29 protein-coding genes, 2 pseudogenes and 1 riboswitch are annotated in these 42,752 nt (G+C 69.3%); of the genes and pseudogenes, 14 read left to right on the forward strand and 17 right to left on the reverse strand.

Annotation, left to right across the window (positions count from 1 at the left end; translation table 11 throughout):
- The 4 genes from V7Z54_RS01750 to V7Z54_RS01765 all read left to right on the forward strand — a co-directional run.
- On the forward strand, window positions 1-2,951 hold a 2,951-nt coding region (locus V7Z54_RS01750; RefSeq protein WP_334133905.1), incomplete at its 5' end, for a UvrD-helicase domain-containing protein.
- Window positions 2,948-5,056, forward strand: a complete 2,109-nt coding sequence (gene recD, locus V7Z54_RS01755; protein WP_334133907.1) for an exodeoxyribonuclease V subunit alpha — start codon at window positions 2,948-2,950, stop codon at window positions 5,054-5,056. The genes V7Z54_RS01750 and recD, both read left to right, overlap by 4 nt.
- Before the next feature lie 38 nt (window positions 5,057-5,094).
- Window positions 5,095-5,913, forward strand: coding sequence for a proteasome-type protease (locus V7Z54_RS01760; protein WP_334133909.1), 819 nt, complete (start codon window positions 5,095-5,097; stop codon window positions 5,911-5,913).
- A gap of 5 nt (window positions 5,914-5,918) precedes the next feature.
- Entirely contained in the window at window positions 5,919-6,797 is an 879-nt protein-coding gene (locus tag V7Z54_RS01765; RefSeq protein ID WP_334133910.1) for an alpha/beta hydrolase, read from the forward strand.
- Here the strand turns inward: V7Z54_RS01765 and V7Z54_RS01770 are convergent.
- Together V7Z54_RS01770 and V7Z54_RS01775 are read right to left on the reverse strand one after the other, a co-directional pair.
- Window positions 6,760-7,590 carry an undecaprenyl-diphosphate phosphatase gene (locus V7Z54_RS01770; RefSeq protein WP_334133947.1) on the reverse strand — a complete coding sequence of 277 codons (831 nt, stop codon included), beginning with the start codon at window positions 7,588-7,590 and terminating at the stop codon, window positions 6,760-6,762. The genes V7Z54_RS01765 and V7Z54_RS01770 overlap by 38 nt on opposite strands.
- Before the next feature lie 210 nt (window positions 7,591-7,800).
- On the reverse strand, window positions 7,801-8,103 hold the full coding sequence (locus V7Z54_RS01775; protein WP_334133912.1) for a hypothetical protein: 303 nt from the start codon (window positions 8,101-8,103) through the stop codon (window positions 7,801-7,803).
- Window positions 8,104-8,374: 271 nt separating this feature from the next.
- Between V7Z54_RS01775 and V7Z54_RS01780 the strand changes: the two genes are divergently transcribed.
- Window positions 8,375-10,438, forward strand: a complete 2,064-nt coding sequence (locus V7Z54_RS01780) for a glutamine--tRNA ligase (protein WP_334133913.1) — start codon at window positions 8,375-8,377, stop codon at window positions 10,436-10,438.
- A gap of 395 nt (window positions 10,439-10,833) precedes the next feature.
- On the opposite strand, the gene thiC is transcribed toward V7Z54_RS01780, so the two are convergent.
- The 3 genes from thiC to katG all read right to left on the reverse strand — a co-directional run bounded on the left by thiC (window position 10,834) and on the right by katG (window position 16,794).
- Entirely contained in the window at window positions 10,834-12,762 is a 1,929-nt protein-coding gene (gene thiC / locus V7Z54_RS01785) for a phosphomethylpyrimidine synthase ThiC (RefSeq protein WP_334133914.1), read from the reverse strand.
- Window positions 12,763-12,873: 111 nt separating this feature from the next.
- A riboswitch (TPP riboswitch) is annotated at window positions 12,874-12,980 on the reverse strand.
- A 16-nt stretch (window positions 12,981-12,996) separates the two neighbouring features.
- A complete protein-coding gene (locus V7Z54_RS01790) occupies window positions 12,997-14,361 on the reverse strand; it encodes a diguanylate cyclase domain-containing protein (protein ID WP_334133916.1) in 1,365 nt (454 codons plus the stop codon).
- A gap of 249 nt (window positions 14,362-14,610) precedes the next feature.
- The gene (gene katG / locus V7Z54_RS01795; protein WP_334133917.1) at window positions 14,611-16,794 is read right to left on the reverse strand and encodes a catalase/peroxidase HPI; all 2,184 of its coding nucleotides are present in this window, start codon (window positions 16,792-16,794) and stop codon (window positions 14,611-14,613) included.
- A 267-nt stretch (window positions 16,795-17,061) separates the two neighbouring features.
- Here katG and V7Z54_RS01800 point away from each other — a divergent pair, with 267 nt between their 5' ends.
- Window positions 17,062-17,679: an NnrU family protein gene (locus V7Z54_RS01800; protein WP_334133918.1), complete on the forward strand. Its 618-nt coding sequence runs from the start codon at window positions 17,062-17,064 to the stop codon at window positions 17,677-17,679.
- Window positions 17,680-17,701: 22 nt separating this feature from the next.
- Here V7Z54_RS01800 and V7Z54_RS01805 read toward each other — a convergent pair whose 3' ends face one another.
- The 4 genes from V7Z54_RS01805 to V7Z54_RS01820 are packed head-to-tail and all read right to left on the reverse strand — an operon-like array spanning window position 17,702 to window position 22,201.
- Window positions 17,702-18,892: an MFS transporter gene (locus V7Z54_RS01805; RefSeq protein ID WP_334133919.1), complete on the reverse strand. Its 1,191-nt coding sequence runs from the start codon at window positions 18,890-18,892 to the stop codon at window positions 17,702-17,704.
- Window positions 18,889-20,004 carry a chorismate synthase gene (gene aroC, locus V7Z54_RS01810; RefSeq protein WP_334133921.1) on the reverse strand — a complete coding sequence of 372 codons (1,116 nt, stop codon included), beginning with the start codon at window positions 20,002-20,004 and terminating at the stop codon, window positions 18,889-18,891. The genes V7Z54_RS01805 and aroC overlap by 4 nt, the downstream gene beginning before the upstream one ends.
- 8 nt (window positions 20,005-20,012) lie before the next feature.
- Window positions 20,013-21,713, reverse strand: coding sequence for a Na/Pi cotransporter family protein (locus V7Z54_RS01815; RefSeq protein ID WP_334133923.1), 1,701 nt, complete (start codon window positions 21,711-21,713; stop codon window positions 20,013-20,015).
- Complete coding sequence (locus tag V7Z54_RS01820; RefSeq protein WP_334133924.1) at window positions 21,710-22,201, reverse strand: CBS domain-containing protein; 492 nt, start codon at window positions 22,199-22,201, stop codon at window positions 21,710-21,712. Before V7Z54_RS01820 ends, V7Z54_RS01815 begins: the two co-directional genes overlap by 4 nt.
- 83 nt (window positions 22,202-22,284) lie before the next feature.
- Here V7Z54_RS01820 and V7Z54_RS01825 point away from each other — a divergent pair, with 83 nt between their 5' ends.
- The 3 genes from V7Z54_RS01825 to amt all read left to right on the forward strand — a co-directional run bounded on the left by V7Z54_RS01825 (window position 22,285) and on the right by amt (window position 28,187).
- Window positions 22,285-23,652: an O-acetylhomoserine aminocarboxypropyltransferase gene (locus tag V7Z54_RS01825; RefSeq protein ID WP_334133925.1), complete on the forward strand. Its 1,368-nt coding sequence runs from the start codon at window positions 22,285-22,287 to the stop codon at window positions 23,650-23,652.
- A 17-nt stretch (window positions 23,653-23,669) separates the two neighbouring features.
- Window positions 23,670-24,494, forward strand: coding sequence for an alpha/beta fold hydrolase (locus V7Z54_RS01830; RefSeq protein ID WP_334133927.1), 825 nt, complete (start codon window positions 23,670-23,672; stop codon window positions 24,492-24,494).
- A 303-nt stretch (window positions 24,495-24,797) separates the two neighbouring features.
- On the forward strand, window positions 24,798-28,187 hold the full coding sequence (amt, locus tag V7Z54_RS01835; RefSeq protein ID WP_334133928.1) for an ammonium transporter: 3,390 nt from the start codon (window positions 24,798-24,800) through the stop codon (window positions 28,185-28,187).
- A gap of 22 nt (window positions 28,188-28,209) precedes the next feature.
- Here the strand turns inward: amt and V7Z54_RS01840 are convergent, their stop codons facing one another.
- Window positions 28,210-29,454 (reverse strand): YihY family inner membrane protein, encoded by a 1,245-nt coding sequence (locus V7Z54_RS01840; protein ID WP_334133930.1) that lies wholly within the window; start codon window positions 29,452-29,454, stop codon window positions 28,210-28,212.
- Between the two features lie 19 nt (window positions 29,455-29,473).
- On the opposite strand from V7Z54_RS01840, the gene V7Z54_RS01845 reads away from it, so the two are divergent.
- The 4 genes from V7Z54_RS01845 to V7Z54_RS01860 all read left to right on the forward strand — a co-directional run bounded on the left by V7Z54_RS01845 (window position 29,474) and on the right by V7Z54_RS01860 (window position 33,384).
- Window positions 29,474-30,001 carry a DUF2069 domain-containing protein gene (locus V7Z54_RS01845; protein WP_334133932.1) on the forward strand — a complete coding sequence of 176 codons (528 nt, stop codon included), beginning with the start codon at window positions 29,474-29,476 and terminating at the stop codon, window positions 29,999-30,001.
- 7 nt (window positions 30,002-30,008) lie between these two features.
- Window positions 30,009-31,481, forward strand: coding sequence for an FAD-binding oxidoreductase (locus V7Z54_RS01850; protein WP_334133934.1), 1,473 nt, complete (start codon window positions 30,009-30,011; stop codon window positions 31,479-31,481).
- A 174-nt stretch (window positions 31,482-31,655) separates the two neighbouring features.
- The gene (locus tag V7Z54_RS01855) at window positions 31,656-32,471 is read left to right on the forward strand and encodes a thymidylate synthase (protein WP_334133936.1); all 816 of its coding nucleotides are present in this window, start codon (window positions 31,656-31,658) and stop codon (window positions 32,469-32,471) included.
- Between the two features lie 7 nt (window positions 32,472-32,478).
- Complete coding sequence (locus V7Z54_RS01860; RefSeq protein ID WP_334133938.1) at window positions 32,479-33,384, forward strand: DMT family transporter; 906 nt, start codon at window positions 32,479-32,481, stop codon at window positions 33,382-33,384.
- 92 nt (window positions 33,385-33,476) lie between these two features.
- Here the strand turns inward: V7Z54_RS01860 and dcd are convergent, their stop codons facing one another.
- The 7 genes and pseudogenes from dcd to dinG all read right to left on the reverse strand — a co-directional run bounded on the left by dcd (window position 33,477) and on the right by dinG (window position 41,394).
- Window positions 33,477-34,043, reverse strand: a complete 567-nt coding sequence (gene dcd, locus V7Z54_RS01865) for a dCTP deaminase (protein ID WP_334133939.1) — start codon at window positions 34,041-34,043, stop codon at window positions 33,477-33,479.
- A 265-nt stretch (window positions 34,044-34,308) separates the two neighbouring features.
- Window positions 34,309-34,539 (reverse strand): annotated as a pseudogene (locus V7Z54_RS09950) (ABC transporter permease subunit); the annotation flags it as partial.
- 481 nt (window positions 34,540-35,020) lie between these two features.
- Window positions 35,021-35,833: pseudogene (locus tag V7Z54_RS01875) on the reverse strand (ATP-binding cassette domain-containing protein); the annotation flags it as partial.
- A 6-nt stretch (window positions 35,834-35,839) separates the two neighbouring features.
- Window positions 35,840-36,970, reverse strand: coding sequence for a PA0069 family radical SAM protein (locus V7Z54_RS01880; protein ID WP_334133940.1), 1,131 nt, complete (start codon window positions 36,968-36,970; stop codon window positions 35,840-35,842).
- A gap of 3 nt (window positions 36,971-36,973) precedes the next feature.
- Window positions 36,974-38,356: a glycerate kinase type-2 family protein gene (locus tag V7Z54_RS01885; RefSeq protein WP_334133942.1), complete on the reverse strand. Its 1,383-nt coding sequence runs from the start codon at window positions 38,354-38,356 to the stop codon at window positions 36,974-36,976.
- Window positions 38,357-38,380: 24 nt separating this feature from the next.
- The gene (locus V7Z54_RS01890) at window positions 38,381-39,247 is read right to left on the reverse strand and encodes a TIM barrel protein (RefSeq protein ID WP_334133944.1); all 867 of its coding nucleotides are present in this window, start codon (window positions 39,245-39,247) and stop codon (window positions 38,381-38,383) included.
- Window positions 39,214-41,394 (reverse strand): ATP-dependent DNA helicase DinG, encoded by a 2,181-nt coding sequence (dinG, locus tag V7Z54_RS01895; RefSeq protein WP_334133945.1) that lies wholly within the window; start codon window positions 41,392-41,394, stop codon window positions 39,214-39,216. The genes V7Z54_RS01890 and dinG overlap by 34 nt, the downstream gene beginning before the upstream one ends.
- A gap of 112 nt (window positions 41,395-41,506) precedes the next feature.
- Here dinG and V7Z54_RS01900 point away from each other — a divergent pair.
- Window positions 41,507-42,752 (forward strand): 7TM diverse intracellular signaling domain-containing protein (locus tag V7Z54_RS01900; RefSeq protein ID WP_334133946.1); only part of this gene is annotated, 1,246 nt, incomplete at its 3' end.

Raw genomic sequence — 42,752 nt, forward strand, 5'->3', positions numbered from 1 at the left:
TGTGGGATACCGTGCCCGCTGTGCTGCAAGTCACCGCCAACCTGCCGCGCATCGAAGCCGCGCTGCTGCGCCACGCCGCGGTGTGGGTGCAGCAGCGCATCGACACCCTGCTGGCCGAACGCGACGCCACCGACTTCGATGGCCTGCTACAGCGGCTGGCCGACGCCCTCGATGCTCCCGGCGGCGACGCGCTGGCACAGCAGCTGCGTGCGCGCCTGCCCGCCGCGCTGGTGGATGAATTCCAGGACACCGACCCTGTGCAGCTGCGCATCCTCGACCGTATCTACGGTCTGGACAGCCGCGCCGACTCGCATGCTCTGATCCTGATCGGTGACCCCAAACAGGCCATCTACGCCTTCCGGCACGCCGACATCCACAGCTATCTGCAGGCGCGCCGCGCCTGCGCTGGCCGCCTGTGGCGGCTCGATACGAACTGGCGCTCTAGCACCGCGCTGGTGAAGGCCGTCAATGCCCTGTTCCAGCAGGCCGAAGACCGCGGGCCGCCCGGCGCCTTCCGCTTCGGCCACGCCACCGACAACCCGGTACCCTTTGAGCCCGCGCGCGCGCAGGGGCGCAGCGACCGTTGGCAGCGCCGCGACGGCACCACCGCGCTGCCCGCGCTCACGCTGGCACACGTGCGCCCCGCCGACGCCAGGGGTTGGAGCCAGGAGCGCTTGGGCACGGCCATGGCCGAGGTGTGCGCGCAGGCGGTGGCACACTGGCTGCTGCAGGCCGACGCGGGCGAACGCGGTTTTTTTGAACCGGCGGCTGAGCGCTGGCGGCCACTGCGTCCCGGCGACATCGCGATACTGGTCAACACCCGCCACGAAGCGGACGCGCTACAGGCAGCGCTGCAGGCGCGGGGTGTAGCCAGTGTTTTTTTGTCCGAGCGCGAATCGGTGTACGCCAGCGATGAAGCCGAGACTTTGCAACGATGGTTGCACGCCTGCGTCCACCCGCGCGACCCGGCTGCTGTACGGGCGGCACTGTCTGCTCCCACCATGGGTCTGAGCCCGGCAGAGCTGCACACCTGGTTTGAAGACGAGGCCCGGTGGGAGGCAACGCTGGAGCGCTTCGAGCGCTATCACCGCTGGCTGCACGAGCGCGGCGTGCTACCGGCGGTGCGTGCCCTGCTGCACGACTTCGACGTCGCGCACCGGCTGCTGTCCCCGCACGCGGCCATGCCCGACGGCGAACGCCGCCTGACCAATCTGCTGCACCTGGCCGAATTGCTGCAACAGGCCAGCTCGCAGCTGAGCGGCCCGCAGGCGCTGCTGCGCCACCTGCGTGCCGCGCGCGCCGCCGCCGACGCCGGCACGTCTGTCGCGGCCGACGAGATCACCAGTCCACTGCTGCGCCTGGACAGCGAACGCGAATGCGTGCGCCTGGTGACCGTGCACAAGTCCAAAGGACTCGAATATCCGGTGGTGTTCTATCCGTTTGCCATGGCCGCCCGCCCCCTCGGCAGCGGCCAGCGCAAGCCGTTGGTGGCAGCGTGGCACGACGACGAGGGTCGGGTGCACGCCACCCTGGCCGACGAGACAGGCGAGCGCTGGCTGTCGGCGCTGGCGCGCGCCGACGAGGAGCGGCTGGCCGAGGACGTGCGGCGCTTTTATGTCGCCGTCACGCGCGCGCGCCACGCCCTTTGGTTGGGTGTGGCGGTGACCGACCGCCTGGGACGCAGCGCCCTGGGGCATCTGCTGGGCCTGCCCAATGGCGCCGACGACGGCGCCCTGCACGCTGCGCTGCAGCGCCTAGCCCAACAGCGGCCAGCGGACATCGTCGTCGAGACACCCGCCGCAGATGCCCCGCCGCTGCGCTGGACCGCTGCAGCGGCGGCAAACACCGCCGTGCCGGGCCCAGCACGACGTGCGCCGCCGCGCACGCAGCCGCGCTGGTGGACGGCCAGCTACAGCGCGCTGTTGGATAGCGTCGCGGCGGATCACCCGTCCGCACCAGCCCACCATCCCGACCCCGCGGACGCCACCGGGGAGGGAGTCCAGGACACTTGGCTGGCGGAATGGCACATCGCAGCTCACTCCGCGGCAGATAGGCTGGCCGGTGAAACACCCGCAGCCGAGCTGCCTGGCGCGGGCATGCCTGCACCCGTGTCTCAGCATTGCGGTTCGATGGCAACTGAAATCCTGGCCGCAGACCCTGCCGCGCATTCGTCCAACTCCCTCTATGGGGCCGCCGCTGCGCCCGCTGCTTGGCACCGCTGGCCAGCGGGCGCAGCTGCCGGCAGCGTGTTGCATACGATGTTGGAACAATGCGCCCGCCGCGGCTGGCACGCGCCCGATGCCCTGCCGCTGTACGACATGGCCGCCACCGTGCTGCGCGACAGTGCCGAGCCCTGGGCGCGCGATGTCCGCAGCGCCGCCGACCTGGCGGCGTGGGCCGCAGCCATCGTGCGCACCCCGCTGCCGTGGCCGGGCGCCGCGTCGGCGCCGCTGGCGGCCGTGGCGCGCGTGCAGCCCGAGCTGGAGTTCTGGCTGGGGCTGCCCAGCGCGTCAGCGCGTGACATCGACGCCTGGGTGTGCGACGCCGTGCCGCTGCACCACCCGCGCCCGCCGGTGCGCGACGTCACACTACACGGACTGCTCAAGGGCTTCATCGATCTGGTGGTGGAACACGACGGGCGCTACTACGTGCTCGACCACAAGTCCAACCGCCTGGGCAATGACAACTGCGCCTATGCGCCGCCCGCGCTGGCCGCTGCCGTGGCCGCGCACCGCTACGACCTGCAGGCCGTGCTGTACCTGCTGGCGCTGCACCGCCTGCTGCGCCAACGGCTGCCTGGCTACCGTCCCAGCCACCATCTGGGTGGGGCGCTGGTGGTGTTCTGGCGCGGCGTAGCACACCCCAGTGCCGGCGCCTGGACACTGCCCGCCCCGCTGGCGTTGATCGAGCAGCTCGACACCCGGCTTACCCCTGGGGAGGCGTGTGCATGACCCGCACGACCCCGCCCCTGGTACTGGCAGGCACCCCGCCCCATACACCCCATCACACGGACGCGCCGCCCGCCTCTGAACCCACCGCGCTGCACGACACCTGGCTGCAACGCGGGCTGGACAGCGGCGAACTGCGACCCGCCGACGTCGCCTTCGCGCGCTGGCTGGCTGCCCAGTCAGAGCGCGTGCCCGCCCGGGTGGTGGTGGCGGCCGCGTGCCTGAGCCGCCACGTCGCCGACGGCCATGTCTGCCTGCCGCTGGAGCCGTCGGCGCTTAGCGGCGGCCCGTGTCGGCGCTGGCTGCTGCAGCAGCTCGGCGACGACCACGGCCAACTCGACCATGGTGACCTCATCGGTGATGGCTCTACCCCAACCCCGTTGGTGCGGGCCGGCCGGCGCCTATATCTGTGGCGCCACTGGCACAGCGAGCAGGCGGTAGCGCGCGCGCTGGCCGAGCGTCTGCGCCCCACCGGGGCCGAGCCGCCCATCGCCCCAACCCCAGAAACACTGCGGCCGTGGATCGAAGCGCTGTTTGCCACGGACCCGCACGCCCCGCCCGGCCCCGACTGGCAGGCGCTGGCCGTGGCGCTGGCGGTGCGCCAGCGTCTGGCGGTCATCACCGGCGGCCCGGGTACCGGCAAAACCACCACCGTGGTGCGGCTACTGACGGTGCTGCAGGGGCTGCGGCTGGCAGCCGGACATCGCCCGTGGCGCATCGGGCTGGCGGCGCCCACCGGCAAAGCCGCGGCGCGGCTGGCGCAGTCGGTGTCTGGCGCACTGCAGCACCTGCCCTGGTCTGCGCTGCCACTGCCCCCCGCGCTGGCGGCTGCGCTACGCGCCAGCCTACCCACCGAAGCCACCACCGTGCATCGCCTCATCGGCCGCCACGGCGATGGCACGCGCACGCGACACGACGCCGACCACCCGCTGTGGCTGGATGTGCTGGTCATCGACGAGGCCTCGATGCTGGATCTGGAACTGCTGCACGCGGTGCTGCAGGCGCTGCCTGCCGACACCCGGCTCATCCTGCTCGGAGACCGGGACCAGCTGGCTTCGGTGGAAGCTGGGGCCGTGCTGGCGCAGCTGTGCGAGCGCGCGCGCGACGGCCACTACCCACCCGCCGTGGCCAACTGGCTGGCCCGCGCCACCGGCCACACGCTGTCCGCCGCGCTGTGCGACCGCGACGGCACCGCTCTTGACGCCGCCGTCGTCATGCTGCGCCACAGCCGCCGTTTCGGTGGGGGCAGCGGCATCGGCCGCTGGGCGACTGCCGTCAACGAGGGCGACGCCGCCGCCGTCGCCGAGCTAGCGCGCAGCACGTTGCCCGACGTGCGGCTGGCGCTGGGGTCGGCCAGCCAGACTGACAGCCTCGACAGCGCCCCCGACAGCGCGATCCCGTGGGACGAGGTGGTACACGCGTGGCGCGCGCTGCTGCAGGCGGTGCAGGCGGGCCCGCACGGCACGGGGGCCTTTGACGGCGACGCCGCCACGCGCGACGCCTGGGCACGCAACCTGCTGCAGCGCCACGCGTCGTTTCAGATCCTGTGCGCACTGCGCGACGGCCCATGGGGCGTGCAGGGGCTCAACCAGCGCGTGGTACGCGCCCTGCAGCGCGCCAGCGTCCTGGACGCACACCTGGGCGGCCCCGACGCCTGGTTTGCCGGGCGTCCGGTGCTGGTCACCCGCAACGCACCGGCGCAGGGACTGATGAACGGCGACCTGGGCCTGGTGCTGCCGTGGACGGCCAGCGGCGACGGTGGCCGCCTGCGCTGGCGCATAGCCTTTCCCGCGCCCGAACTGCCGGGTGGTGTGCGCTGGGCGCTGCCGGCCCAGCTCGACGCGCTGCAGACCGCCTTCGCCATGACCGTGCACAAAGCGCAGGGCTCGGAGTTCGATCACGTCTGGCTGGCGCTGCCGGCCCACGCCGACAGTCCCATCCTGACGCGTGAGCTGCTCTACACCGGCATCACGCGTGCGCGCCAGCGCTTGACCCTGGTGGTCCCCGCCGGGCTGCCGGCGCTGCTGCAAGCGTGCCAGCAGCGTGCCGAGCGTGCCGGTGGGCTGCGCGAGGCCCTGCTGGCTGCCCTGACCGATAATCCGGCGTGATCAGCGAACGACCGTTCACCTCTGTCCCACCGTCCGACATGACCTACTGCGTCGCCGTCAAACTCAAGGCAGGCATGGTGTTTCTGTCCGACTCTCGCACCAATGCGGGGTTGGACCAAATCAGCACCTTCCGCAAAACCATCGTCTACGAACAGCCGGGCGAGCGCTTCATGGTGCTGCTGTCGGCTGGCAATCTCAGCATCTCGCAGTCGATCCGCGAACTGCTACAGACCGAGCAGCTGCACGACCCCGCGCTGTCCGAACCGATCACGATCTGGAACGCGCGCAGCATGTTCGACGCCGCGCGGGTGCTGGGGGCCACGGTGCGCCGCGTCTACGAGCGCGACGGTGAGGCCCTGCGCCGCAGCGGCATCGACTTCAACGCCAGCCTCATCTTCGGCGGTCAGATCCGCGGCGAGCCGATGCGCCTGTTCCAGGTCTACTCCCCGGGCAACTTCATCGAGGCCACCGCCGAGACGCCGTTCTTCCAGATCGGCGAAAGCAAATACGGCAAGCCGGTGCTCGACCGCGTCATCACCCCCGACACGCCGCTGGACGACGCTACCAAATGCCTGCTGATCTCGATGGATTCGACCCTGAAATCCAATCTGTCGGTGGGGCTGCCCCTCGATCTGGTGGTGTATGAAGCCAACCGCCTCAGCAGCGACCGCATCGTCTGCATCGACGAGCACAACCGCTACTTCCAGACCCTGCGCAGTGCCTGGGGCCGCAAGCTGCGCGAAGCGTTCGACCAGCTCGATACGCCCCAGTGGCACGCGGGCGGCGCGCTCACCGCCGTCAGCCCGCAGCACGCCGCGCTGCGTAAGATCACCGCGCCCAGCGACCGCCTGCTGTAGACGCCATGACCACATCCCGCCCCTGCATCGTCTTCTCGCACGCCAACAGCTTCCCCGCGGGCACCTATGGCGTGCTGTTTGACGCGCTGCGCCAACGCGGCTACACCGTCAAGGCGCTGGAGCGCTTTGGCCACGACCCGCGCTATCCCGTCACCAGCAACTGGCCGCATCTGGTGCGCCAGCTCGCTGACTTCGTCAGCGCACACGTACAGCCACACGACACCCCCCTGTTCCTGGTCGGGCACTCGCTGGGCGGCTTCCTGAGCCTGATGTGTGCCGCCCAACACCCCGCACTGGCCAACCAGGCGGTACAAGGCGTGGTCATGCTCGACTCGCCGGTGCTGGGCGGCTGGAAAGCGCGTGCGCTGGCCGCCGCTAAGCACACGCGCCTCATCGGGGCGCTGTCACCGGGCCAAGTCAGCCGCAAGCGCCGCAACCGCTGGGCCAGCGCCGACGAGGCGCTGGCACACTTTCGCCACAAGCGCGCGTTTGCGCGCTGGGACCCACGGGTGCTGGTCGACTACATCGCCCACGGTACCCACGACGAAATCACCCCCAGCGGCGTGCAGCGTGTGCTCACTTTCGACCGCGACGTGGAGACCGCCATCTACAACACGCTGCCGCACAACCTCGACCGACTGCTGCGCCGTCACCCGCTGCGCTGCCCGGTGGCCTTCATCGGCGGCACCCAGTCTGAAGAAATGCGTCGCGTGGGCTTGCACATGACACACAAGCTGTGCGGACGCACGCCGTCGCCGCGCCTGCAATTCCTGGACGGCACACACCTCTTTCCGATGGAACATCCCGAGGCCACCGCCGACGCCATCGACCGCGCACTGCGTCACTTCATGGCGTCCAGTGCACCCAGCCCATCCCACCCGTGAGCAGCACCACGCCGCCAAAGGCGATGCGGTACCACGCAAACGGCACGAAGGTGTGCGTGGCGACGTAGCGCAGCAGCCATTTGACGCTGACCCAAGCGGCCAGGAACGACACTACCAGCCCAACCGCGAAAAACGGCACATCTGCCGCCGACAGCAGCGCGCGGTGCTTGTACAGGTCGTAGGCTGCGGCGCCCAACAGCATCGGAATCGCCAAGAAGAAACTGAACTCGGTAGCCACCCGACGCGACAGGCCCAGCGCCATGCCGCCGATGATGGTGGCCCCGGAGCGGCTGACGCCCGGCACCAGCGCCAGGCACTGGATCAGCCCCACGCCCAGCGCGTGGGGCCAGCGCAGCGCGTCCACGTCGTCCAGCGCCGACCGTCCCGCCCGCGCATACCAGCGCTCTACCGCCAGCATCGCCAGCCCCCCGGCGATGAACCCTGCAGCCACCACCCACGCGTTAAACAGCCACGCCTTGATGGGGCCAATGAACAGAAACCCCGCCAGTGCCGCCGGGAAAAAGCCCAACAGCACGTGGGCCGTAAAACGCTGGGCCGTGCGCTCACGCGGCAAGCCGCGCAGCGTCGCCAGCAGCCGCTGCCAGTACAGCCCCACGATGGCCAGGATGGCGCCGGTCTGGATCACCACCTCGAACACCTTGGTGCGCTCATCGGGTAAATCCAGCAACGCCGCAGCCAAAACCAGGTGCCCGGTGGAGGAAATGGGCAAAAATTCGGTCAGACCCTCGACCAGCCCCATCAGGGCCGCCTTGAGCAGCAGGGTGAAGTCCATAAAGAAGGGCAGCGAGCGCAAAAGCATCAAGTGTAGCGGGCACCATCACCCCCCGCTTCGCCACCGGGCACCACGGACGCGTCCGCGGGTCACAGACGACTATGAACGCTCACCCCACAGGGGCCGGCCATGCTCACACACGAAGCCGCCCACACTCGGGTACAACGAGCAGCCTGAGCCCCACCCAGCCGCCAGACGCGCCCTAGCGCATCAGCGCCAGCTGCGGCCACCGTCGTGGGGGTACCAACCGCCCTCCCACTGTACCCGGTGTTCCTGCCACCCGCGGTGGTGGTGCCGATGCTTCGGCTTGAGGAGCCCCGGCGGTACCGCATAGCCATAGACCGGGGCAACGCCCACGGCAGGCGGTGCCATCACCACCGGAGGTGCCATGACGACACGCGCCGGCGGCGACACCATCACCGGCGGGGGCACCACCACGGTCGGCAGCGGGGCCACCACCACCGGCGGCGTGTTGCCCACCCGCACCGATACCCCCGGCTGGTGTATCCCCACGGACCAATACACGTCGGTTGCGTGCGCGGTACCGGCAAACCCCAAAACGGCGGCTGCCACAGCGGCGGCCGCAGTCCGGCGCAACCGCCTCGTGCGTGTGGCCGCGCTTTGAGCACCCGGGCGACTCGTCCATAGCGTCCATCGTGTCATCGCTTCGCTCCTCGATCGTGCGCTGCACGTCTTCATTGGAGCGCAAAGCCGGGGCGCCGGGGGTTGCGCGACTGTGACGTATGTTGCCAGTTGTAACGTCGCGCGCCCCTAAAATCGCCGCATGAGCGATTCGGCCAGCGGCGCGACAGGCGCCCCCTCTACCCAGCACTTCTTGCGACACATCATCGAACGCGACCTGGCCAGTGGGCGGCTGGAGGGCCGCCGCTGGGGCGGCTCGCCTGGTGACGGCACGCACCACGCGCGCGGCGTACCCGATCCGGCGCGCATCCGCACCCGCTTTCCTCCCGAGCCCAACGGCTACCTGCACATCGGCCACGCCAAAAGTATCTGGATCAACTTCGGCTTGGCGCAGGAATACGGTGGCGTGTGCCACATGCGCTTCGACGACACCAACCCCGAAAAGGAGGAGCAGGAGTACGTCGATGCCATTTTGGATGCCGTGCGCTGGCTGGGCTGGAGCTGGGAAGCCCACGGCACCAGTCACTTGTACTACGCCAGCGACTACTTCGACTTCATGTACCGCGCGGCCGAGTATCTGATCGAGACGGGCCACGCCTACGTGGACGAGCAGACGCCCGAGCAGATGCGCGCCAACCGCGGCACGCTCACCGAGCCTGGCGTCGATAGCCCCTACCGCAACCGCCCAGCCGCGCAAAGCCTAGCGCGGTTTCGTGAGATGCGGGCTGGCCAGCATCCCGAAGGCGCCATGGTGCTGCGCGCCAAGATCGACATGGCCTCGCCCAACATCAACCTGCGCGACCCGACAATCTACCGGATCAAGCACGCTGCGCACCACAACACCGGCAACACGTGGTGCATTTACCCCATGTACACCTTCGCGCACCCCATCGAGGACGCGCTGGAAAACATCACGCACAGCATCTGCACGCTGGAGTTCGAGGACCAGCGTCCGTTCTACGACTGGTTGCTGGAGCGCATCGTGCCCATCCTGCGCGCGCCGCAGTTTGCGCGCGCGCGCCAGCGCATCGAAGCCCTGCGTACCCAGGGGCTGGAGGCGGGCAAAGAATTTGCGCTGCGCTGCCACAACGCCGCGGCCAAGCTGGGGATCAACACCGACGCCGAGCGCCGCATGGCCGCGCTGTTTGCGCGCTGGGAGCACGACCGCGACGCCGTGCTGCGCGACCTGCCTGATTTTTTCGAGCTGCTGCTGGGCGAGCTGCACCAGTTCACGCCGCTGCTGGCGCAGGCCCTCACCGCCTACGATCCCGAGCCGTTTGGCTTGCCCCACCAGTACGAGTTTGCGCGCCTGAACCTCACCTACGTCATCACCAGCAAGCGCAAACTCAAGGCGCTGGTGGACGAAGGCATCGTCAGTGGCTGGGACGACCCGCGCTTGCCCACTTTGGTGGGCTTGCGTCGGCGCGGTTACACCCCCGAGGCGATCCGGCTGTTTTGTGAGCGCACCGGCGTCAGCAAAGCCCCGGGCTGGATCGACTACAGCAACCTGGAAATCGCACTGCGCGACGACCTCGAAGGCCAGGCGGCGCGTGCCATGGCCGTGCTCGACCCGCTGCCGCTGATCCTGACCAACTGGGCCGAAGTGTTTGGCAGTGACAGCCACCGCGAGCCGTGCAGCGCCCCGGTGCATCCACACCACCCGGATTGGGGCCAGCGCCGCTTCACCCTCGGCCCGCGCGTGTGGATCGAGCGTGACGACTTCATGGAGCAGCCCATCAAGGGCTACTTCCGGCTGTTTCCCGGCAACCGGGTACGCCTGAAATACGGCTACGTCATCGAATGCACCGGCTGCGAAAAAGACGCCGCGGGACAGGTGACGGCGGTGCTGGCGCGCGTGGTGCCCGACACCAAGAGCGGCACGCCCGGTGCGGATGCGGTCAAGGTCAAGGGCGTCATCACCTGGGTCGGCGCGCACGAGGCGCTGCCGGCCGAGATCCGCCTGTACGACCGCCTGTTCACCGACCCCCAGCCCGACGCCGCCGGGCGCGACTTCCGCACCGTGCTCAACCCCGACAGCCTGCGCGTGGTCAACGGCTATGTCGAACCATCCCTGCAGGGGCTGGCCGCCGAGACGCGCGTGCAGTTCGAGCGTCACGGCTACTTCGTGGCCGACCGCGTCGATCACCAGCCACAGCGGCCGGTGTTCAACCGCATCGCCAGCCTCAAGGACAGCTGGGGCAAGTGAGCCGTCGCCACGTCGCCCTTGGCGCGGCCACGGGCGCGCGCGGGCTCAGCGCAACCGGCGCCGCATCGGTGCGGCAGCGCCGGGCGGGCGCGGCTCGAGGTGGCGAATCTCGGGCACGCTGTCCGACCGCATGCGGCGCAACGAGCCCTGAATCGTGGCGGGCTAAGGGCTGGCCGGCGTGGCGCGGCCCCTGTTAGCGCTGATGACGGTGTGGTCGGCCCCGTTGGCGCTGCGCTTTGCCGACCGCGTCGGCAAAGGGCTGCGCAGTGCACCGCGCGACGCGCTGCTGGCGGCCAGTATCGACCCAGCGCAGCGGGGTCTGGCCTTTGACTTGCAGCAGCCACGTGCGCCGCCGCAGCGGCTGCGCTGCTGCCGTAGGCAGTGCGCTGCGCCGCTCAGGCGCGCGTCAACGGCACATAAAGGTTGCCGCCACCACGGCGAAACGCCTCGGCCTGCTGCGCCAAGCCGTGCTGCAGCGCCTCGGCCTCGCCCAGGCCCTGCCGCGCTGCGTACTCGCGCACGTCTTGCGTAATCTTCATGCTGCAAAAGTGGGGCCCGCACATCGAGCAGAAATGCGCCACCTTGGCCGACGCTTTGGGTAGCGTCTCGTCGTGAAATTCGCGTGCCTTGTCCGGGTCCAGGCTCAGGTTGAACTGATCCTCCCAACGGAATTCGAACCGCGCCTTCGAAAGCGCATTGTCGCGAATCTGTGCGCCCGGATGCCCCTTGGCCAAGTCGGCCGCGTGCGCCGCCAACTTATAGGTAACGATACCTTCCTTGACATCGTGCTTGTTCGGCAGCCCCAGATGCTCCTTGGGCGTGACATAGCACAGCATGGCGGTGCCGTACCAGCCGATCTGCGCCGCGCCGATGGCGCTGGTGATGTGGTCGTAGCCGGGCGCGATGTCGGTCGTCAGCGGCCCCAGGGTGTAGAACGGCGCCTCGTGGCACCACTGCAGCTCTTTGTCCATGTTGTCCTGGATGAGCTGCATGGGCACGTGTCCGGGGCCTTCGATCATCACCTGCACATCGTGCTTCCAGGCGATTTGCGTCAGCTCGCCCAGCGTCCTGAGCTCGGCCAGCTGCGCCTCATCGTTGGCGTCGTAGATGGAGCCCGGGCGCAGCCCATCCCCCAGGCTGAAGGCCACGTCGTAGGCCTTCATGATTTCGCAGATGTCTTCGAAGTGGGTATAGAGAAAGTTTTCCTGGTGGTGGGCCAAACACCACTTGGCGATGATGGAGCCGCCGCGGCTGACGATGCCGGTGAGCCGGTTGGCGGTCAGCGGCACGTAGGCCAGCCGCACCCCGGCGTGGATGGTGAAGTAATCGACACCCTGCTCAGCCTGCTCGATGAGCGTGTCGCGGAAGATCTCCCACGTCAGCTCCTCGGCCTTGCCGCCGACTTTTTCCAGCGCCTGGTAGATGGGCACGGTGCCAATCGGCGCCGGGCTGTTGCGGATGATCCACTCACGCGTCTCATGGATGTGGCGTCCGGTGGACAAATCCATGACGGTATCCGCTCCCCAGCGGATGGCCCAGGTGAGCTTGTCCACCTCCTCTTGAATCGAAGAGGTCACGGCGCTGTTGCCGATGTTGGCGTTGACTTTGACCAGGAAGTGGCGGCCGATGATCATCGGCTCGCTTTCAGGGTGGTTGATGTTGGCCGGGATGATGGCGCGACCGCGCGCCACTTCGTCGCGCACAAATTCGGGCGTAATCTCCTCAGGAATGCGAGCACCAAACGGCTGCCCCGGGTGCTGGCGCGCCAGCATGGCCGCCATCTTTTGGCCGGTGGGGCCGGCGGCGCGCAGCGACTCCAGATACTCGCGCCGGCGCAGGTTTTCGCGGATGGCGATGAACTCCATCTCGGGCGTGACGATACCGCGGCGCGCGTAGTGCATCTGGGTGACATTGGCCCCCGGCTTGGCGCGGCGCGGCTGGCGCTTCAGACCCGGAAAGCGCAGCGCCGCCAGCGTTGCGTCGGCCGCCCGAATGCGGCCGTAGGCGCTACTGAAGTCAGACAACACTTCGGTGTCGCCGCGCTCCTCGATCCAGCGCTGGCGCAGTGCTGGCAGACCCTGCCGGATGTCGATGCGCGCCTCAGGGTCGGTGTAAGGCCCCGAGGTGTCATACACGAAGATGGGCGGGTTAGGCTCGGCGCCCAAGGCCGCTGGCGTGTCGCTCTGGCGGATTTCGCGCATCGGCACGCGGATGTCGGGGCGCGAACCGGTCACGTAAATCTTGCGCGAGTTGGGGAACGGCTGAACGGCGGCGGCGTCGACCTGCGCGGTGGTCGCCTGGAAGCGTTCGGCGGGGGCGTTCATGGGGACAGTCTCCTTCGGTGCGAGGTGGGGGGATGCTCCGAAGGGTGCCGCCGCCGTGGCGGGGCCGCGCCCGCCCTGCCCGCCAACGCCGCGCGCCAGCTGCCGCAGGGGGGGGGACGCTCACGCTCTCCTTCCGCCGGTATGAACCGGATCAAGTTCGCGGGTTCGGCCGACTGGCCGTCTCAGCCCACCGCAGGTGGACACCCCGGAGCGCCCGCATTCTAGCGTGCCCATTCACGGCCGCGTGATGCGCCCTTCCGAAGGGGGGGGGGGAGACCGCAGTGACCAGCGCTCGATCACGAAAGCGCCCTTGCCCAGCTTTTTGGCGCGGTACATCAGCGCATCGGCATGCCCCAGCAAATCGGCCAAGGGGCAGTAGCCGCGAAACAACAGCGCGCCGATACTGGCGCTGATGGCCCCCGCCCCCTCTCCACCCTCTCCATCCAGCCCGTGCGATGACTTTAGCCGGCGCAGCATGTCGCGGCTGGCCCGCTGCGCCACGCCACGCGCCTCGCGCTCGCTGGTGCCCGCGTCCTCCAACAGCGCAACGAACTCGTCGCCCGCAAGGCGCCCCACCGGGTCGCTTTCGCGGACTACGGCGCGCAGGGCCTGCGCCACACGCACCAACACCGCATCGCCCGCCGCGTGACCGTAGGTATCGTTGACGCGCTTGAAGTCGTCCAGATCGACGAACAACAGCACCGACCAAGCGGGCTGGCGCTGCTGACGCAGCAGCGCTTGCTCGATACGGTCCAACAACAGGCGGCGGTTGGGCAGCCCGGTGAGCGGATCGTAAAACGCCCATGCGCTGAGCTGCGCCTCACGCTGCTTAAGTTCGGTGATGTCGCGCACGATGGCCACGCAGCGCGGTTTGTCGCCGGACGGCACCGTTTTGCGCGCCAGCGACAGCTCGAACCAGCGCAACTGGCCATCAGGCAGCTGCAGACGGTAGCGATGCCCATGAGTGTGGCCGTGCTCGAGTGCCTCGCGCAACGCCGCCTGGGCCACCGACAGCACCTCGGGCGGCAGCAACTCGTTCTGCCGACGACCAATCACCGCACGGGGTGGGCGCAACAACAGCTCAGGCCGCGGTGCGTGTGCCGCGTGAAAGACCCCGTCGGCATCGATCTCGAACATCAGGTCCGGCAGCGCACGCAGCGTGGCGTCGAGCTCGGCGCGCGCGTCCCGCAGCGACAGCTCAAGACGCTTGCGGGCCGTAATGTCCACCGCGACCCCGACGTAGCCCGCAAACTGCCCGGCAGGGTTGCAGCGCGGCACACCGCTGATTGCCGTCCAGCGCTGCCCATCGTCCAGCGCCCATTGCAGTTCGAGGTCACGGAAAGGGACATGCCGCCACAGCCGCCGCATCTGCTGCCGTGCCCGCCGCCGGTCAGCGACGAACAACGGACTGTCCCACGGCCGCAGCCCGATCAGACGATCCACCCACATCGGTGTCGTTTCATCGCGCAGACTAACCACCTGTGTGATGCGCAGCTGCGTGTCAGCCGCCCACGCCCAGTCAGCCGCCAGGCTGAGCAGTTCGTGCGCCGGCGCAGGCAAGCTGGGCCCAACGCTGTCCGAAAGGGGAACCGAATTCACGGAGGATAGGTGCGGAGGATCATGCCAACGAGATAAATTTGGCAACCTAGCACCAGAACCCCATAGCTGTCTATCCCCCAAATGGGGGATAGACAGATGGCGCCCGTGGCCGTGCCGGGCAACCCGATACTCTCCACCAGATGGGGGTATCAGGGTCCGACAAGACCGCCATGACTTCGGTGACCTGGCCGGTGCCTGGCCCTGCTTCGGCCCGCGCCGGCGCTGCCCGCAGACAGGCCCGCGGTTGGGTCAGGCGCGCAGGTCGTAGCGATCCGCATTCATCACTTTCACCCACGCCGCCACAAAGTCGCGCACGAACTTCTCGCGGTTGTCGTCTTGCGCATAGACCTCGGCATAGGCGCGCAAAATCGAGTTGGAGCCGAACACCAGGTCCACGCGCGTAGCGGTCCAGCGCACGCGGCCGCTGGCACGCTCCACCACGTCGTAGCGGTTGTATCCCGTAGGCACCCAGCGGTAGGCCATATCGGTCAGGTGAACGAAAAAGTCGTTGCTGAGCACACCCACGCGGTCGGTAAACACGCCGTGCAGCGTGCCGCCATGATTGGTCCCCAGCACGCGCATGCCGCCCACCAGCACGGTCATCTCCACGGCGGTCAGGCCCAGGAGCTGCGCGCGGTCCAGCAGCAGCTCCTCCGGCTCGGCGGCGTAGCGCTGCTGGAGCCAGTTACGAAAACCATCGGCCAGCGGCTCCAGCACGGCAAACGAGGCGACATCCGTCTGCTCCTGGGTGGCGTCGCCGCGGCCGGGCGCAAAGGGCACGGTGATGTCCACGCCACCCGCGCGCGCGGCTTCCTCCACCGCCATGCTACCGGCCAGCACGATCACGTCCGCCACGCTAGCACCCGTTTGTGCCGCAATGCGCTCGTACACCGGCAGCACGCGCGCCAGCCGCTCGGGCTCGTTGCCCGGCCAGTCTTTCTGCGGGGCCAGCCGGATGCGCGCGCCGTTGGCGCCACCCCGGAAGTCCGAGCCGCGGAACGTGCGCGCGCTGTCCCACGCCACGCACACACGATCGGCAATCGACAACTGCGCCGCCTCGATCTGCGAGCGTACCGCGGCCACATCGTAGTCGCTGCGCCCGGCCGGAATCGGGTCCTGCCAGATGAGGTCTTCGGTGGGCGCCTCAGGTCCAATGTAGCGCGTGCGCGGCCCCAGATCGCGGTGCGTGAGTTTGAACCAGGCGCGCGCAAACACTTCGGAAAAATATTCGTGGTCGGCAGCAAAGCGCTCGCTGATGCGGCGGTAGATGGGGTCCATCTTCATCGCCATGTCCGCATCGGTCATGATGATGCGATGGTCGCGCCGCGTCGGGTCCTCCACGTCCACCGGCATGTCCTCGGGCTTGAGGCCGATCGGCTCCCACTGCCAGGCACCGGCCGGGCTTTTCTTCAGCTCCCACTCGTAGCCCAGCAGCAGCTTGAAGTAGCCGTTGTCCCAGCGCGTGGGGTACGTGGTCCACGCGCCTTCGATGCCGCTGGTGACAGTGTCGCGCCCGATGCCGCGCGTGGTGTGGTTCATCCACCCCAGGCCCTGCTCCTCGATAGGGGCGCCTTCGGGCGCGGGACCCAGGTTGGCCGCACTGCCGTTGCCGTGTGCCTTACCCACGGTGTGGCCACCGGCGGTCAGCGCCACCGTCTCCTCGTCGTTCATGCCCATGCGGGCGAAGGTTTCGCGCACGTGCTGGGCGGTGCGCAGCGGGTCGGGCTGGCCATTGACGCCTTCGGGGTTGACGTAGATCAGCCCCATTTGCACGGCGGCAAGGGGGTTTTCCAGCGTCTTGGCGTCGTCCAGTTGCGCATAACGCGCGCCACTGGGGGCCAGCCATTCGCGCTCGGAGCCCCAGTACACATCCTTTTCGGGGTGCCAGATGTCCTCACGCCCGAACGAAAAGCCATAGGTCTTCAGGCCCATGGTCTCGTAGGCCACGTTGCCGGCCAGAATCATCAGATCGGCCCAGCTGATGCGGTTGCCGTACTTCTTCTTGATGGGCCACAGCAGCCGACGCGCCTTGTCCAGATTGGCGTTGTCGGGCCAGGAATTGAGCGGGGCGAAGCGCTGGTTGCCGGCGTTGGCGCCACCGCGCCCGTCAGCCACCCGATATGAGCCCGCCGCGTGCCACGCCATACGGATGAACAGGCCGCCGTAGTGGCCCCAGTCGGCTGGCCACCAGGGCTGGCTGTCGGTCATCAGCGCCGCCAGGTCACGCTTGAGCGCAGCCACATCCAGTTTGCGCACCTCCTCGCGGTAGTTGAAGCCGGGCAGCGGATTGGTTTTGCTGTCGTGCTGGTGCAGGATGTCCAGGTTGAGGGCGTTGGGCCACCAGGCGGTGGGGTTGAGCGTTGGCTCGTTGCGGGTGACGGCCCCGTGCATCACGGGGCAGCGGCCGGCGGGTCGTTCGTGGGGAGCGTTCATGGCAAAACTCCTTGGCGTAAAGACATCGACTCAATCGATTTATCCAATCATTTGGCTAATATCGATTGCATTTGGAGTGTAGACCGTCCCGCGCCGGCACGGGGTCAAAAATCGCTATGGCTCACATAGCCAAGCCAAAACCTTTCCGGCCTGCCCTGGCGCTGCCTCCGTTGACGCGGGCTTGGACACAACTGCGCCCGCAACGCCACCACGCCGTCGCATCCCTCCCCTATCATGGGGGCACTGACTTCGCTGAAAGGATGTGCGATGCAATGGTTGGTGCTGGGACTGATCGTCTTTCTGGGCGTGCACTCGGTGCGCATCGTGGCCGATGACTGGCGCACGCAGACCATCGACCGCTGGGGACTGACCGCGTGGAAGGGGGTGTACTCGCTGTTGTCGCTGCTGGGGTTGGTGCTGATCGTGGTGGGCTACGATCTGGCGCGGCAGGCACCGGTGGTGCTGTGGAGCCCGCCGCTGGGCATGCGGCACGCCGCGTCGCTGCTGACGCTGCTGGCCTTCGTGCTGCTGGTGGCGGCTTACGTGCCGCGCAATGCCCTGAAGGCCCGCCTGGGCCACCCGATGGTACTGGCGGTCAAGCTGTGGGCGTTTGCGCACCTGCTGTCCAATGGCACACTGGCTGATCTGCTGCTGTTTGGCGGCTTTTTGGTGTGGGCCGTCTTCAACTACCGCAGCGCGCGCCGCCGCAATCGCGCAGAAGTCGAAGGCATGGACAACGAGGACGCACCCGCCGCGGCGGACGGTGGCGCGCCTTCCGCCTCGCTGACCGCAACCGTCGCCACGGTGGTGGTGGGGTTGGCGTCGTGGGCGGTGTTTGCATTTTGGGCGCACGCGGCGCTCATCGGCGTGCGGCCGTTTGGCTAAGCGGCGCCGTGTCGCGGCGCTTTCAGTCGCCCAGTCGGCGCACCACGCCAGCGGTGGCCGTGGCGGCTGCTGCCGCCCCCATGCCGGCCACGAACACGGCGCCCAGCCCCCAGCGGCTGCTGATCCAGCCACCCAGCGCGCCCGCCGCCACCCCGGAACAGCCGTAGCCGATCAGCGAGTACAGCGCTTGCCCGCGCGCGCGCAGCCGCCCCGGAAAATGGCGGTGAATGAGCGCGATGCACACGGTGTGGTGGGCGGCAAAGCCCAGCGCGTGCACCAGCTGCGCCAGCACCAGCAGCGGCAGCCACGCTGCGCCCCACGCGGTGGCGGCCATGCGCGCCACCGTCAGGGCCGAGGCCAGCACCAGCCACTGCCCCAGCGCCAGCCGTGGCAGCCAGCGTCCCTGGGTCAAGAACCAGGCGATTTCCACTACCACCGCCGTGGCCCACAGTGCACCGATCACCTGTTTGCTATACCCCAGCGCATCCAGATACAGCGAAAAAAAGATGTAGATGAAGATGTGCGCCAGCACGTGCAGAAACATCGACACGAAAAACCACGCCACCGCCGGCTGGCGCAGCACCGGCCACACGCGGCCGCCGACCGCTTCATGCGGGTGGGGCACCTCGCGCCAGCGGGGTATGGCCCACACCGACAGCAGCACCAGCACCAGGGTGGCGTTGGCCCAGAACGGAAAACTGCCCATGCCATAGCGCTCGAACCAGATGCCCGCCGCCAGCACGGTCAGCAAAAAACCCAGCGACCCCCACAGGCGCACGCGGCCGTAGCGGCGCGCGTCGAACGCCCCAGCGGCACTGACGGTGTGCGCCAGCACCGTCTCGGACAACGGCATCATGGCGCTGGTGTGGATGAACAGCAACCCCAGCACCAGCGGCAGCCACCACGGTGCCGGCTGCCACCACAGGCCCAGCGACAGCCCCAGGGCGGCGACCGCGCACAGGCGCAGCCAGCGCACCGGCTCGCCGCTGCGGTCGCTCAGCCACCCCCACAGGTAGGGCGCAAACAGGCGCGTGGCCGACTGCAGCGCGGTCAACAGCCCGATGGCCCACAACCCGTAGCCCAGCGACTGCAGCCACAGCGGCAAGTAGGGGTTGAAAAAGCCAATGTGCGCGAAGTAGCCCGCCGACAGCGCCGCAAACGGCCACAGCCCACGCCCATGCCGCGGCGCGCTGCCGATCGATGGCGTGCTCATGCACGCGCCGCGACGTCCGGGGCCTGGGCCGCCACCGGCCCCGGCGTCACCCGCACATCGCCGCACTGTGCGCGGTGGCGCAGCGCGTGGTCGATCAGCACCAGCGCCAGCAGCGCCTCGACGATCGGCACCGCGCGGATGCCCACGCACGGGTCGTGCCGCCCGCGGGTGACGACCTCGGTCGGCTCGCCCGCGGTGTTGATCGAGGGCCGGGGCACCAGGATCGAACTGGTGGGCTTGATGGCCAGCGTCACCACGATGTCCTGCCCGGTGCTGATGCCGCCCAGCACGCCACCGGCGTGGTTGGACAGAAACCCCTGCGGGGTGATGCCGTCGCCGTGCTCGCTGCCGCGCTGGGTCACACAAGCAAAGCCGTCGCCAAGCTCCACCCCCTTGACGGCGTTGAGCCCCATCATCGCGTGTGCGATGTCGGCATCCAGCCGGTCGTATATGGGTGCCCCCAGACCCGCCGGCACGCCCTGCGCCACCACCCGAACTTTGGCCCCCACCGAGTCTCCCGCTTTGCGAATCTCGCTCAGGTATGCCTCCAGCGCCGACACATCCGCCGCGGGCGCGAAGAACGGGTTGGCGTCCACATGCCCCCAGTCTTCGAACGGCACTTCGACGGTGCCGATTTGCAGCAGCGCCGCACGGATGACGGTGCCATACTGCTGGCGCAGCCACTTGCGCGCCACGGCTCCGGCGGCCACGGTGGGCGCCGTCAACCGCGCCGAGGAACGTCCACCCCCGCGCGGGTCGCGGATGCCGTACTTGTGCCAGTAGGTGTAGTCGGCGTGCCCGGGGCGGAAAGTCTGCGCGATGTCGCCGTAGTCCTTGCTGCGCTGGTCGGTGTTGGCAATCAGCAGCGCGATGGGCGTGCCGGTGGTACGGCCCTGATAGACGCCGCTGAGGATCTGCACCAGGTCGGCTTCCTGCCGCTGGGTGACAAATTTACTGCTGCCGGGGCGGCGGCGGTCGAGGTCGGGCTGGATGTCGGCCTCCGAGAGCTCCATCCCCGGCGGACAGCCGTCGATGACGCAGCCGATGGCCGGTCCGTGCGACTCGCCAAAATTGGTGACGCGAAACAAGGTGCCCAGGGTGTTGCCGCTCATGCGCGGCATTATCCCAAAGGGGGCGCCTCAAGCGCTTCACCCCGCTCTGTCGCCGCCCCTGCACCGCGCAGCGCCAGCGCCAGCTGCACGCCCTTGACGAGCTGCTGCAGACCGCGGCGCAGCGCACTGGCCGCGCGCAGCACAGCGTCCATGGCCTCGATGTCGAGTGCCCCTTGCGCCCCGGCGCGCAGCAGCGCGGCTTTGAGCACGGCGTACGCATCCTCGGCCTCGGTCAGCGCCAGCTGCAGCGCATCGGCCGTGGCGTGCGGTGCCTGGGTCTCGGCAATGACGGTTTGCGCACGGCGCCCAAAGGCTGCCAGCTCCAGCACCGGCAGGCCCGCTACGGCGCTGTCCCATGGCAGCAGGGCCTCGGCCGCTTCGTCGGCCTGCTCCACCGCCACTTCGGCATAGCGGGCAATGCGCAGCAACTGGGGCAGCCGGTCGGCCACGTCGCGCGACAGGGCGGCGCGCTGCAGCTCGACGACGAAAGCAGCCACCGCGCGCTGCAGGGCGTGGGCGACGGCCCGATCACGCGCCAGCGCCGCGCGCACCGCCTGCGGCTCGGCTGCCGAAGCGCCGGCTGCCGGTGTCGCCGCCCCCTGCCACAGCGGCAGCGCGAACACACCCGCCAGCGCCTGCGCGGCCTTCGCACGCAGGCGCTGCAGCTCGGCCAGCAACGCGTCCAGCGCCAACGTGGGCACCGCCAGCACCGTCGGGTCCAGGTGGCGCGGGCGCGCCTCGTCCTCTTCGGCGCTGCGAAAGCGTGCGCGCAACCAGGCGTCCAACCGAGCGGCCAGCGGCACCATCAGCAGCACACCCATGACGTTGAAACTGGTGTGAAACAGCGCCACCGTCAGCGCGGGCGACGGCGCAAGCCCCAGCCAGCCCTTGAAGTCTAAGATGGCCTGTACCAACCAAGGCAGCAGCCCCAGCGCAACGCCGCCGGTGAGCACATTGAACAGCACGTGGGCTGCTGCCGCGCGGCGTGCGTTGGCCGTCGCCCCCAGCGCGGCCAGCACGGCGGTGACGGTGGTGCCGATGTTGGCACCGATCACCACGGCTGCTGCGCCCTGCGCGGTGATCAGACCCGACTGCGCGGCACTCAGCGCCAACGTCAACGACGCGCTGGAGCTTTGCATCAGTACCGTCATCACCAGCCCGATGGCCAGCTGCGCCAGCACCACCAGCGCACCGCCTCCAGCGGGCAGCTCGATGTGTCGGGCTACACCGTCGAAGGCGTGTTTGAGCGCTTCGATGCCGAGAAACAGCAGTCCGAAGCCCGCTAGCGCCCATCCCAGCGCCCCGCGCCGCGTGCCAGCGCCGGTGACGCGCAGGATCACACCCACGCCCACCATCGGCAGCGCCAGCGCATCGATTTTGACGCCGAAGCCGAGCACCGCGACGATCCAGCCGGTCATCGTGGTGCCGACATTGGCGCCAAACAGCACCCACAGCGCCTGCCCCAGGGCCAGCAAACCGGCGTTGACGAAGCCGATGGTGGCCACCGTGACGGCGCTGGAGGACTGCACCAGCGCCGTCACCAGCACCCCTGCCAGCAGCCCACGCCAGCGCGTGCGCGTGGAGGCCGCCAGGATGCGCTCCAGCGCGGGACCGGCGGCCATGCGCAGGCCGTCGGTCATCAGTTCCATGCCCAGCAGGAACAGGCCGACGCCGCCCAGCAGGCCAACCAGGACGGTGGCGTCGATCACCGCGCCGCGCTGGCCGAGCCGGCGTCGGTGGCCGGCGCGGCGGCTGCGCCTTCCTCCTTGGGCCAGTCACGGATGTAGGCTTTGAGCATCTTATTCTCAAAGCTTTGCATCTCGACCACCGCTTTGGCCACGTCGTAGAAGCTGATCACGCCCATCAGCATGCGGTTGTCCATCACGGGCATGTAGCGCGTGTGGCGCTCCAGCATCATCGGCCGCACCGCGTCGAGCTCGGTTTCGGGCGTGCAGGTCATCGGGTGGTCGTCCATCACCGCGCGCACCGTCACATCGCCCACCGTGCCCCCGTTGCGCGCAATGCTGCCAATCACTTCACGGAAGGTGAGCATGCCCACCAGCTCGCCGTGCTCCATGACGGCCAGCGAGCCGATGTCGAACTGGGCCATCGTTTCGACGGCACGTTTGAGCGGCTCATCGGGTGACGCGGTGTAGAGCGTGCCGCCTTTGACGCGCAAGATGTCACGGACTTTCATGGTGGGCTGCCTCCAGTTGTCTCACGGCTACCATGCGCCGAAGACGCGTCACGCTAATATAGACCACATTACGAGGAGACACCATGCCTGGTTACGCCGATCCCGGCTTCGACACGCTGGCGCTGCACGCCGGTGCCGCGCCCGACCCCGCCTCCGGCGCGCGCGCCGTCCCCATTCACCTGACCACCTCGTTCGTCTTCGAGTCGAGCGATCATGCCGCTGCCCTGTTCAACCTGGAGCGCGCCGGACACGTGTACAGCCGCATCAGCAACCCCACCAACGCGGTGCTGGAGCAGCGCGTCGCCGCGTTAGAGGGCGGCAGCGCCGCCATCGCCACCGCCAGTGGGCAGGCCGCGTTGCATCTGGCCATCGTCACCCTAATGGGCGCGGGCGGCCACATCGTCGCCTCCCGTGCGCTCTATGGCGGCAGCCACAACCTGCTGCACTACACCTTGCCGCGCTTGGGCATCCACACCACCTTCGTGCCACCGGGGGACCTGGATGCCTGGCGCGCCGCGGTGCGGCCCCAGACGCGCCTGTTCTTTGGCGAGACGGTGGGCAACCCCGGGCTGGACGTGCTGGACATCCCGGCCGTGGCCGAGATTGCCCACGCGGCGGGCGTGCCGCTGCTGGTGGACTCGACACTGACCACACCGTGGCTGATCCAGCCGCTGGCGCTGGGGGCCGATCTGGTCTACCACTCGGCCACCAAGTTCCTCAGCGGCCACGGCACCGTCATCGGCGGCGTGCTAGTGGACGGCGGCCGCTTCGACTGGGAAGCCGCGCACGCACGCGACGGGCGCTTTGCCGAGCTGACCGAACCCTACGACGGTTTTCACGGCATGGTGTTTAGCGAGGAGTCCACGGTGGGGGCGTTTGCCCTGCGCGCACGCCGCGAGGGCTTACGCGACTTCGGCGCTTGCATGAGCCCGCACACCGCCTGGCTGATTCTGCAGGGCATCGAGACGCTGCCGCTGCGCATGGCGCGCCACGTGGCCAACACCGAACGTGTGGTGGCGTTTCTGGCCGCGCACCCGATGGTGGCGCGCGTGCGCCACCCAGCGCTGCCCGACCACCCCAGCCACGCGCTGGCCCAGCGCCTGCTGCCGCGCGGCGCCGGCAGCGTGTTCAGCTTCGACCTCAAGGGCGGCCGCGCCCAGGGCCGCGCATTCATCGAGGCACTCAAGCTCTTCAGCCATCTAGCCAACGTCGGTGACTGCCGCAGCTTGGTCATCCACCCCGCCAGCACCACGCATTTCCGCATGAGTGACGAGGCGCTGGCGGCCGCCGGCATCGGGCCCGGCACGATTCGGCTGTCCATCGGCCTGGAGGACCCGGACGATCTGATCGACGACCTCAAACGCGCGCTCAAGGCCGCCGAGAAGGCAACCAACGCGCCAGCGCGCTCCCCAGCCTCGGCCGCGCCAGCGCCGCAAACCCACGGTCAATGAGCCCGGAAGGACCGTCCATGCAGATCGACGTTCACGGCGCCGCGCTCTATGCCTACACCGGCGGCAAACCGTTTGCACCGGACCAGCCCACGGTGGTTTTCATCCATGGCGTGCTCAACGACCACAGCGTGTGGATTTTGCAGAGCCGCTACCTGGCACACCACGGCTACAACGTGCTGGCCATCGACCTGCCCGGTCATGGCCGCAGCGGCGGCGATGCCCCCGCCAGTGTCGAGGACGCAGCGCATACCATCGTCGGGCTACTGGATGCGCTGGGGCTGGAGCGCGCGGCCTTGGTCGGCCACAGTTTCGGCTCGCTGATCGCGCTGCAGGCCGCGGCCGACGCCCCGACGCGCGTGTGGCCGCTGGTGCTGGTGGGCACGGGCTACCCCATGCGTGTCTCGCCTGCGCTGCTGCAGGCGTCGCTACAGGCACCAGAACACGCCATCGCCATGGTCAACACCTTCAGTCATTCCACGCTGGCGCCGCCGCCCTCGGTGCTGGGGCCCGGTACCTGGCTGTACGGCGCCTCGCGCGCGCTGATGCGCCGCGTGCTGGCCAGCAACGCCGCCGTCAACGTCTTTCACCGCGGTTTCGAGGCCTGCGACCGCTACGCGGGCGGTGAGGCCGCCGCGCGCGCCCTGCGCTGCCCAGTGCAGTTCATTCTGGGCACGCGCGACCAGATGACCCCGCCAAAGACCGCGCAGCCCCTCATCGACGGCGCGCGCGCCGCGGGCGTGCCGGTGGACGTGGTGCACCTGCCGGTGGGCCACGCGTTGATGGCCGAAGCCCCCGACGGGGTGCTGCAGGCGTTGCGGAGCGCGCTGGCGGTCAACGCGTGAACACGGTCACTGGAACAACGGTCCTGTGTGTCGGCGGCCGTATTGCGCAATTGGCCATGCCCATCACGCCAACAGGAGCGCGATGCGGTCTGGCGGCCCGCGCTCGGCGCGCTGGCCCGCTTGCGGGGCTGCCGGCGCGCGGCGTCTCGACGTTTCGCCCTCCCCTGAGGACGGCGGCGCGCCGTCGCGGTGCACTCGAAGTAACGGGGCGGCATCCGCAGTCTGCCGTCGGGCACGCTGCTTGCTTGTTGCGAAGGTGTGGGGTCTTCGGCCTCACTCGGCAATGGGCAATTGGGTTTTTACATGTCCGCCTCTATCGATCTGTTGTGGCTGCTGCTGTGCGCGGGGCTGGTCTTCGTCATGCAGGCCGGCTTCCTGTGCCTGGAGTCGGGCCTGACGCGCAGCAAAAACTCGATCAACGTCGCTGCCAAGAACCTGTCGGACTTCGCGGTGGCAGGCCTGCTGTTTTGGCTGGTCGGCTTCGGGCTGATGTTTGGCCCCAGCGTGCAGGGCTGGATCGGCAACGGCCTGTTTGGTCTGCTCGACCAACTGCCCGCCGAACCCCGGCTACTCGGCTTCGTGCTGTTCCAAATCATGTTCTGCGCCACCGCAGCCACCATCGTCTCGGGCGCGGTGGCCGAGCGCATGCGCTTTGGCGCCTACCTGGCGCTGTCGGCCTGGGTGTCGCTGCTGGTATACCCCGTGTTTGGCCACTGGGCCTGGGGCGGCGCCTGGGAGAGCGGGCCGCGCGGCTGGCTGGCGGAGCTGGGCTTCGTGGACTTTGCCGGCTCCACCGTGGTGCACAGCGTCGGAGGCTGGGTGGCGCTGGTGGCGGTGTGGCGCATCGGCGCGCGCCGCGGGCGCTTTCCGGACGACGGCCCGCCACCGGTGATTCCGGCGGGCAACCTGCCGCTGGCGATGCTGGGGGCGCTGCTGCTGTTCTTTGGCTGGCTCGGTTTCAACGGCGGCAGCACGCTGGCGTTCGACGGGCGGGTGCCGCCCATTCTGCTGCACACCACGCTGGCGGCGTGCGCCGGCGCACTGGCGGGACTGGCGATGGGACGGCTGCGGCACGGCTACTACGAGGTGATGTACCTGATCAACGGGTTGATCGCCGGGCTGGTGGCCATCACCGCCGGCGCGCACGCCCTGTCGCCCGGTGCCTCGATCCTCACCGGTGCGATCGGTGCGCTGGTCATGACCTGGGCCAACGAGGCGCTGCTGCGCCGGCGCATCGACGACGCGGTGGGTGCCATCCCCGCCCACCTCGCGGCGGGCATCTGGGGCACGCTGGCGGTTGGCCTACTGGGCGACACGGCCCTGCTGGGCACCGGCCTGCCGCGCCTGCAGCAGGTGGCGGTACAGGTGCTGGGCGTGGTGGTGTGCGGGCTGTGGTGCGTGCTGGCCACGCTGGCCTTTGTGTGGCTGGTGCGCGAGCGCGACCTGCGCGTGTCGCCCGATGAGGAGCGCGGCGGCCTCAACGTGGCCGAACACGGCGCGCGCACCGAGCTGCTGGAATTGCTGGAGGCAATGGACAGCCAGCGCCGATCCGGCGACCTGAGTCGCCGCGTACCCGAGGAGGACTTCACCGAAGTCGGCCAAATCGCCAAAGCCTACAACCGCGTCATCGCGGCGCTGCAGGCCGCTACCGCACGCACGCTGGCGCTGCTGCGCGAGATGCGCGACGGCGTGCTCACCTACCGCGCCGACGGCACCCTGCTGGGGTTGAACCCCGGCGCCGAAAAGCTGCTGGGTCTGCGCGCGGAGGCGGTGCTGGGACAGCCGCTGCCCGAAGTACTGCGCCAGGCCGGGCACGCCCAACCCGTCGACCCGCGGCGGCTCACGCGCGTGGGCGCGACGCTGGAGCTGCGCATGGCCCGGCCCGGTGCCCCCCGCACCACTTACGAATTGACCGTGGACACCTTCCACGAAGGGCAGGACGAGCTCTACGCCGCGGTGCTGCGCGACATCAGCGACCGCAAGCAGGTGGAGCAGCAGCTGCAGCGTGAGCGTGACCTGGCGCAGGTGACGCTGGCGTCGATCGGCGACGGCGTCATCACCACCGACGAGGCCGGGATCGTGCAGTACCTGAACCCGGTGGCCGAGCGGCTGACCGGCTGGCCGGCGCACCAGGCGCGCGGGCAGCCGGTGACCACCGTATTTCGCCTGCTGGATGCCGACAGCGGCGAGCCGCTGCCCAATCCGGTGCGCGAGCTGCTGCGCGGCGCTGCCGCGCTGGCGCGGCGCGAACACGCGCTGCTGCTGCGGCGCGACGGCGAGCGCGTGCCGGTCATCGACACCGCCGCCCCCATCCGCACGCGCGAGGGCTTCCTGATCGGCACGGTGCTGGTGTTCCACGACGTCACGGTGACGCTGAATCTGGCCCGCGAACTCAGCCACCAGGCCAGCCACGACGCGCTCACCGGTGTGCCGAACCGGCGCGAGTTCGAGCGCCGGCTCAACGAACTGCTGGCGCGCCCCGACCCCGCCACCCACGTACTGTGTTTTCTGGATCTGGATCAGTTCAAGATCGTCAACGACACCTGCGGGCACGTGGCCGGCGACGAGCTGCTGCGCCAGGTCACGCAGCTCATCCGCCAGCAACTGCGCGCCTCGGACACGCTGGCACGCCTAGGGGGCGACGAATTCGGTCTCATCCTGATGGGCTGCAGTGTCGAACACGCGCTGCCGCTGGCGCAACGCATCCGCGAGGCGATCGCCGACTTTCGCTTCGGCTGGGGAGAACGCTCGTTTGCCATCGGCGTCTCGATCGGCCTGGTGCCCATCGGGCCGCACGACCGCGACGCCAGCGCTCTGATGGCCACCGCCGACGCCGCCTGCTACGCCGCCAAAGAAAGCGGGCGCAACCGCGTGCACGTGTACCAGCCCGACGACCGCCGCCTGCTGGAGCAGCAGGGCCAGATGCAGTGGGTGTCACGGCTGCAGGCGGCGCTGGACGAAGACCGGCTGCGCCTGCACGCGCAGCCGATCGTTCCGCTACACCCTCAAGCGGACGAGTGGGTGCACTACGAAATCCTGGTGCGGCTGGAAGAAGATGGCAAGCTCATCCAGCCCGGCGCCTTTTTGCCCGCTGCCGAGCGTTATGGACTGATGCCGCGCATCGACCAGTGGGTGGTGCGCAACACGCTGGCCTGGCTGGGCGACTGGGTACGCCAGCACGGCGCTGCCGCAGCCACGTTCGCCATCAACGTGTCGGGCGCGTCGCTGTCGGACGAGCGCTTCCGGCAAGACCTGCAAACGCTGCTCGAAGCGATGCGGCTGCCCGCCGGTACGTTGTGCTTCGAAATCACGGAGACGGCGGCGATTGCCAACCTGTCTACCGTCGTGCACTTCATTCACGAGGTCAAACGCCAAGGCTGCCTGTTTGCACTGGACGACTTCGGCAGCGGCCTGTCATCGTTTGCCTACCTGAAGAGCCTGCCGGTGGACTTCCTGAAGATCGACGGCAGCTTCGTCAAGGACATCGAGACCGACCCGATCGACCTGGCCATGGTGCAGGCGATCAACGCCATCGGCCACGTGATGGGTCTGCGCACCATCGCCGAATACGTCTCATCGGAACCGATCCGCCAGCGGCTGATCGAGCTGGGCGTGGACTACGCCCAGGGCTATCACGTCGGCATGCCACAGCCACTGGACAGCCTGATGACGGTGCGGCGCATGCCGCGCTGAGCCGAGCGCTACACGCCCGTGCCTACGTGCGCTCGCGCTCCTGCGGCCGCGCCGCGGCCCGCGGCAGTTCGGGCAGCACGGCCGCCACCGGCGTACGCTCCCAATCGAACACCTGCCAGACGGGCCGGGTGGAGGGCTCGCGCACCAGCAACAGCGCGCGGGCCAGCGCCGCCAGCGGCTGCTGCTGCAGATCGACCAGCAGCACCCAGCGTCCTTCCTCGTCGCTGAGCTGGCCCGCCCATCCCAGCGCCTGCAGCGCGCGCAACGGCTCCTCCAGCTGCAGCGGATCGACGCGCAGGGTGCGTGCCAGCAGCGCCACCGGCAGGCCCGGGCGCGCCTGCTGGCGCGACTGCTGCAGCAGTGCCAACACCTCTAGCGCCAGCTGAAACGCCCAACCGGGTGTGTCCCCGCGCCGAGCCACTCCGGCCAGCAGACTGGGCAAATAGGCCACGATGACCGCCCCCAGCAGCACGATCAGCCACAGCAGGTACAGCCAAATGAGCAAAATGGGCAAGGTCGCAAACGCCCCGTACACGGCCGAGTAGGTCGGCACGGTCTGCAGATACCAGCCCAGCGCCTGCTGCGCCCCTTCGAAGGCCACCGACACGAACAACGCCCCCACCAGGGCGTGGCGCGTGCGCACTGGCGCATTCGGCACGAAGCGGTACAGCGCCGTCATGCCGGCCACGACCGCCGCAAAACCCAGCACATCCAGCGCCAGCTGCACCCCGTCGTGCCACAGTGGCAGCCAGCCGCGCGACACCGACAGCGCGTAGGAGCTGGCGCTAAGCGCCACCGCCAGCACGAGTGGCCCCAGCGTCAGCAGCGCCCAGTACACCAGCACTCGCTGTGCCAGTGGCCGACGCCGCCGCACGCGCCAGATGTCGTTGAGCTGGCGGTCGATGGTCAGCACCAGCGCCAGCGCTGAGGCCAGCAGCAGCAGCGCCCCCGCCCAGCCGATCTGCGCCGCCTTGGCCGAAAACTGCCACACATACTTCGACACCTGGCGCGCGATGTGATCCGGCACCAGGCTGTCGATCATCCAGCGCTGTAGGCGCGCTTCCACCTGCCCGAAGGCGGGAAACGCAGCAAACACCGCTAGCGCCACCGTCAGCAACGGTACCAGGGAAATGAAAGTGGTAAACGCCAGGCTGCCCGCCGCCAGCCCGAGCCGGTCCTGCGCCAAGCGCTCGCGCAGCGTCAAATAGGTATTGCGCCACGGAAAGTCGCGCAGGTCGGCCAGCAGTTGGCGCAGCGAAACATCCATGCCGCTATCATGCCAGTCCATGCACGCCCCGTCTCCCTCGGCTTCTGATGCCGCTGCCGCCCAGCCGGTGGCCAGTGCCGACGCCGTACGGCTGGCGCGGCGCACACGCGCGTTGGCGGTGGGCTGTCTGCTGGCGCTGATCGCCTTGGGGCTAGCCTGGGAGCTGTGGCTGGCGCCGCTGCGCCCCGGTGGCTCGTGGTGGGCGCTGAAGGTGCTGCCGTTGACGCTGCCTCTGTCCGGGCTGCTGCGCCACCGCATGGTCACCTACCGCTGGCTGAGCCTGCTGGTGTGGCTGTACTTCACCGAAGGCGTGGTGCGCGCCACCACCGAAGCTGGCCTGTCGGCGGCACTGGCCTGGACGCAAGTGGTGCTGTGCCTAGGGCTGTTCACCGCCAGCGCACTGCACGTGCGACTGCGCCTGCGGTATGCGCGCCTGCGCACGGCTGCCGCCTCCGAGGCCACTGCACCGGGAGTGCCGCCCACCAACGGCCCGTCGCGGCCGCCCACCCCCGCAACCCGCGCGACAGCAGACCGTTGTGTCCCCTGAATGGCGCATGAGCACCGACACCCTGATCGACGCTTTGCGAGCCGCCGTTGGCCGCAGTCATGTGTTGTGCGCCGCCGACGGTGCCGATCTGAGCGCTTATGAACAGGACTGGCGACGCCGCCACCGCGGCCGCGCGCGCTGCGTGGTACGCCCGGGCAGTACCGATGAAGTGGCCGCCGTGGTGCGCCTGTGTGCCGCCCACGCCGCCCCCATCGTGCCGCAGGGTGGCAACACCGGGCTGGTGGTGGGTGGGGTGCCGGATGCCTCGGGCAACCAGGTGGTGCTGAGCCTGCAGCGCCTCAACCGCGTGTGCGCGCTGGACGCCGACAATCTAACGCTGACGGTGGAGGCCGGCTGCGTGTTGCAGACGGCCCAGCAGGCCGCGCAGGCCGCTGGCCTGTGGTTGCCGCTGAGCCTGGCCTCGGAAGGCAGCTGCACCATTGGCGGTGTTCTCGCCACTAACGCCGGCGGCACACAGGTGCTGCGATTTGGCAACGCGCGCGACCTGTGCCTCGGGCTGGAGGTGGTCACCGCCGATGGGCAGATCTGCAACGGTCTGCGCGGGCTGCGCAAAGACAACACCGGCTACGACCTGCGTCACCTGTTCATCGGCAGCGAAGGCACGCTGGGCATCATCACCGCCGCGGTGCTCAAGCTGGTGCCGCAGCCGGCCGCGCAGCTGACCGCCTGGGCCGCGGTGCCGTCGCTGCAGGCGGCCGTGGCGCTGCTGGGGCTGACGCAGCGGAAGCTGGGACCGACACTGACCGGCTTCGAGATGATGAACGCCTACGCGCTCGAACTGGTGGCGCGACACTTTCCAGATCGACAACCACCACTGCAGGATCGCGCACCCTACGCCGTGCTGCTGGAAGTCGCCGACGTCGAAGGTGAAGTCCACGCGCGCGCACGGCTCGAAGCCACGCTGGCCGAAGCAATGGAGGCGGACGTGGCCACCGACGCCGTGGTGGCCACCAGCCTGGCCCAGGCACGCGCCTTGTGGCATATCCGCGAAAGCATCCCACTGGCACAAGCACAGGAGGGCCTCAACGTCAAGCACGACATCAGCCTACCGGTGTCGCGCATTCCGGCCTTTTGCGCCGAAGCCGAAGCCGCGCTACAGGGTGCCGTGCCCGGGGCGCGATTGGTCAACTTCGGCCACCTGGGCGATGGCAACCTGCACTTCAACGTACAGTGCCCAGCCGGGGCGGATGCGGCTGCGTTTTTGCACCGGTATGAAGCCACTGTCAACACCCTGGTGTTCGACGCCGTGGCGCGGCATGGCGGCTCGATCAGTGCCGAGCACGGCATCGGCAGCCTCAAGGCCGCCATCCTGCCCCGCTACCAAGACTCGGTGGCGCTGGCGCTGATGCAGCGCATCAAGCACGCGCTCGACCCGCAGGGGCTGCTCAACCCGGGGCGAGTGCTGGTCGAGGCGCGCCTGCCCGCCAGTGCAGCGCCCGCGGCATCCGCCCGGGGCTAGCCCCCGCCGCGCCCCTGCCTAGCCCGCACCGCCCGTCGTGCCGCGGGGAGTGTCGGACGAGCCGTCCCCGCGCTGGGCGGCGGCGTTCTGGATGGCATGGAGGCGCGCGCGGCATGCCTTGCCGCCGCCGCGCTGGGCAGCGGCACTCGGGCCGCTGGCGGATAATCAAGGGTCATGAGCGCCCCCCGCCCCGTCCGCACCCAGTACGAAGATTTTTTGCGCCACGTCTACGAACACGGGGTGCCCAAGTCCGACCGCACCGGCACCGGCACGCGCAGCGTCTTTGGCTACCAGATGCGCTTTGACCTATCGGAGGGCTTTCCGCTCGTTACCACCAAGAAGCTGCACGTGCGCTCCATCATCGTGGAGCTGTTGTGGTTTTTGCAGGGCGGCCGCAACGTGCGCTGGCTGCAAGAGCGCGGCGTCACCATCTGGGACGAATGGGCCGCTGAAGATGGCGACCTGGGGCCCATCTACGGCGTGCAGTGGCGCTCGTGGCCCGCACCCGACGGCCGCCACATCGACCAAATCAGCGAGGTGCTGCAGACGCTGCGCACCAACCCGGATTCGCGGCGCATGGTGGTCAGTGCCTGGAACGTAGCCGATCTGCCGCAGATGGCGTTAGCACCCTGCCACGCGCTGTTCCAGTTCTACGTGGCCAACGGGCGGCTGAGCTGCCAGCTCTACCAGCGCAGCGCCGACTGCTTTTTGGGGGTGCCGTTCAACATCGCCAGCTACGCGTTGCTAACACACATGGTGGCGCAGCAGTGCGACCTGCAGCCGGGCGAGTTCATCTGGACGGGCGGCGATTGCCACATCTACAACAACCACGTCGAGCAGGTGCAGTTGCAGCTGTCGCGCACGCCTTACCCCTACCCCGAGCTGCAGATCCGGCGCCGCCCCCCGTCGCTGTTCGACTACGAATACGACGACTTTGCCTTTGTCGACTACCAGCACCACCCCGCCATCAAGGCACCGGTGGCGGTCTGAGCGTGCGATGCTGTCGCGCGCCCAGACGCTGGGGCTGGCCGCCTTGACGCTGATGTGGGGCGTCAACTGGCCGGTCATGAAGCTGTCGCTGCAAGAGCTGTCGCCGCTGTTTTTCCGCGCGGTGACGATGAGCGGTGGCGCGCTGTGGCTGTATGCGTTTTACCGCTGGCGCGGCGTGCGGCTGACACCGCAGCGCACCGAATGGCGCAGCATCGTCACGCTGGCGCTACCCAACATGCTGGGCTGGCACACGCTGGCCATCTACGGCGTGGCGGCGCTGGCCTCGGGGCGCGCGGCCATCCTGGGCTTTACGATGCCGGTGTGGACGGTGCTGCTGGGGGCGCTCTTTTTCGGTCAGCCACTGACGCGCCGCTCCACGGCAGCGGCGCTAGCGGTGGTGCTGGCTGTGGCGCTGCTGCTGGCCGACGAGCTGAGCGCACTGGCCGGCCGCCCCGCGGGCGTGGCGGTGATGCTGGGCGCCGCCATCAGCTGGGCCATTGGCACGCTGATGATGCGCCGCGCCCACCTGACGCTGCCGGTCGAAGCGCTGACCGTTTGGATGATGGGTCTGACCGCCACCGCCCTATGGGGGCTGGCGCTGCTGTTCGAGCCGTGGCCGTCGTGGCAGTTCAGCGCACGCATGTGGGGACTGCTGGCCTACGGGGTGTTTTTCAACTACGGCTTTGCGCAGATCATCTGGTTTTCCCTGGCGCGGCATCTGCCACCGGCCACCAGTGCGATGAGCGTGATGCTGGTGCCCCTCATCGGCACCGCCAGCGCCACGGTGATTGCCGGCGAGTGGCCGCGCTGGACCGACGGGGTAGCCGTGGTGTGCGTGATGGCGGCGATTGCCACCGTGCTGGTGCCGCCAGCGACATGGCGCAGCGGGCTGCGGGCAAACCGCGGTACTTGAAGGGCCAACGCGTTCCACGATGTCACCCCTGCCCCCCGCCTGCGGCATAGGCAGGCGGGACTGGTTAGCGTCACCGCGGAGCCGGTCACGCTTCAGGCACGCGGCAGGGTCACACCGCGCTGCCCCTGGTACTTGCCACCGCGGTCGCGGTACGACACTTCGCACACCTCGTCGCTTTCAAAAAACAGCACCTGCGCACAGCCCTCGCCGGCGTAGATCTTGGCCGGCAGCGGCGTGGTGTTGGAAAACTCCAGCGTCACGTAGCCCTCCCATTCCGGCTCGAACGGGGTGACGTTGACGATGATGCCACAGCGGGCGTAAGTGCTTTTGCCCAGGCAGATGGTCAGCACGTTGCGCGGAATGCGGAAATACTCCACCGTGCGCGCCAGTGCAAAGCTGTTGGGCGGGATGATGCAATGATCCCCATGAAAGTCGACGAAGCTTTTTTCGTCGAAATGCTTCGGGTCCACCACCGTGCTGTGGATGTTGGTGAAGACCTTGAACTCCGAAGCGCACCGGATGTCGTAGCCGTAGCTGCTGGTGCCGTAGCTGATGACCTTGCGGCCATCGACCTCGCGGATCTGACTGGGCTCAAACGGCTCGATCATGCCGTATTGCTCGGCCATGCGGCGGATCCACTTGTCGCTCTTGAGGGTCATGGTATGTGGGCCTGCGATGATGCCCGCGATTGTAGTGATGCCAAATCGTGAGGCCACATGGTGAAGTCACACCCAGACCCCACCGCGGGGTGCCTGCGAGGTGCGGGAGAGGAGCGCCCCATGTGGGCGTACCCCATAGCGGCAGACCAGCATGGGGAAACCGCTGGCCGCCAACTACTCGCCGACGCCGACAATCACGCCTACCGTAGCGCCGCAGCGACCTCCTCGGCCAGCGCCACCGGCCACCCGTGGCGCCGTTGCACCGTCACTTGCCGGTCGGAACCCTGCCTTCGACGCCCTTGACAAAGAAATTGACCTTGTCCTTCCAGTCTTGGTCGGCCTTGACACCCTTGGCCAGCACTTTGGAAACGTAAGCACTTGCCAGCCCACACAGGGCTTCGCCCACCACCACCGCGGCGATTCGGATGCGGCGCACGGCAAAGCCCAACGCATGCGCCGATTCGGGATTTTCGCCGACGCTGCGCAGCACCCGTCCGGTGCGGGTGCGGTCTTACAGCCACACCAGTGCCAGCGCCACCGTGGCATACACCAGCCAATGCTGCTGGAACAAGGCAATCCCCATCCAGGGTAGATCCCCCAGCCCAGGCACATGCGGCACCACGAGCTCGGGCAGCTTGTACGGGGTGTTGGGCTACCCCAGAAACGCCGACAGACCGGCGCCAAAGAGGCTCAGCGCCAGGCCGGTGGCATAGGGGTTGGTGTTCAGGTACACCACCATCAGGCCGAACAGGCGCGCAATCAACACGCCCACCACCGCCCCGCCGCCGCAGGATTGCGGCAGCCTGGGCGCACAAAGCCGCCAGATCCAGCCAACCCAACTGCCGCACCGCCTCGCGCCGCGTCAGCAGCAGGTTGTGCGCCAGCCCGAGCCCGGGCACGGCACCACGGCCCAAGCGCTCCTCGGGCACGTAGTGCAGGCCACGTCGACGTCGCGCAGCCGGCCCACGGCGCGCCACGTCTTCGCCGCGCAGGCGAATGCTGCCGACGGGCGCAGCAGTGCACTCACCGGACAACACCTCCAGCAGCTCGCGCTGGCCATTGCCGGACACCCCGGCGATGCCGACGATCTCGCCCGCGCGCACCTGCAGGGCGATGTCGCGCAGCGGGGTGCCAAACGGCTCGCGGCTGGGCAGCGTCAGGCCAGCGACGTCCAGCACCACGTCGCCGCTGGCCGCACGATGCGGCGGCAGGGGCGGCGGTTCGCTGCCGATCATCAGTCGCGACAGTTCGGCATTGCTGGCCTGCCGGGGATCGCACACGCCGCTGACACGCCCGCCGCGCATCACCGTGCAGGCGTCGCACAGCGCGCGGACTTCGTCGAGCTTGTGGCTGATGTAGAGGATGCTGCAGCCTTCGGTCGCGAGCTGACGCAGCACCGCAAAGAGGCGCTGCACGGCCTGCGGCGTCAATACCGAGGTTGGTTCATCCAGGATGAGCAGTTGTGGCCGCGTCAGCAGCGCGCGCACGATCTCAACACGCTGGCGCTCACCCACCGACAGACTGTACACAGGCCGCCGTGGGTCAACGTCCAGCCCGTACTCGCGCGCCTTGACCTCGATCGATTCGGTCACCTCACGCAGCGACAGCGTGCCCTGCAGACCGAGCCAGACATTTTCGGCGACGCTGAGGGTTTCAAAAAGACTGGCATGGCAGGGCGTCAAAGGGCGATATGGTAACGGCTTCCGACGCGCCCTCCTGAAACGCAAACCCTCCGGTGCCGAGACGGAGTCACCCGGCCGGGGGGAAGGCCGACGCTGTCGGCGCTGCAACGCGCGTCAGTCGAACAACGTCCCCTGCCGAAAATCCCCGGCCGGGGGACGGAAAGCGCTGCGGTGCGGGGGCGCAACCCGTGGCGCGACAAAGCGGTCGGTGCGCAGCGGCGGGTGCCCGGGCTGCAAACCCAGCCGCCGGCAAGCCACGGTGAAACGCTGCCGCCACAGATCGGCCCACGCGCCGCGCCCGGTCATACGGGTGCCGAAGCTGGCATCGTCATCGCGCCCGCCGTGCAAGTCGCGCACCCGGGCCAGCACCCGCGCGGCGCGCTCGGGCACGTGTTGGCGCAGCCACTCGGCAAAAAGGGGCCGCACCTCGTGAGGCAAACGCAGCACGGTGTAGAACGCGGCACTCGCACCGGCGTCGGCTGCCGCGGCCAGCACCCGCTCCATGTCGTCGTTCAGAAACGGAATCTGCGGCGCCACACTCACCCCCACCGGCACACCGGCGCGCGCCAACGTCTGGATGGTGCGCAGGCGCCGCCACGGCGCGGCAGCGCGCGGTTCCAGCCGGCGTGCCAGCGCGGCATCCAGCGTGGTCAGGGTCACGTACACCGCGCACAGCCCCTCACGTGCCATCGGCACGATCAGATCCAGGTCGCGTTCGACCCCGCTGCCCTTGGTCACCAGCACCCACGGGTGAGCGGTGTCGTGCAGCACCTGCAACACCGCACGCGTCAGGCGCAGCTCGCGCTCGAGCGGCTGGTAGGCATCGGTCACCGTGCCGATGGCCACCGGCGCCGGCACATAGCCCGGACGCGCCAGCTCGGCTCGCAGCACGTCGTCCAGCCCATGGCGGGCGATGATGATGGTCTCGAAGTCGAGCCCCGGCGACAGATCGAGATAGGCGTGGGTGGGGCGGGCGTAGCAGTAGGCGCAGCCGTGCTCGCAGCCGCGGTAGGGGTTGAGCGAGCGGTCAAAGCCGATGTCGGGCGAGTCGTTGTAGGTGAGTGCGCTGCGCGGGCGCTCCCAGCGCAGCTCGGTGCGCGGCGCGGCTGGGGCGTGCTCGTCGCTCGGCCAGCCGTCGTCGAAGGGTTCGCGCCGCTCGTGCGCGTACCGGTGGGCGATGCGTTCGGAGCTGCCGCGCCCGCGCAGCGGGGCGCGTGCCGGGGGCGAGAGTGGGGATGCACCCATGGCTTAGACGATGACGAGCGCGCGGAAGTCGTTGACGTTGGTGTGCGTGGGCCCCGTGACGAGCAGGTCGCCCAGCACATGGAAGAAGCCGTAGCTGTCATGGCCGGTCAGCGCCTGCTGCGCCGACAGCCTCGCCGCCTGGGCGCGCGCCAGTGTGTCGGGCGCGACGAATGCGCCGGCGTGATCCTCGGTGCCGTCGATGCCGTCGGTGTCGGCCGCCAGCGCCCACACGCCGCTGGTGCCCTGCAGCTGCAGCGCCAACGCCAGCGCGAATTCGCTGGCGCGCCCGCCCCGCGGGCGAACTCCCGGTGGGGCGGCGCCGTCCAGCGTCACCGTGGTCTCGCCACCCGACAGCAGCACGCACGGGGGCTGAAAAGGCCCGCGCCGCTGGCGGGCATACTGCGCCAGCGCCGCGTGCACCCGGGCCACCTCGCGCGACTCGCCTTCGATCGCATCGCCCAGCACATAGGCCCGCCAGCCCTGGCGCTGCGCTTCGGCGGCCGCCGCGGCCAGAGCCTCGTGTGGGGTGGCGATCAGCCGCACCGTACAGGCGGCCCAGCGCGGATCATCCGGCTTCGGGGTTTCCAACGCGCCGCTGGCCAGCGCCGCGCGCACCGCGTCGGGCAGCGCGATGCGGCAGCGCTGCAGCACGGCCAGCGCGTCGGCACAGGTACTGGGGTCGGGCACCGTCGGGCCGCTGGCGATCACCGCCGGGTCGTCGCCGGGCACGTCGCTGATGGCCAGCGTCCACACCGGCGCGGGCGCCGCCGCCAGCGCCAGGCGGCCACCCTGAATGCGCGACAGGTGCTTGCGCACCACATTCATCTCGCCGATCGACGCGCCACTGGCCAGCAGGGCACGCGTGATCGCCTGCCACTCGGTCAACGTCAGCCCGGGTACGGGCAGGGTCAGCAGCGCCGACCCCCCGCCGGAAATCAGCGCGATCACCAGATCATCCGGCCCCAGCCCCTGCACCGACGCCAGCAGCCGCTCGGCCGCCGCCACGCCCGCGGCGTCCGGCACCGGATGGGCGGCTTCGAGCACCTGCAGCCGGGCGGTCAATCCCGGCGGACGTGGCGGGGTGTGCCCGTAGCGCGTCACCACACAGCCGGTCAGCGGCGCCGCAGCGGGCCACGCCGCCTCCAGCGCATAGGCCATGGCGGCAGCCGCCTTGCCCGCCCCCACCACCACCGTACGGCCGCGCGGCGGTGGCGGCAGGTGCTGGGCCAGCTGCCGCTGCGGCTGCGCGCGCGCCACCGCCGCGTCGTAGAGTGATCGCAGCAGAGTGCGCACCGCGGCGTCGTTGACGGTCACTGTGGCGGCGGCAGCGGCCGCCTCCCCATCCACCGACCGGTGGGGGTACGGCACGACATGGCCCTCGGTCATCGCTTCGACTCCTTCCTTACGCTGTCATGGCCGCCGGCGCACCGGCGCCAGCCCCAGCGCCCCAATCCAGCCGAGCCCGCGTTCGGTACCCCCAGGTGTCTGATCCGCCGGCACATATTCGGCCCCCACCCAGCCGGTCCACCCGCTGGCCTGCATGGCCGCCCACAATCCCACAAAGTCGATCGCACCACACCCCGGCTCGTGCCGGCCCGGACAGTCGGCCCACTGCACGTGCCCGACATGGGGCGCACACTCGCGCCAGCGCTGCACCGGATCCTGGCCCATGCGCGCCACGTGGTAGGCGTCGAATTGCAGCCGCAGGCCGTCCCAGCCCACCCGCCCGATGATCTCCAGCGCCACGTCCACCGTATCCACCAGGAAACCGGGAATGTCGCGCGAGTTGATGGCCTCCAGCCGCAGTCCCACGCCCGCTTGCGCACAGGCCTCGGCGGCCACACACAGATTGTCCACCAGCGTTTGGCAGGCGCGCCAGTGCGAGACGTCGGCCGGGCGGATACCGGCGATGACGTTGACCTGCGGCGCCCCCAGCGCCCGGGCGTAGGCCAGTGCCGGGCCGATGCCGGCACGGAACTCGGCCACCCGCTGCGGGTGGCAGGCAATGCCGCGCTCACCCGCGGCCCAGTCACCCGCCGGCAGGTTATGTAAAACCCAGCTCAGCCCCAGACGGTGGCAGAGCGCGGCCAGCGTCTGCGCTGGCTGCGCGTACGGAAACTGGCACTCGACCGCCGCAAACCCTGCCGCCGCGGCGGCCGCTAGGCGAGCGGGCAGCGGCCGTTCGGCAAACAGCAGGCTCACGTTGGCGGCGATCTGCGGCGGGATCGCGCTTGCGCTCGCGCTCAGGCTGGCACGGGCATCGGGGGCGGTGGACATGGTTCGCAGGGATCGGAAAAGGTGGTGACACGGGTAAAGGGCGGCAGTCCCTGCAGCAGCAGCCGGCCGTAGCCGGTGGCGGTCAGGCGCGGGTCGTAGCACACAATGCGGGCGTGATCATCTTCGGTGCGGATGGCGCGCCCGACCCACTGCAGCAGCCGGATCGCGGTGGCGGGCACCACCAGCTCCAAAAACGGGTCACGCCCCTGCGCGCGCAGCCACTCGGCGCGCGCCTCGCCCACCGGGTCGTCGGGCGGGGCAAACGGCAGCTTGGTGATGAACAAGTCGGCACACAGGTCCCCGGGCAGGTCCAGCCCCTCGCCGAACGACTGCAGCCCAAAGAGGATGGACGGCTCGCCGGCGCGCACCCGCTCGCGGTGGCACGCCAGCAACCGTGTGCGCGGCCGCTCGCCCTGCACCAGCACCCGGGCGCGCAAGCCAGCAGGCAGCTGCGCGGCCGCCCGCTGCAGGTGCGCGCGCGAGGTAAACAGCACCAACGCGCCACCGCGCACGGCGGGCAAATCACGCTCCAGCGCCGCCTGCACGGCGTCCTGATACGCTGCCAGCGCACGCGGATCGGCCGCCACCGGGGCCAGCACCAGGCGCCCCTGGCGCGCATAGTCGAACGGGCTGGGGGCCTGCAGCGTCCGCACATCCGGGTCGTCGGCAAGGCCCGCCTCCCGCAGGAAAAAGTCAAACCGTCCTGCCGCGACCAGCGTTGCCGAAGTCAACACCGCCCCGCGCACCCCGCCCCACAGCTGCGTGCGCAGCAGCCCGGCCGGCTGGATGGGGCTGGCGTGCGCCTGCACGCGCATGCCATCTGCTGCAGGGGTCAGTGTGAACCATTTGGCCATCGGCGCTTGCCCGGGCGCGGGCGTGTGCAGCAGCCAGCGGGCGGTGTCGTATGCCGCCTCCAGCCGCGGTGCCAGCGAGCCCAGCTGCGCATACAGCTGAGACAGAGGCCGCGCCTCGTCGGGCTGCTCGCGCAGTGCCACGCGCAACGCCGCACCAATGGCACGCAGCGCCTCGATGAGCTGGGCGCTGGCCTGCACCGCCTCTTCCAGGGGCGGGCCGAATACCTCCGGCAGCTCCCCGCGCGGCAGCCGCACGCGCAGCGGCCCCTGCGCCGTTGGCTCCTGCACCGCCCGCGCGCCCCACGTCTGCACCGCCTGCCGCGCCACCTCCTGCAGGGCATGGCGCAGACGGGCTGCCGCGCCCGGCACCTCGGCCACAGCGTCCACCTCCACCTGCTGCGCGGTCTTCAGCATCCGAGCGGCCAGTTGATCGATCCACGTCAACCGCGTCAGGCCACAGCGGCGTGCAAACTGCTCCAGCGCGATGGTCGGCAGATGGTGGGCCTCGTCCAGCACCAACAGGCATTGGTCGAGCTCGGGCAACTGGCGCGAACCCAGCGTGGACAGCAGCAGGTCGTGGTTGACGACGATCACCTGCGCCCCCACCAGCTGGCGGCGCTGCTGGTAGTACGTGCATTCGCCATACAGGGGACAGTGGCGAGCGGTGCAGGACGAGGCCTCGGCGGCGATCGCGGCCCACCACGTCGGCTCGGGCGGCTCGGCCAGGCTGTCGCGCTCTCCGTCCCAGCGCCCGTGCGCCAGATCGTGCGCACGGGCGCGCAGCCATGCCAGCCGCTCGGCACTGGGCGGTGCTGGTGCCGCTGCGTCATCGGCGACTTCGGGGTCGAGGTCGGGGACGCCCTCGGGCTCGGCAAGCCAGCGCTCCAGCTTCAGACGGCACACGTAGCGCCCACGCCCTTTGGCCAGCGCCCAGCGAAATGCAAACGGCAGTTGCCGCGCCAGTGCCGGCAGGTCGTACTGGACCAGCTGCTCCTGCAGCGCCACGGTGGCAGTGGACACCACCACCCGCGTCTGCCGTGCCTGCGCAACCGCCAACGCCGGGGCCAGATACGCCAGCGACTTACCCACACCGGTGCCCGCCTGAATCACGGCCAGGCGACGCTGCGCCGGCTCTCCCTGCGGCGGCTGCCCCAGCGTCACCGGCGCCAACGTCGCTGCCACTTCAGCCGCCATCAGCCGCTGCCCGGCCCGTGGGCGCAGGGCAGGCGACTGCGCAATCAGGTCATCGAAAACCTGCAGCGCGCGCCCGGCCACGTCGTCGGTGTTGCTCATGAGCGCCAAGTGTGACACAGACACCCCGTTTAGCCCCGATAATGCGCGGCAGTAGAGGGATACCCCACGGACATCCAGGGAGGTCTGGCCCGCGCAGCTTCCCCTCCTTCCCATGACCGTCACCTCCACACCGACCGAGCCCGAATGCCGCAGCGCCACCGCCTGGGTGGAAGCGACGCTGCGGTCTTTTGCGGCCTATGCCGTGCCGGTGCTGGCGGCACTTCTCACCCTGTGGGCACTGTGGCTGTGGCCGTCCGAGTACCCGGAGGAGTCGGTGCGCGCGCCGCTGCCATTCCAGGCGCTCACCGTCGACGACGAGCGCGAGCCCGCGCAGGCACTGCAGGCGCTGACCCTGCAGCCGTCGCGCACCGTATGGGATACCCGGTTGTCCGAAAAACCGCTGTGGGTGCTGCTGACGGTGCCCGATTCCAGCCTTCCGGACAGTCCCGTGCTGGATTTCCCGTCGCGGCACGCGGTATCGATGCGCTGCTGGAATGCCGACACCCTGACCCTGCTGGGTACTTTCGACCGCATGGCAACCCCGACTGCCTCGGGGCGCCTGCTGCCCTCGCGCGCTGGGGTCGTGCTGGCCGCCGAACCGCTGCCCGCGCGCGTGCTGTGCGAAGCCCGCTTCACCGGCCCGGCCCACTTCACCGCCAAACTGCGTCAAGCCGGCGAGGTGACCGCGCTGCAACAGCAGTTCCACCGCCATGCGGGATGGATCGACGGTGGCCTGCTGCTACTGGCGCTGTTCACCCTGATTGCCGGCTTCATCAACCGCGAGCGCACCTACCTCGTGTTTGCCGCATGGCTGGTGATCAACATGCGCATGGCGGCGCTGTCCGGTGGCTGGGATCACCAATGGCTCGGACAGCTGGTGCCGGCCGAGTGGCTGGCGCCGATGCGCCAAATCACGCTGGCTCTGTACGCCACCGTGACGGTGGTGCTGTTCCGCTTTCTGCTCGACGACGACCTGCGCCGCACCCGTACGCTGGCTCCGGTACGGTGGGTCCTGCTGGCGTGCGTGCCAGTGCTGGCCGCCGCGCTGGTGCTGCCCTACCGGCAGTTTCTGCCCCTGATCTGGGCCGCCACGGCCATCGGCGTGCTGGTGTTGGGCTATGCGCTCGGGGTCATTCTGGTGCGCACCCGCTCGACCGTGGCCATGTGGTACGCCGGCTCCATGGCCGTGACGCTGCTGGCCAGTCTGTACGAGGTCATCGCCGCCGCGCTGGGATTGCGCGGACTCATCGGCTCCTTTGACAGCGTCACCGCAGCCCTGGCCTCGAGCCTGTTGGCATCGCTGGCCATCGCCGAGCAGTTCCGGCAAGAACATCTGCAGCGGCTGGCCCTGCAGGCCG

Origin of the sequence: Tepidimonas sp., from assembly GCF_036824975.1 — a bacterium.
Lineage (GTDB): Bacteria > Pseudomonadota > Gammaproteobacteria > Burkholderiales > Burkholderiaceae_C > Tepidimonas.

Excerpts from the sequence above, each read along its gene's own strand:
- V7Z54_RS01830 (WP_334133927.1), top strand. The coding sequence starts at position 23,670 with ATGCAGATCGACGTTCACGGCGCCGCGCTCTATGCCTACACCGGCGGC.
- V7Z54_RS01850 (WP_334133934.1), top strand. The coding sequence starts at position 30,009 with ATGAGCACCGACACCCTGATCGACGCTTTGCGAGCCGCCGTTGGCCGC.
- dinG (WP_334133945.1), bottom strand. The coding sequence starts at position 41,394 with ATGAGCAACACCGACGACGTGGCCGGGCGCGCGCTGCAGGTTTTCGAT.
- V7Z54_RS01820 (WP_334133924.1), bottom strand. The coding sequence starts at position 22,201 with ATGAAAGTCCGTGACATCTTGCGCGTCAAAGGCGGCACGCTCTACACC.
- recD (WP_334133907.1), top strand. The coding sequence starts at position 2,948 with ATGACCCGCACGACCCCGCCCCTGGTACTGGCAGGCACCCCGCCCCAT.
- V7Z54_RS01800 (WP_334133918.1), top strand. The coding sequence starts at position 17,062 with ATGCAATGGTTGGTGCTGGGACTGATCGTCTTTCTGGGCGTGCACTCG.
- V7Z54_RS01805 (WP_334133919.1), bottom strand. The coding sequence starts at position 18,892 with ATGAGCACGCCATCGATCGGCAGCGCGCCGCGGCATGGGCGTGGGCTG.
- V7Z54_RS01885 (WP_334133942.1), bottom strand. The coding sequence starts at position 38,356 with ATGACCGAGGGCCATGTCGTGCCGTACCCCCACCGGTCGGTGGATGGG.
- V7Z54_RS01845 (WP_334133932.1), top strand. The coding sequence starts at position 29,474 with ATGCACGCCCCGTCTCCCTCGGCTTCTGATGCCGCTGCCGCCCAGCCG.
- amt (WP_334133928.1), top strand. The coding sequence starts at position 24,798 with ATGTCCGCCTCTATCGATCTGTTGTGGCTGCTGCTGTGCGCGGGGCTG.
- V7Z54_RS01760 (WP_334133909.1), top strand. The coding sequence starts at position 5,095 with ATGACCTACTGCGTCGCCGTCAAACTCAAGGCAGGCATGGTGTTTCTG.
- V7Z54_RS01890 (WP_334133944.1), bottom strand. The coding sequence starts at position 39,247 with ATGTCCACCGCCCCCGATGCCCGTGCCAGCCTGAGCGCGAGCGCAAGC.
- V7Z54_RS01840 (WP_334133930.1), bottom strand. The coding sequence starts at position 29,454 with ATGGATGTTTCGCTGCGCCAACTGCTGGCCGACCTGCGCGACTTTCCG.
- katG (WP_334133917.1), bottom strand. The coding sequence starts at position 16,794 with ATGAACGCTCCCCACGAACGACCCGCCGGCCGCTGCCCCGTGATGCAC.
- dcd (WP_334133939.1), bottom strand. The coding sequence starts at position 34,043 with ATGACCCTCAAGAGCGACAAGTGGATCCGCCGCATGGCCGAGCAATAC.
- V7Z54_RS01880 (WP_334133940.1), bottom strand. The coding sequence starts at position 36,970 with ATGGGTGCATCCCCACTCTCGCCCCCGGCACGCGCCCCGCTGCGCGGG.
- aroC (WP_334133921.1), bottom strand. The coding sequence starts at position 20,004 with ATGAGCGGCAACACCCTGGGCACCTTGTTTCGCGTCACCAATTTTGGC.
- V7Z54_RS01770 (WP_334133947.1), bottom strand. The coding sequence starts at position 7,590 with ATGGACTTCACCCTGCTGCTCAAGGCGGCCCTGATGGGGCTGGTCGAG.
- V7Z54_RS01855 (WP_334133936.1), top strand. The coding sequence starts at position 31,656 with ATGAGCGCCCCCCGCCCCGTCCGCACCCAGTACGAAGATTTTTTGCGC.
- V7Z54_RS01780 (WP_334133913.1), top strand. The coding sequence starts at position 8,375 with ATGAGCGATTCGGCCAGCGGCGCGACAGGCGCCCCCTCTACCCAGCAC.
- V7Z54_RS01860 (WP_334133938.1), top strand. The coding sequence starts at position 32,479 with ATGCTGTCGCGCGCCCAGACGCTGGGGCTGGCCGCCTTGACGCTGATG.
- V7Z54_RS01765 (WP_334133910.1), top strand. The coding sequence starts at position 5,919 with ATGACCACATCCCGCCCCTGCATCGTCTTCTCGCACGCCAACAGCTTC.
- thiC (WP_334133914.1), bottom strand. The coding sequence starts at position 12,762 with ATGAACGCCCCCGCCGAACGCTTCCAGGCGACCACCGCGCAGGTCGAC.
- V7Z54_RS01825 (WP_334133925.1), top strand. The coding sequence starts at position 22,285 with ATGCCTGGTTACGCCGATCCCGGCTTCGACACGCTGGCGCTGCACGCC.